Annotated in this window: 40 protein-coding genes and 1 pseudogene (1 of these 41 running past the window's edge); 14 read left to right on the forward strand and 27 right to left on the reverse strand. The window is 51.4% G+C overall.

What is annotated here, in order from left to right; translation table 11 throughout:
- Positions 1-1355, reverse strand: the 5' portion of a protein-coding gene (locus PGRAT_RS19035; protein ID WP_025703562.1) for a methyl-accepting chemotaxis protein. Its footprint begins 232 nt before the window's first position; 1355 of the gene's 1587 nt are visible here — the first part of the coding sequence; its start codon is at positions 1353-1355; the stop codon falls past the left edge of the window.
- A 309-nt stretch (positions 1356-1664) separates the two neighbouring features.
- On the opposite strand from PGRAT_RS19035, the gene PGRAT_RS19040 reads away from it, so the two are divergent.
- Both PGRAT_RS19040 and PGRAT_RS19045 read left to right on the forward strand, forming a co-directional pair.
- Positions 1665-3002, forward strand: coding sequence for an MFS transporter (locus tag PGRAT_RS19040; protein ID WP_025703563.1), 1338 nt, complete (start codon positions 1665-1667; stop codon positions 3000-3002).
- A gap of 51 nt (positions 3003-3053) precedes the next feature.
- Positions 3054-3818, forward strand: coding sequence for a PIG-L deacetylase family protein (locus PGRAT_RS19045; RefSeq protein WP_025703564.1), 765 nt, complete (start codon positions 3054-3056; stop codon positions 3816-3818).
- Positions 3819-3907: 89 nt separating this feature from the next.
- Here the strand turns inward: PGRAT_RS19045 and PGRAT_RS19050 are convergent, their stop codons facing one another.
- Positions 3908-4753, reverse strand: coding sequence for a GNAT family N-acetyltransferase (locus PGRAT_RS19050; protein WP_042267035.1), 846 nt, complete (start codon positions 4751-4753; stop codon positions 3908-3910).
- 216 nt (positions 4754-4969) lie between these two features.
- Between PGRAT_RS19050 and PGRAT_RS19055 the strand changes: the two genes are divergently transcribed.
- Complete coding sequence (locus tag PGRAT_RS19055) at positions 4970-6007, forward strand: asparaginase (RefSeq protein WP_025704763.1); 1038 nt, start codon at positions 4970-4972, stop codon at positions 6005-6007.
- 224 nt (positions 6008-6231) lie between these two features.
- On the forward strand, positions 6232-6723 hold the full coding sequence (locus PGRAT_RS19060; RefSeq protein WP_155990353.1) for a hypothetical protein: 492 nt from the start codon (positions 6232-6234) through the stop codon (positions 6721-6723).
- A gap of 88 nt (positions 6724-6811) precedes the next feature.
- On the opposite strand, the gene PGRAT_RS19065 is transcribed toward PGRAT_RS19060, so the two are convergent.
- On the reverse strand, positions 6812-7924 hold the full coding sequence (locus PGRAT_RS19065; RefSeq protein WP_025704765.1) for an NADH:flavin oxidoreductase: 1113 nt from the start codon (positions 7922-7924) through the stop codon (positions 6812-6814).
- Between the two features lie 238 nt (positions 7925-8162).
- Between PGRAT_RS19065 and PGRAT_RS19070 the strand changes: the two genes are divergently transcribed.
- Complete coding sequence (locus PGRAT_RS19070; protein WP_025704766.1) at positions 8163-8783, forward strand: TetR/AcrR family transcriptional regulator; 621 nt, start codon at positions 8163-8165, stop codon at positions 8781-8783.
- The gene (locus PGRAT_RS19075) at positions 8780-9340 is read left to right on the forward strand and encodes an AAA family ATPase (protein WP_036704132.1); all 561 of its coding nucleotides are present in this window, start codon (positions 8780-8782) and stop codon (positions 9338-9340) included. Before PGRAT_RS19070 ends, PGRAT_RS19075 begins: the two co-directional genes overlap by 4 nt.
- 357 nt (positions 9341-9697) lie before the next feature.
- On the opposite strand, the gene PGRAT_RS19080 is transcribed toward PGRAT_RS19075, so the two are convergent.
- From PGRAT_RS19080 to PGRAT_RS19120, 8 genes are all read right to left on the reverse strand, one after another.
- A complete protein-coding gene (locus PGRAT_RS19080; RefSeq protein ID WP_042267041.1) occupies positions 9698-11131 on the reverse strand; it encodes an amino acid permease in 1434 nt (477 codons plus the stop codon).
- A gap of 120 nt (positions 11132-11251) precedes the next feature.
- Positions 11252-16675: a diguanylate cyclase gene (locus PGRAT_RS19085; RefSeq protein WP_025707104.1), complete on the reverse strand. Its 5424-nt coding sequence runs from the start codon at positions 16673-16675 to the stop codon at positions 11252-11254.
- Positions 16676-16688: 13 nt separating this feature from the next.
- Positions 16689-17855 carry a hypothetical protein gene (locus PGRAT_RS19090; protein WP_025707105.1) on the reverse strand — a complete coding sequence of 389 codons (1167 nt, stop codon included), beginning with the start codon at positions 17853-17855 and terminating at the stop codon, positions 16689-16691.
- A gap of 342 nt (positions 17856-18197) precedes the next feature.
- Positions 18198-19298, reverse strand: coding sequence for a winged helix DNA-binding domain-containing protein (locus tag PGRAT_RS19095; protein WP_025707106.1), 1101 nt, complete (start codon positions 19296-19298; stop codon positions 18198-18200).
- Positions 19299-19853: 555 nt separating this feature from the next.
- On the reverse strand, positions 19854-22064 hold the full coding sequence (locus PGRAT_RS19105; RefSeq protein WP_025707108.1) for an alginate lyase family protein: 2211 nt from the start codon (positions 22062-22064) through the stop codon (positions 19854-19856).
- 40 nt (positions 22065-22104) lie between these two features.
- Entirely contained in the window at positions 22105-22974 is an 870-nt protein-coding gene (locus tag PGRAT_RS19110; protein ID WP_025707109.1) for a carbohydrate ABC transporter permease, read from the reverse strand.
- Between the two features lie 24 nt (positions 22975-22998).
- The gene (locus tag PGRAT_RS19115; RefSeq protein ID WP_036705947.1) at positions 22999-23907 is read right to left on the reverse strand and encodes an ABC transporter permease; all 909 of its coding nucleotides are present in this window, start codon (positions 23905-23907) and stop codon (positions 22999-23001) included.
- Positions 23908-23984: 77 nt separating this feature from the next.
- Entirely contained in the window at positions 23985-25550 is a 1566-nt protein-coding gene (locus PGRAT_RS19120) for an extracellular solute-binding protein (RefSeq protein WP_025707110.1), read from the reverse strand.
- Positions 25551-25775: 225 nt separating this feature from the next.
- Between PGRAT_RS19120 and PGRAT_RS19125 the strand changes: the two genes are divergently transcribed.
- The 6 genes from PGRAT_RS19125 (at position 25776) to PGRAT_RS19150 (ending at position 34472) form a co-directional block, all read left to right on the forward strand.
- Positions 25776-27581, forward strand: coding sequence for a cache domain-containing sensor histidine kinase (locus PGRAT_RS19125; protein ID WP_025707111.1), 1806 nt, complete (start codon positions 25776-25778; stop codon positions 27579-27581).
- Positions 27568-29187 carry a helix-turn-helix domain-containing protein gene (locus PGRAT_RS19130; protein WP_025707112.1) on the forward strand — a complete coding sequence of 540 codons (1620 nt, stop codon included), beginning with the start codon at positions 27568-27570 and terminating at the stop codon, positions 29185-29187. The genes PGRAT_RS19125 and PGRAT_RS19130 overlap by 14 nt, the downstream gene beginning before the upstream one ends.
- Before the next feature lie 65 nt (positions 29188-29252).
- A complete protein-coding gene (locus PGRAT_RS19135; protein WP_025707113.1) occupies positions 29253-30158 on the forward strand; it encodes a sugar phosphate isomerase/epimerase in 906 nt (301 codons plus the stop codon).
- 73 nt (positions 30159-30231) lie between these two features.
- Positions 30232-30666, forward strand: a complete 435-nt coding sequence (locus PGRAT_RS19140; RefSeq protein WP_025707114.1) for a VOC family protein — start codon at positions 30232-30234, stop codon at positions 30664-30666.
- A gap of 124 nt (positions 30667-30790) precedes the next feature.
- Complete coding sequence (locus tag PGRAT_RS19145) at positions 30791-33928, forward strand: hybrid sensor histidine kinase/response regulator (RefSeq protein ID WP_025707115.1); 3138 nt, start codon at positions 30791-30793, stop codon at positions 33926-33928.
- A 139-nt stretch (positions 33929-34067) separates the two neighbouring features.
- Positions 34068-34472, forward strand: a complete 405-nt coding sequence (locus PGRAT_RS19150) for a CBS domain-containing protein (RefSeq protein WP_025707116.1) — start codon at positions 34068-34070, stop codon at positions 34470-34472.
- A gap of 79 nt (positions 34473-34551) precedes the next feature.
- On the opposite strand, the gene PGRAT_RS19155 is transcribed toward PGRAT_RS19150, so the two are convergent.
- From PGRAT_RS19155 to PGRAT_RS19195, 8 genes are all read right to left on the reverse strand, one after another.
- Positions 34552-34830 carry an STAS domain-containing protein gene (locus tag PGRAT_RS19155; RefSeq protein ID WP_025705394.1) on the reverse strand — a complete coding sequence of 93 codons (279 nt, stop codon included), beginning with the start codon at positions 34828-34830 and terminating at the stop codon, positions 34552-34554.
- Complete coding sequence (locus PGRAT_RS19160) at positions 34823-36841, reverse strand: methyl-accepting chemotaxis protein (protein WP_025705395.1); 2019 nt, start codon at positions 36839-36841, stop codon at positions 34823-34825. Before PGRAT_RS19160 ends, PGRAT_RS19155 begins: the two co-directional genes overlap by 8 nt.
- Before the next feature lie 21 nt (positions 36842-36862).
- Positions 36863-37255, reverse strand: coding sequence for an ATP-binding protein (locus tag PGRAT_RS19165; RefSeq protein ID WP_025705396.1), 393 nt, complete (start codon positions 37253-37255; stop codon positions 36863-36865).
- 19 nt (positions 37256-37274) lie between these two features.
- Positions 37275-38705 carry a SpoIIE family protein phosphatase gene (locus tag PGRAT_RS19170; RefSeq protein WP_025705397.1) on the reverse strand — a complete coding sequence of 477 codons (1431 nt, stop codon included), beginning with the start codon at positions 38703-38705 and terminating at the stop codon, positions 37275-37277.
- 563 nt (positions 38706-39268) lie between these two features.
- The gene (map, locus tag PGRAT_RS19180; RefSeq protein ID WP_025705399.1) at positions 39269-40015 is read right to left on the reverse strand and encodes a type I methionyl aminopeptidase; all 747 of its coding nucleotides are present in this window, start codon (positions 40013-40015) and stop codon (positions 39269-39271) included.
- Positions 40016-40703: 688 nt separating this feature from the next.
- Positions 40704-42428, reverse strand: a complete 1725-nt coding sequence (cysI, locus tag PGRAT_RS19185) for an assimilatory sulfite reductase (NADPH) hemoprotein subunit (protein ID WP_042267050.1) — start codon at positions 42426-42428, stop codon at positions 40704-40706.
- Positions 42429-42466: 38 nt separating this feature from the next.
- Complete coding sequence (locus tag PGRAT_RS19190; protein ID WP_042268191.1) at positions 42467-44326, reverse strand: assimilatory sulfite reductase (NADPH) flavoprotein subunit; 1860 nt, start codon at positions 44324-44326, stop codon at positions 42467-42469.
- A gap of 228 nt (positions 44327-44554) precedes the next feature.
- Entirely contained in the window at positions 44555-45148 is a 594-nt protein-coding gene (locus tag PGRAT_RS19195; RefSeq protein WP_025703813.1) for a TetR/AcrR family transcriptional regulator, read from the reverse strand.
- Positions 45149-45300: 152 nt separating this feature from the next.
- On the opposite strand from PGRAT_RS19195, the gene PGRAT_RS19200 reads away from it, so the two are divergent.
- The gene (locus PGRAT_RS19200; RefSeq protein WP_025703812.1) at positions 45301-46470 is read left to right on the forward strand and encodes an alpha/beta hydrolase; all 1170 of its coding nucleotides are present in this window, start codon (positions 45301-45303) and stop codon (positions 46468-46470) included.
- Positions 46471-46485: 15 nt separating this feature from the next.
- Here the strand turns inward: PGRAT_RS19200 and lspA are convergent, their stop codons facing one another.
- Positions 46486-46944 carry a signal peptidase II gene (lspA, locus tag PGRAT_RS19205; protein WP_025703811.1) on the reverse strand — a complete coding sequence of 153 codons (459 nt, stop codon included), beginning with the start codon at positions 46942-46944 and terminating at the stop codon, positions 46486-46488.
- Between the two features lie 203 nt (positions 46945-47147).
- On the opposite strand from lspA, the gene PGRAT_RS19210 reads away from it, so the two are divergent.
- Positions 47148-47852, forward strand: a complete 705-nt coding sequence (locus PGRAT_RS19210) for a DUF421 domain-containing protein (protein ID WP_025703810.1) — start codon at positions 47148-47150, stop codon at positions 47850-47852.
- Between the two features lie 252 nt (positions 47853-48104).
- Here PGRAT_RS19210 and PGRAT_RS19215 read toward each other — a convergent pair whose 3' ends face one another.
- From PGRAT_RS19215 to PGRAT_RS19245, 7 genes and pseudogenes are all read right to left on the reverse strand, one after another.
- On the reverse strand, positions 48105-48407 hold the full coding sequence (locus PGRAT_RS19215; protein ID WP_042267052.1) for a hypothetical protein: 303 nt from the start codon (positions 48405-48407) through the stop codon (positions 48105-48107).
- A 41-nt stretch (positions 48408-48448) separates the two neighbouring features.
- Positions 48449-50009: pseudogene (locus tag PGRAT_RS31240) on the reverse strand (IS1182 family transposase).
- Positions 50010-50283: 274 nt separating this feature from the next.
- Complete coding sequence (locus PGRAT_RS33880; protein ID WP_042267054.1) at positions 50284-50640, reverse strand: hypothetical protein; 357 nt, start codon at positions 50638-50640, stop codon at positions 50284-50286.
- Positions 50641-51195: 555 nt separating this feature from the next.
- On the reverse strand, positions 51196-52170 hold the full coding sequence (locus PGRAT_RS19230) for an aldo/keto reductase (RefSeq protein WP_025703374.1): 975 nt from the start codon (positions 52168-52170) through the stop codon (positions 51196-51198).
- 85 nt (positions 52171-52255) lie between these two features.
- On the reverse strand, positions 52256-55510 hold the full coding sequence (locus tag PGRAT_RS31755; protein ID WP_025703373.1) for an ATP-binding protein: 3255 nt from the start codon (positions 55508-55510) through the stop codon (positions 52256-52258).
- The gene (locus PGRAT_RS19240) at positions 55488-55868 is read right to left on the reverse strand and encodes a response regulator transcription factor (protein ID WP_025703372.1); all 381 of its coding nucleotides are present in this window, start codon (positions 55866-55868) and stop codon (positions 55488-55490) included. Before PGRAT_RS19240 ends, PGRAT_RS31755 begins: the two co-directional genes overlap by 23 nt.
- 49 nt (positions 55869-55917) lie before the next feature.
- Entirely contained in the window at positions 55918-57558 is a 1641-nt protein-coding gene (locus tag PGRAT_RS19245; protein WP_025703371.1) for a GGDEF domain-containing response regulator, read from the reverse strand.
- Positions 57559-57671: the final 113 nt, after the last annotated feature.

The following is a 57671-nucleotide window of genomic DNA, read 5'->3' on the forward strand; positions in this document are numbered from 1 at the left end:
AAAGCCTGACTGGTCATCGACGATTGCTGAACACTTTCGGCAACAGCCCGGACACTTTGTTTGGTGTTCTCCTGCATGGCTTTAATGATCTTGGTGATTTCCTTGGTGGCGTCGCTGCTTCGTTCCGCCAGTTTGCGTACCTCGTCGGCAACAACCGCGAAGCCGCGGCCCTGCTCGCCGGCACGGGCAGCTTCAATGGCTGCATTCAGTGCCAGAAGATTGGTCTGCTCGGCAATATCGTCAATAACCTCGATGATATCACCGATTTTGCGGGAGTCTTCTTCCAGCTGTGTCATCTGGTGATTTACGGCCTGCATTCCCTGCAGCGAGGTTTCTACCACATAACCGCCTTCACGTGCTGTTCTTACCGTGTCATTGGACAGCTCGGCAGCTTCCTCCGCGCTTACTGCCACTGAGTTGATTGCCAGAGACAGCTCTTTGAACAATTCGGTAATACTTGCGGACGCTGCGGACTGGGTTGTGCTGGTACTGGCGATTTCTTGTGTGCTCGCGGAGATTTCCTCGGAAGAAGCGGCAACACTCTGCGAGTTCATCACAATGCCGTTAATCAGGTCCTTCAAATTGTTGACCATCCGGTTCAGCGCACTGGCCAATTGTCCCACTTCATCCTTGCTTGTGATCTCTGCCTGTTGGGTCAAATTGCCGTTTGCCACCTCGGAAGCCAATCCCAGCATCACCATTAGAGGCCGTGAGATCGATCTGGCAATAACATAACCAATAAGAATGCTGATAATTACCGCCCCGATCACTACAGAGATAGTCAAGGTCAGCGCGGAGGAATACGTGTCTTGGGAGTGTTTGTTCGTTTCGTCTGCGAGCCGCACATTCTCATCCGTTAAACCATTCATATAGACAACGACTTTTTCTCCTTGCTTCGCCAGCTGCAATCTAAATGTATTAAATTCAGTCGGGTCCTCTTTCTCTGCTAAAATCAGCCCCTGGCTAAACATTTTCATGTAAACCTCATACTCTTTATCAAAATTACCCAACAGTTCCTGTTCTTTCGGCGTAGTAGCAAGCGGCCGGTAATTGTTAATGTGCTTCTCAATTTCCCCGATTGCTTTTTCAATCTGCTCCTTGTATCCGGATATTTCTTCAGCCGTTGTGGCAATGCTCATATCCCGCAGGAATACTCTAATGGCCTGGTACTTGATTTGGGCTGCCGATAAATCCCGGACTGAAATCAGATTGTTGTTGTACATTTCTTTCATATTCCCGTTCGAACTGCGCAGCGTAAAGATCGAGAACACGCCAAGTCCTGCAAGAATCAAGGATACAATCAAAAACGCGGAAATGATTTTTGTTGCTGTTTTCAAATTACCGAACCATTTCATGTAAACTCCCCCTAAGATTAACTTCGTTGCTTCAGCTGATGGACACGCCTGCTTGCTTCCCCCGGCATGCCACCAAGACTTCTTAGCTATCTTTCGACATTTTTCGCAAAAATTTTAATAGTTAATTTTCACTATGGTAAAATTCAATCTATTCCTCCGTTTACCCTATTGCGGATCCGGCCCGCCAATTGTAATCGCTCTCATAATTACGGGATATTTTTCTTGACAATAAATGCGAATAAGTTATAAATAAACATAATTACAAAGAAACGGATTCTCTGAATCTGTCTACAGAAAGGGGGCTGCCGATTGACCACCAAAGTATCATTGGCCGAAAAAATGGTGTTCTCCGGCGGATTGCTGGGCCAAAATATGCTCTACAGCTTCATGTCGATGTACATCCTGTTCTTCTATACGGATCTGCTGGGCATATCCACAACGACAGCCAGTGCCATTCTGGTTACCGCAAGTGTTGTTGACGCGTGCCTGGACCCGGTGATGGGGATGATCACGGATAAAACGCGGTCCAGGTGGGGGAAGTTTAGGCCTTATCTGCTGTTTTCCCCTTTCCTGATCGCTGCCGCAACCGTCCTATGCTTCATGGATTTTGGCATTTCTTCTACTCTTACCGTAACTATTGCAGCCCTCTCTTACCTGCTGTGGGGTATGCTTTATACCGTCTGCGACACTCCCCTCTGGGCGTTATCCTCTGTAATCTCCAAAGATCCGGCGGAACGGACACTGGTTGTCACTTTGGGCAAAATCGGCGGAACCATCGGTGCAGTAGTCATCACTATTGGAGGCATTCAGCTTCTGCTTGCGTTTGGCGGCGAGAGAAGTACTACGGCTTACCTGTATTCTGCGGTGATCGTGGCGGTTATTGCTGCGTTGTCCATATTTCTGACGGGAATCCTCTCCCGGGAAAGAGTAGTCCCCTCTGCAGAACGGATTTCTTTCCGGAAGAATCTGCAAACTGTTTACAGAAACAAGCCTCTGCTCACCCTGCTGGCCTCTTTGCTGATTATCAATTTGGTCAACGGCATCAGGCAGAGCATTCAGCTCTACTATGTCGTTTATGTCTGGGGAGATGCCGGTTATGGAACCCAGGTGGGAATCAGCCTGGTAGCGGGCATGCTGCTCGGCATGATTGCAGCACCCAGACTGCTTGCTTTCTTTTCCAAGAAAAGCGTGTTCATCTGGTCCTGCATTCTGGGCAGTCTCTCCTGCCTTGTGCCTTATCTCATTGGGGACCAGAATGTTCTGTTTACGCTCGTGTTCTTTGGGATCAGCTTCTTTTTCTCGGGGATGACCATCATTGTCAGCACATCGATGCTGCTGGATACGATTGACTATTCAGAGTGGAAGCTGGGCTTCCGGGGGGAAGGGATTGTGTTCTCAACGAACACCTTTATCACCAAATTCAGCGGGGCTGTATCCAGATTGATCATTGGGGCAAGTCTGGGAGTGCTGAACTACGTGGAGAACCAGCCGGTTACACCGCGGCTCCAGCATGGTCTGAGCCTGGTGATGTTTTTACTGCCCGCACTCTGTTTCCTGGCTGCCATTATTCCAATTCTGTTCTATAATATTAGCGACAAGCAGCGGATACAGGTATTGATGGATTTGGAGAAGCACCGTGCTATGTAAGCCACAACAGTATAATCTCTCAAACATTCATTAACGAAGGAGTGATTTAACATGGATTCATCCATCCTGTACAGCCTTATGTCTCCTCCCGATCTCGCGGAATGCCGCAGAATATTGTGCATTCAGCCCCACCCCGACGACAATGAAGTGGGGATGGGCGGAACGGTTGCCGCTTTTGCCGCAAAGGGCTGCGAGATTCATTACTTAACGGTGACCAATGGGGATTTAGGCAGCAGCGACGGGAAGCACTCTCCCGCCGAGATCGCTGTGATCCGTTCCAGGGAGCTGGAAACAGCGGGACGCTCGCTTGGCGCCACCGTATTCCATCAGCTTCCACACAGTGACGGCACACTTGAGCATATTCCGGCGCTGGCTGCGGAAATAGCCGAGATCATCCGCACCGTCCAGCCTGATGCGGTATTCTGCCCTGATCCATGGCTTCCCTATGAAGCCCACTACGATCATATTGTGACCGGGCGGGCGGCAGCACAAGCATTCCTCTCCTCGGGTCTCCCGCTGTATCCCCGCGGGACAAGCACCCGGCCCTGGCAGCCGAAAGCGCTGGGATTCTACCTGACCTCGGAACCGAATACGGTGATTGATATTACCGGCTGCTTCGATCAGAAGCTGGCTGCTATGGCGCTGCACAGCAGCCAGTTCAGCGGGGAAATGCTGGCACTATACCGGCTGTACTTCAAGGAGAAAGGACACCAGCTGGCAGAGGGGAAGGATTTTGAAATCGGGGAAGGGTTCAAGGTCCTGTCGCCGCTGCACCTGCATTGCTTTGTGGATGCCGGACTGGTGCAGAGGGTTTGAACCAAACAGGGGCTGTGACAGGTAGAAGTTCTTCCGAAGCAGCCTTCCCCGGAACAGCATCCGGTCAGATCAAAACACGGCTCTGCTTCTTACCTGTGCACCAGCCGGTAATACGGCAGCGTCAGCGACGGCCGAAAGCCCAGCTTCTGCGCCAAATGATAAGACCCCTGATTCTCCAGGCGGCAGGCCCATACCGGCTCCAGATGATGGTCAAAGCAATAATCGATCAAGGCTGCGCATACGGTAAATGCGTACCCCTTCCCCCGTGAGGCTTCCCCTGTCTCAATCCCGATTTCGAGCTGATCCGCCGTGGAGCAGGATGAAAACGCAGTAGAAACAACCCGGCCATCCTCCAGTATACTGTAGCCGATGCCTTCAGCCAGAAAATGCTCCTCATCCCGCCAAAAAAAGCGCGGAACCACAGAACCGGCCTGGGCAGAGAAATGCTCTTTTCCTGTTCGTACCAGGTCTGCATCCTGCTTGAAGAACTGTGCGCGGGCTGCAAAATAGGCTTCATGGTCTAAACGGAAGTTCACTCTGGTATTTCTCTGTATGGCCCGCTGATCGTCCTGTTGAGACACCCCGCCGCTCCCCGGTAATACGCTGTTATGCGCAGCTGCTACAGCATCGATCCGTTCACTCCATGCTCCGGCGGGATCACCCTGCAGCCACTCCGCGTGTACGCGGATTTCCGCTTTGTCTGTTATGTAATCCGACAACCAGCGCTGAATGTCTGGGTTCGTTGCATTTCCATAGACCAATGACATTCCATAAGGATGGACGACATAGAACGCATCCGGCTTTTCTTTGCTGTCGGCATACACTTTCCCCGGAATACGCTGCTCCAGCACAGCTCTGGCAAAAAGTGTGTTTATTTTCACTTGATCCAGCGCGGGCAGCCCTTTGTAATAGTCTTGAACCTCCAGTTCAATCATCTTCTAACTCCTTTCAAGAGATTAATAATTTTCCTCAGTATACTATAATCTGATTTGCACTATGCGTTGGAAAGTTTGGCAGAATGCGTCTCATATCTTGCAATAATGGGATTAAAAAACAACCTTATGTCCGTTAATCGTATGTTATAATACATTCAGCCTATTTCTATTAACTGCTTCTATTGAAATATGATCTGACTTGAAAGGATATAAGCGATGATTATTCCAGTTCCGGAAGTGAACTTTACAGCCTCCCCTTTTTATAATCGCAGCCTCAGAAATGTGGTCATTCTCGCCACCGGCGGCACCATTGCCGGCAGCGGCGAAGCGCATAAAACCTTGAATTACGAGCCCGGTGCCCTGCCGATACAGGATTTGCTGGACAGCGTCCCCCATCTTGAACGTGTTGCTAATTGTGCGGGAGTACAGGTCAGCAATCTGTGCAGCGCCGATATAACCAGTGAGCACTGGCTGACCCTGGCGGCCCTGATCAACACCCTGGCACTCCGCGAAGATGTGCATGGTTTTGTGATCACGCACGGCACGGATACCCTGGACGAAACGTCGTACTTTCTTAATCTCGTGATCAAAACGGACAAACCGGTTATCATCACCGGCTCCATGCGTCCGGCTACGGCAATCAGTGCAGATGGGCCGCTGAATCTGTACCAGTCGGTAGCTCTGGCGGCCAACCCGGAAGCTTCCGGCCAAGGAGTCATGGTGGTGTTTGCCGAAGGGATCTACAGCGGCCGGGATGTGCAGAAGGTCAACACCTTTAAGGCCAATGCCTTTGATGAACGGGATTTTGGATGTCTCGGCTATATGCGGGACAGCGAGGCTTTTTTCTACACCAGATCGCTCAAAAAGCATACCACCGCCGCCCAGTTTGACATTTCCGCCCTGGAACAGTTGCCGCAGGTGTCCGTAGCCTACTTCCATGTCGATGCCGATCCGGGAATCCTGGATTATCTGGCTACCCTATCCAAAGGCATTGTCATTGCCGGAGCAGGCGGGGGCATCTACAGCAAACCCTGGATCGATAAAGTCGGCGAGCTCAAAAATAACGATATCCCCGTTGTCCGCTGCTCGCGGATTTCCAGCGGGATTACGCTGAAGGATTCCTATATCGACCTTTCTGCCAATTCGATTCCCTGCAACAGCCTGGTGCCGCAGAAGGCACGGATCCTGCTCTCGCTGGCGCTGACCCAAACAACGGGATATGAGGAAATCGCTGCAATGTTTAACGAATACTAAGCTCTACAATAGTAAACCGCCCGTGAACGCTCACGGGCGGTTTGCTGTATATTCACGCAGAAGCCCTGCTGCTGTCTGCAGTAGCCAGCCCGGTATTTGCAGATTCGGGTAACGGAACCCCAACAGACGGATGAAAGAGCACGGAAACCCCTGTTACAGCGAGCGCGGTTAAACCTGTCGATTCGATTTTCATCGCAGCTGCATTTCCGGGATTGCTGGATCTTGTGGCAACTTATTCCCCGGATACAGCGCAAGACTGGAAAGAGGTTCTGGACAAATATGAAAAGATATCCGGGCTCACCGCGTTGGTTATAAACAACCCGCAGGTTGTGAAAGCCATTCCGCTGCCCGATGGAGATGCTTCATCATATCCGCAGGCAAAAGCTATAGGTATAGGTCAGGCAGTTGCTGCGACTCCTGGAGTGAACCCGGATCATCTGATCCCTGCCCCTATTGCCGTAGAACGTACTGAGAATGGTAAGCTTAAAGCCGTGTCTTCCAAAGGAGAAGGGCACGAAGGGGTCGCTGTCACATTAACCGAGGCTGCCGCGCCTTCCGTTGCAGATATTGCCTTCATTACCGCACAGACTGAGCTGTCCAAAGCCGTGGAGTCCAAGGATGCCGCTGCGATTAAGCAATCCCTGAACGAGCTGCTGAAACAGTACAAAATACTGGTCAGCCAGCTTGAAGGTATCGAGCCGACAAGCAAGAGCTAAACTATTGGCCGCTTTCTTAAATGATTAAAAACAAAAAAGCAGATTAAGGCTGGATACCTTGATCTGCTTTTTGTGAGCAGCGTACAAATTAGAACAGAACAGCCGTTGCTTCCGGTGTAAAGGCTTTAATCTCGTCAAACCGCCCTTCGCGTATTTTCTTGGCCCAAGCCGGATCGCCGAGCAGTGCACGGCCGACGGCAATAAGATCAAATTCTTGACGCTCCAGCCGTCTCAGTAATTCCTCCAGTCCCGGATGACTGGCATCCCCGTCCTCCGCTGAATTATCTTCCATCCCGACGGAGCCAACTGTAATCGTTGTTTTCCCGCTAAGTTTCTTAACCCATCCGGCCAAGCTAAGCTCCGAACCTTCGAATTCCGGGTCCCAGAACCGCCGCGTCGAGATATGGAATATATCCACCCCTGCCTGGACCAGCACATTCAGGAATTGCTCCAGCTGTTCCGGGGTATCCACCAGCTTCGCAGCGTAATCTCCCATTTTCCATTGGGACAGCCGCATAGAGATCGGATAATCCGGCCCCACAGCTGCGCGGACCGCCTGCACAACCTGTACAGCAAATTGGGTACGCTGGAGGAAATCACCGCCATAGCGGTCCGTCCGCTGATTGGTTTTTTTCCAGAAAAACTGGTCGATCAGAAAACCGTGTGCACCATGAAGCTCAACACCGTCAAAACCAATCTGCTTGGCATTCGCTGCCGCATTGGCAAAAGCCTGAATAACGTCCGCAATTTCTTCTTCTGTCATAGGCACAGTCACTTGATTTCCTTCCATATCCAGCCCTGAAGGGCCCATAGAAGGTGCTTCCGGGAAGGGCTCAGCTCCCATTGGACGAATCATTCCCATATGCACAAGCTGCGGAACTATAGTCCCTCCAGCTTGATGCACCTGCCGGACGACTTCCCTCCAGCCGTTCATAGCAGCTTCCCCATTAATTCCCGGCAGTCTCGGTTCACTGCTGGCAGCCGGGTGGCCAATAACCACACCTTCCGTGATAATAAGCCCCACCTCATTCTCCGCACGGCGGCGGTAATACGCGGCGACGTCCTCTCCGGGAACACCTCCAGGTGAAAAAGCCCGCGCCATTGGCGACATTACGATGCGGGTAGGTATAATTAATTTATGAACCTTATACGGTTCAAACAAGGATTTCAGTGAATGAATGTGCTGCTGCTGGTTGCTCAAGGACAACGCCTCCTAAATGTTTTGTATGCCTAGGCATCAATGTAAAAATTGATTCCCGGCGGGATATGAAAGCAAGTGTAACAAGCAGCTGACCGCCCTTCAACCAACAATCCGCCGGATTTGTTGTTTAAGCAAAAGCTGAAAGAAACTGTCGCACATAAAAAATCAATTGTTGTCCAAACAACAGATGTTTATAATAAGGAGGGATATTTTCTTGTATGAAAGGAGGGTTCAGAAGATGGCCAGTGTGCTTCCTCCCAACCCCAAAGATCCGCGTGTCATCCGGACACGGCAATTAATTCTGGACGCCTTCATCCGGCAGTTAAACCGCAAGGACTTCAACTCCATAACGATCAGTGATATAACTAGCAGCGCTACTATTAACCGTGCTACGTTTTATGCGCATTTTCCGGATAAATATGCACTGCTTGAAGCCATGCTCTCAGAAGCATTCAGCCGGCTTGTGCTTGACAAAATTGATGCAGAGGCACCTTTGACAGAGGAGTCGCTTCAGAAGCTTATTATTGCCTTGTGTGATTATCATGAATCAAGCCGCCATTGCGTTAAGAAATACGATTCAGTAGCCCTGATGATTGAAGAAAATATTAAGCTCCAGTTGGAGAAACTCTTGCTTCAATTACTCTCTAGAGCAGCAGCAGACACTGCGGATCTGAAAGAGATAACAACGGCAGCAATCATGTTAAGCTGCTCGGTCTATGGCTTAACCTACCGCTGGAATAGGGAAGGAAGAATAGAATCCCCGGCAGTCTTGGCCCAAAGAATAGTGCCGCTGATTTCAGGTGGAATCCCCTTCCTGTATCCCCCGGGCAATCATGCGGGAATGCAGAGGTACGAATGAAGAGATTAGTGATGATTACCGTCGGGAAAACACATAGCGGGAAAACTACTTTTGCCCAAAAATTAGAGCAGCACTTGTACAACTCAGTCGTAATTGACCGGGATACCCATGCTGAATTTATCAACACCTATTATAAAAGCATGCTGCCCATACAAGGTGCCAACACCCTCAAAAACGCCATCTCCCGGACCATTATTGATTATGCAGTCCATGAAACCAATTTGCATCTCATCTTATGCAACGCTAATCGCGGCCGCAGAGGCCGTTTGGATTTGCTTGAATATTTTCAACTCAAAGGTTTTGTGCGCATACTTGTTCATTTTGATATTCCCGATCAGGTTCTTGAAGCCCGGATAGCCGGCAGTCAGCGAAGTACAGCGATTTTCAGGAGTGCTTCTACTTTTGAAGAAGTTCTTCTCCGCCAGCAAGCCGAGACAGATCATGGCGATGTTATTGCACCGGCAGAAGATGAAGCGGACTATTTGTTCGTGATTAGACATAGTAATGAGGTCCCGGCTACTTTGCAAAAAATCTTGGATATTGCTCAAAGCTTGTGAGTGAGGGGCGGCGGACGCCTCCCCATTCCAGACCTCCTTGGCGCCTCTGCGGCAAGGCAAAATGGAAAAAGGGAACTTCATTCTTCCCCATCCCGTTTCCGGCAAGCTTTAGTGGGAAAAAGGACAACTAATCCGGCCGATTTCTCACCAAGGCCCTCTGCGAATCACAGGTTAAGCACGATAACAGCACGATTGGATTGCAATCCAATTCGACCCCTTTAAATTTTCCCGCACTGGCAGCAAATCATGAGTTCCTGATCACCACAAAAAGGCACGCACATTTGTACGCACCTCCTACGCTGACCCTGCCCCTTACCCTGTACCTTTTTACTTTCAGTTGCTTTTTCCCCGCTCCTTCTACTGCTCCCGCTCCCTCTTCCCTTCCAGCTCTTCCGCGGCCTCCATCTGCACCCTTACTGCAGGCACCTGCAAGGGCCGTTTCTGCAACCTGCCGGATTCCCTGGCCTTCCGCAAGGCTGCGAGCGCATATATTCCTGAAAAAAACAGAACAAACATCACCCCCGCAGCGAGTCCTCCGCCCTGTCCGGGGATCAGCGGCATGCTGGCCAGAATCGCCACCAGGCTTAATATGGCAATCCATGAGGTGTAGGGATATCCGCGCAGCCCATGCTGCCTGATCAGCGGACCGCCATAGCGCTTGCGCAGCCGGTAGTGGCTGGCCATGATAATGACATAAGAGAACAGCAGCGAGAAGCCGCCTGAGCTGACCAGGAAGAGATATACGCCCTGCGGCAGCAGCATGCCAAGCCAGAGACCCGCCAGCATCGCACCGCCGGAGATCAGGATTCCCCGGTAGGGAATGTCTGTATGGTCCCGCATCCAGGCGGGAGTATGCCCTTCTTCCGCCAAGGAGCGGAGCATCCGGCCCAGGCCGAATACCGAAGCCAGCATGGTGGACAGGATAGCGGATACCAGGACAATATTCATGACCGTCCCGGTCCAGCCAAGCCCGTACAGGCTTAGCGCGGACACGAATGGACTTACCTGCTCGGATACCTGTGCCGGGGGCAGCAGGAGGAACAGCGCAATGATGGCCGCCAGATACAATCCGACCAAGAGCATAATGGTATACCGGATCGCCCTGGGAATCGTTACGCCCGGATTCTCTGTCTCCGATGCTGCCAGTCCAAGCACCTCGAACCCTGCGTAGGTAAACATGACCATCAGCATGCTTCCGGCGATTCCGGCAATCCCGCCCGGAAATAAGCTCTGCCCGCGCACAACATCAAGGCCTACCGCGCCAGCACCTCCCGTGCCGAAGCCTGCGATCAGAGCCGCAGCAATCAGCACAAAAGCGGCAATGGCGAGCAGCTTGAACGCAGCAAGTCCGCTCTCCAGCCTGCTCAGCCGTTTGGCGCCCAGCAGGTTGAGCAGCGTCACCCCCGCGATGATCCCCGATCCAAGCAGCGCAAGCGGCAAAGCGGGAAACCAGCCGCGCAGCAGGATGGACACCGCCGTAGCTTCACTGGACATCGCCAGTACAAGGCCTGTCCAGTAGACCCATCCGACCGTGAAGCCCGCTCCCCGGCCGAAAGCCTGCTCGGTATAGGTCCGGAAAGACCCCGACACCGGATTCGATACCGTCATCTCCGACAGCGCGGACAAGATGAAATAAACGAGTATGCCTCCAATCACATAGGACAGCAGCACAGACGGTCCTGCCGCACGGATCGCCACTGACGAGCCCAGAAAAAATGAGCCGCCAACCACCGTTCCCAGCGCAAGCATCGTCAGCCCCCACACCGATAGTCCTTTTTCCTCTTTCCCCATACCGCTGCCTCCCCGCTCTTTTTATGGAGAGTATCTGCAATAAGCGGGGAAATTACCCATGGAAATTTAGCAGCTGCCGGCTGAAGAGGTTAGATCCATAAGAAGTTTGGCTGCTTCAGGCTATTGAAACATCGTTACACAGTTCCTGCCTTGAGCTTTGGATTGGTACAGCGCATCATCGCCAAGCTTATAAATATCCTCTTCACGGACATTGTCCACATAGACCGCAGCGACACCAATCGATACCGTGATGATTCCATAATCCGTGCTAAGCGCATGCTCTATCCGCTGATCGGCAATGCTTCTGCGGATGCTCTCGGCATATTCACGCGACTGCCGGGGGGTGAAGCCGCTGACGATGATCCCGAATTCTTCACCGCCGAGCCGGAAGGCATACCCATTGGCACGCGCTGCCAGCTCCTGGAGCAGGGTTCCGACCCGCCGCAATACCGAATCGCCTTCATAATGGCCATAGGTATCATTGTATTTTTTGAAATAGTCAATATCGAGCATCAGATAGGTCAGGTGCCGCTTGTTCGCTGCAGCCTTCTCCACTTCCTCCAGGAACAGCTTGTTGAAATATCTGCGGTTATACAGGCCAGTCAGCTCATCGGTGATGGATATCTGTTCGATCAGCTCAATGTACTTATTCAATTCCTCATTGTTCAGCTCCAGCTCCCTGGTGCGCTCTGCGACCAGCTCCTCCAGATGCTCTTTATGCCGCAGCAGCTCCTGCTCCGCCTTTTTCCGTTCCGTGATATCCTTAACAGTTCCCTGTATGGCCGGCTGGTTCATATAATTGATCCGTGTGACCTTATGGATGACAATCACCTCACGGGTCTGATCCTTGTGGAGTAATTTCGTTTCATATTCAAAAGGGGCCTGCTTCCCCTCCACCCGGCGGTTATAATAATGTGTCACCTTCTCCCGCTCCGGAAGACTGACGAACTGCTGAAAAGGCTGCCCCACCATTTCTTCAGTCGCATAGCCAAGCATCTGCGCCAATGCTTCATTGACATATCTGCAGATGTTATCCTGGGTTATAAAAATGCCGTCCTGCATGTTATTGACCAGCTCGCGGTATTTCTCCTCCGAACGCTCCAGCTCGGAATACAGCGTCGCATTTTCCAGCGAGAAGACCATTTCCCGGGACAGCAGATTGATAATCTTCATCCGCTCCTTGGTGAACACGCCCGTCACCAGGTTGTTTTCCAGATAAATGACGGCAATGGTCTTGTTTTGGTTGATCAGCGGCATGCAGACCATCGATTTAGGCCGGTGTTTGACAATATAAGGTTCATTGACGAATGGAGTTTCAGAGAACGCATCGTTATAGATCACACTCTCACGGCTCTCTTCCACCTGCTTCAGAATAGAATATGGCAGATGATCGTACCTGGTCCGGTCATGCACCGCTACGGTTATTCTGTCCTCCTTCGGACAGTATTCGCCTTCCACAAGCAGGTTCGTCTTGGAGGTCATGAGGATGCAGCCTCTTTGCGCTCCGGCATTTTTGATGACGATTTCCATCAAGGCTTCCAGCAGATTGCTCAGCTCGATTTCCTTGGAGATGGCTTGCGAAGCCAGCAGCATGGAGTTAATATCCAGACTTTCCGTATAGTCCGTAACGGTCCGGCCATGCAGGAACTCCTTGGTGCTGATTCTTCTGACCAGATCCGGATAGCGTTCATGAATAAAGGCAATTTTCCCTTTTGCCCCCCAGACCGAATAATAATATTCTGACTGTCTCAGCAGATAGCCGGCGAATTCCTTGAAGTCTTTCCGGTAATAAAACCGGGCTGCCAGCTCACTGGCCAGTGCCTTGTACCGCACGAAGCTGCCCTGCTCGCTGGCCTCAATGGCCAAATCGTAATATTGCCCCGCTTCATCGTCCCTGCCTGCGATCCTGGCCCATTCCGCCTTCATCAGCATCTCGTGCTGGCGGAAGGTATCCGGGGCGTGTCTGGCCCATTTACGGACCCGGCGGTATTCCTTGCGCATTCGGGCCTTGGCCTGCCTCCTCCGGCTGGCGCCTAAATCCTTATAGGCATACGCCAGGTTCAAAAAGGTGTACAGGGCGAACTCCTCCATAAAAGCGGACCCGGCAAGCGTGCCGATGATCGGGTAAGCTTTGTCGATGCAGGCCAGCGCCCCGCTATAGTTTTCATAGGTGAAAAGAAGCTTCATTTTATATATATAATAAATGGCAATTCCTGAATAATATTTAGCGGCTTCCAGCTCCCTCAGATAGGACGCTTCACTAAAATCTGCGCTGTCAAAGGAAAGGCGGTTGTCCAGCTCCCCTGCCAGATTCAGCAGATATTGCCGGGACAGCTGCGCGGTCGCCAGGGACTCTTTGTATTTGGTATTTTCGATCATGGCGATCATTCTGGAGCTTTCCTGCAGGTTCGCCGCAATATCCATCCCCGGATTCCAGAGGTTCACATAGAAGCAGGAATGGGCCAGATAGAGCAGATCTCCAGTCCGCAGGCTGGCATCTATAGAGGCGGTAAACCACTCCTGCAGGGTATCCCAAGGCTCGGTCCACGTATGGCAGAACAAGGTGTATAATACATACGCTGCCCCTTTCCATTGCAGATCGTTAAACTTGTCATTGATGCGGATCCCCAAACGGCCGTAGTCAAAGGCTCCCTTGGAATCTCCAAAACCGGACAGCAGCATCCCATAGCCGATAAACGCAAGAGCCGACTCAGGAGCATTCCCATACTTTAGGGTCAGCCCCACCTTCTTCAGGACAACCAGCCCGAACAGAGAGGTTTCCCCGGAAATAAAGGCCGGCGGAATAAAGTTGATCAGCAGCCGCATCACCAGCTTCATCTCCGGATCTTCCATCTCACCCGCTTCGAATATGCTCTCGGCAGTTCTTCCCCGCAGCGCAGTTTTGATCTTCACAAGCTCCCCCAGGACAGCCATCATCCCCACACGGGCAGGAATGGGAACGCCCATTACAGCTAACCCCAGCCGGCCCGACGCTATAGATTCTTTCATCATTCCCAGGTACATATAGTGATTAGCCTGCATTTCGTAGATTTGGGCGAGGGCAAGCCGGTCCCGCGTATGCCGGATCAGCATCGCACATGCCGAATCGGCCGCCTCCACCTGATGGGTCAGATATCCGCATTCTGCATACAACTGATAAATCTCCATCGTTAGCGGCCCATTCTCTTCCCAGGCTTCCTCCTTAAGGAGGCTGATATTCACTTCCAGCAGCTTAAAAGCCGAGTCATAACCAAAAGCTGCCTTGGCTTTCCGCGCGGCTCTTAGATTGATTCCGATGACTTGATCGAAATCCTCCTTTGAGACCAGTCTGTCCAGTCCTTTATTCAGATGTGCTGCGATATCGACGAGAATACCGTCCGCTTCCCCGGGAGCCAGCCGTTCCAGCAGCAGCCGGCCTATAGCCAGATGCAGAGCACCGCTTTCGCCGTTATCCAGCATTTGGTAAAAGGCCTGCTGAATCTTGTCATGGGCAAATTTAAACCGGAGATCCAGATTCTGCAGGGCTTCCTCCTCCGGCTCTGCCAGGAAGCTGGAAATCAGAACATAGCGGTGTTCTTCGGGTACAATGAATTCCTCCTCAACCGCTCTTGCAATGGCCTGGGCAACCACCTCAAGGGGTTCATCTGCAATCAGCGCCAATAGACCAAAATCAAATACATTTCCTACAGCAGCGCACAGCATCAGAATTCTCCGCACATTCCCCGGCAGCTCCTGCTGCTTCAGCATCAGGAAATCCACAACGCTGTCGTTGACCGGCAAGCTGATGATCTGCTGCAGCTGCCAGTTCCAGCCCCCTGTAAGCTCATCGAAATATAAATATCCGTTCTTATATAAATCCTTCATAATTTCATTTACAAAAAAGGCGTTGCCTTTGGTCCGCTTAACAATCACTTCTGTAAGCTCCTGCACGCGCAGGGGCGTAGTGTAGAGGGTTTCAGCTATAAGACAGCCTACTTTTTCTGCGCTCAAAGGATCTAAGACAATTCTGGCAACCCCGTAATTTTTCTCAACAGCAGCGATGACCCCGAACAGCGGATGACCCTCATGGATTTCATGCTGGCGGTATGAGCAGACGATAAGCACTTTGTGCAGCTGGGACCCAAGCACCAGCTTCCCGACAAGCTGCAGACTTGAATAATCGGCCCACTGCACATCATCCAGAAATAGAACCAGCGGCCTCTCGTTATGAGTGATCCCTTCGATGAACTTGGCAAAAGTAAGATAGAACCGGTTGGTCTCCTCGGCCGGATTCAGCGGCTCCATCTCCGGCTGAACGCCAATCCAGCCAGCCAGCTCAGGGATAAGAGTGGTAATCAGATTGCCATTTCCGTCCAGCGCTTTGGTTAAGGAACGCTGGATATACGCCTTATGTTCCTCATCCGGACTATCCATCAACTGGCTGATCATCCGCCGGAAAGCCTGGATCAGCGCGCTATAGGGAATATTTTGGTTGTACTGGTCAAATTTCCCTTCTGCAAACAGGCCCTTCTCCTGGCTTATATACTTGTGCAGCTCATGCACCAATGCGGTTTTGCCCACACCGGCCTCACCTGTCACCAGCATCAGCTGCGAGCTGCCCCGGACAGTCCGGCGAAAAGCTTCCACGAGGCGTCCAAGCTCCTCCTCACGCCCGTATAATTTCTGCGGAATCCGGAAGATATTCATCCGGTCTTCTGCGCCAACCACAAAGCTCTCCCTCCCAGCCAGACATTTCATCAGATCCGCCTTAATGCCATAAGCGCTTCGGTACCGGTCCTCTGAGGACTTTTCCATCAGCTTCATAATCACTGCTGAAAGACTCTTAGAGACCCTGCCTCCGCTTGTCTTATAAGGCGGTACCGCTTCTTTGGCAATAATGGAGTAGATCTGCTCCAGCATCTCACCGGCATCATAAGGCTTCGTTCCCGTCATCATCTCATAAAGAACGACTCCGAGGGAGTAATAATCGCTGCGGTAATCGATATTGCGGTTCATTCTGCCCGTCTGTTCAGGTGAAATATACAGCAGGCTTCCCTCCAGCACACCGCTGTTCTGGTAATCCCGTTTTTCCCTGGACAGCTTCACGGCAAGATCAAAATCAATGATCTGTACAATATTTTCTTCCCTGTTCCAAATGATATTGGAAGGCTTGATATCCTTATGAATGACATTCCGTTCATGGATTGCCCCAAGAATATCTACGATTTTCACTGCAAGCTGCAGCAGCGCCACCTGATCCGGGGACTCTTCCGCCATAATCCGTTTCAGCGACCGGCCGCGGATATCCTCCAGCACCATTACATAAGAGCCGTTTTGCTCCTCCAGTCTGCAGGGTCTGATGACACCCGGTATACTTTCACTAAGCTCCTTAAGGAGCTTGTATTCCTGCTTAAAACGCATCACTGCTTCAGTTCCGCTAAACTCTGACTTAAGAACTTTCAGGATTACCGATTCACCGGTTAAGGGGTCGATGCTTCTGTAAATGGATTTTATATATTGATCGGAAATCGTCTCCACTATCTCATAATGGCCCAACGCAACCATACCCACTCCACCTTTAGCTCTGATCTCCCGTCACATCAATATCCGCATTGAATTTAAAAATATAGGCGGCAATCAGCCAGATAATCCAGCAGTTCAATCCAAAAAAGAGATACCCGAAATATCCCAGAACCGGCATCTCGGAGAAAATATGAAATTTGTCCAGATAAGGGACAGAATATTTCCAGTAGTTAGGATTGGTCGGCAGGGAATCATGGAACCACTCGCTTCCGAAATTCCACAACTCCCAGAAAAATCCGTTAAACAGTGTGGCAAGTCCAATCAGAATGACACTGGACCAGTCCCCGTTCTTGACGGGAGTAAAGGGTGTCCAGAAACCGGCAAGCGCCATGGCGGCAGAAAGCATGGGGACCAGCGCTACCCACAGCACCCAGAACAGCACATAAGGATAATACCCCATACCAAAAGCCAAAATCAGCCCCAGCACATAATAAAGGATCAGAAACGCCCGGGAGACGTTAAATTTCGGTCCGTTTTTGTAGCGGTTCCTGAATGCGCTGAAGGTCTTGAGCAGCAGGTACCACTCAAAGATTGCAGGGAGCACCGTTGTATAAGAGAGGGAAAACCAGAACACATTGCCGAAGTTCGAGAACACTTTATCGTTTGGGTAATACCAGTTTTCGATCACAAAAAAATTCAGGAATTCAAAAGCAAACCAGCTGAAGCAGGACACCACAGCCAGCAGCTGCATGACATGAGGCTTGCGTGAAATGATCGACGCACCTTTATTTCTTTTGTATACCAGCCCGTCCAGAATTAAAATAAATGACCACCATAAGGGGACAAAGGTGTAATATTCGAGGGAAATGACCAGCTTGACCCGTGCCCACATCAGGAACCAGCTCACTGCAAACACCGGCAGGCTCCACCAGAACCAGACCGGGAATGGGGTTGCACCGTCTGTCGGGGCAGCTTCCTCTTTGATCTTTTTAAAGCCAAACCAGCGGGGAAAAACCAGAACCAGCGTAATGACCAGCGCGACAATACACGCCAGGGAAAAGTACAGCAGGCTGAAGCCAGGGTCGGCCTCCGCTTTTTGTGCGGGAAATTCGCCATAGCCGGGCGGAAGTCCCTTCCACTTGGACAAGCTGCCAATCAAGGGGAGCAGAAAAATCAAAGCAAACGTCACAATCAGGAACAAGATCTTGTTTTTTCTCAGCATGGCCATAACCCCTCTTATGTAGAAAAAGTTGAGTTTGTTGATAACCGGAACTATTCGATGTCTGTCCAGATTATTCCTGCCTGGTTAGTTTGCCTTTCTACCTTTTTTCGGGGGGACCTGGCAGCAAACAAGCAAAAGACGTTCCAGATGCCAGATATGGCTGCGGAACGCCGGTTGTATATGGGGTAGGTCCGATATTCACCCAGGGCTGGCGCCATGAAACACTTCAGGATTAGCAGTATTTTCGGGTGCCCGAAGCAGCTTCACAGCATCGTCCCGGCCGGATGACCGCAGATGGCAGCTTCCACTGAATTGGCCCGGCGTTACACCTCCATCACAGGATCATCGGGCTGTGTGCGCTTCTTCACATTCAGTCTTTAACACCGGGAGTCCTAAAAAGGCGGCATACCGTTCAGCAGCCTGCATAAGCTTCTCTCTCCATTTGTGTTCCAGAGGTTCAAACGGGCTGAACTTTAACTCAATGCCCTTTGTCTTGACGGTCCGTTTCCAGGTGCCGAGGATCTGGCCGTCCGCAGCAATCGCCGGCAGAAATACACCGTTATTGCTAGGAACAATGCGCGGTGCCGTCTCCGGTTCAAGCACAGCACTGCGGTCATTGTAGCCGAGAATATATTCATCAAAACCCGGCAGCAACTGAACTTCTTTGGAGGGGAGTTGTGTCTCGGCAGGTGTTGCTGGCATCCAGTACTCAGCACCTGTAATGATTTCAGATATGAGTTTAGGCTTTACTGCCTCAAGCCCTGCCCTGGCCTCCGTTAGTGTGATTCCGGCCCACCATGCCAAATCCTTGACAGTCGCCGGTCCATGGGCTGTAAAATAGCGCAAGGCCAGCTCCGATAGTGATTCCTCGAAGGACAGCTGCCGGGAATGCTCCACCCACTTGTCGAGCAGGACAAAGGTCTGCTGTTTACCGTTCCGGGGGCCGAAGCAGATCAGACCGCTGTACGCACTATGCCACAAAATATGATAGCCCCGCTGCCCTTCGGTGCGGATGCCTTCGCCTTCAAGCAGGGCAAGCAAATCGGGCCGCCGTATGCTTCCGCCGCTCTTGAGTGCGTTATAGATGATTTTTCTCGACCGTTCCAGCGTTCCTTCATCCAGCTCCAATTGCGCCATTCTTCGCACAGCTTGCTTGAGCAGACGGGGCCCGCTCAGCCGAAGCAGCCATTTCACATCCTCCGGCGGCACACAATGAATCGTTCCGCGGAGTGTCCAGGTCAGCACAATCTTTCCTTCCGCGATCGCCCGTTCAACCGCGGCCAGCGTTGCTGAAGGCGTGCGCAGGCCAACCGCCCATACTGCCTGCAGATAATCCTGTGCCTGAAGCGCACCCAGTCTCCGGACAACTTCCTCCGGCTCAAGAGAGATCGGGCTGTTGATCAGCTGGTTAGCCAGCCTGCGGTATGCGATGTTAGTATTCATCCTTTTTATCCCCTTTACCGGATACAACCTAAGCTGAATGGCCGCTTTTCGTACCCATCCAATACTTTCCTCAAGTATATTGAAACCATCCGCAGCTTGTCCATCGGAAATCCGGCTGAAACTGCTATAAAGGTACAGCCAGGAACAGTTATACAATTTAGAAGAAAAAGGTGCATGATATAGAGTTGTACTTGTAATTTTTCTATTTTGGGATGGGCCGGGACTACAAAGAATATTCTAAGCGGACTCTCAGCGACCGCTCGGCTCAACCGCAGTATGTTTAGGGAAGCCTGTGCCGGTATCAGAGGTATTTCTACCTCTCATTCCGCCAGTTTCCCGGTTGTGCCGGTATCAGAGGTATTTTTACCTCTCATTCCGCCAGTTTCCCCGTTAGTGCCGGTATCAGAGGTATTTTTACCTCTCCTTCCGCCAGTTTCCCCGTTAGCGCCAGTATCAGAGGTATTTTTACCTCTCATTCCGCCAGTTTCCCCGTTAGCATGAAATGCAAACAACACCCATTCCTGAGCGGAATGGGTGTCTCGGAAATAACCTCAACTATACTCTCCGGTTCGATAAAACAATAACATCCCGGCTGTGAGTGGCTCCGGCAAACTCCAATGCTTCCGGCTCGTTCTTGCGGGGCAGCAGCGCTTCCGCAATGATATTGCCGGTATGATTGAGGTACCCCTCAACGTTGAAGCTGTTATGGAATAAGCAGATTTCATCCACTCTGTCTTCCATTACAATACGCAGGGCGGTAGCCTCTACGGCGGATAGTTCTACCCCGTTTCTCCGGGCAGGCAGGCGTTCGACCTTCACCTTGGGTCTTGCGGTTCCGAACGGAACGGCAAGCGTTTCAATGACCGTTCTTCCCGCAGCAGTCCAAGAACGCTTCACCACCGGGTTATCATAATAATTGCCCTGTTTGAAGATCCGTCCCGGTTCCACGGACAGCTGATCCACCTGCTGCCCGGCAGACGGATGCACAAGCAGCAGATTAGCAGCCTCCAGTTGCGTGGATATCTCCCCTGTGCGGCAATCGTACGCTACTTCTCCAGGCGGCAGATGAAAGTACTGTTCATAACGGTGCTGCTCCTTAGCTTCGAACAGATCCGCGATCAGCCAATAGCTGTTTTTGATGAACAGAACTTTCCGGGTATGGACCACCGGATCATCATAGCGGGTATAGCCGTAATGGCTGGCACAGGTGTAGTCATATTGTCCATTCGTCTGAAAATCCCAGATCCGGCAGGCAGCGGTAGTCGGCGTATTCCAGTGAAAGCTGCGGACATGCTGATCTTGTCCATCTACAACTACTGTATTGTGAGCACGGGTAGATACCGCATATTTACGCTCCTTATTCCATTCAAACAGCCCCATTCCAGAATCCGCCAGCAGTTCACGCCCGCCGGCATAGAGCACCAGGCTGAGCGCATCGGAATGGGCATGTCCGCCTACTCCAACGCCCGCCCGCATCGCCATGTACATGTCGCTATGCTTCCAGCCCTGCCGGGAGGTTAAATATCCCCCGGTTGGAAAGCAGGCTGCCGTTTCAGTTGGTTCTACAGCCTTCAGCTGATTATAGTTCTCCACAGCTTCCGGTCCCACTCTCCAGATTAGCGAGAACGGCAGCCGCTCATGTCCCAGGGCCTTGAAATCGCTGCGCTGATACAGATATGCCCCCAGGCTCATGATATCACGCAGTTCACTGGCTACCTGCAGGTCGGTATCGCCGAATTTGACCAATTGTCCGTCCGGTGCCAGCAGATGCATCATGACGACATACATTTTCTCCAGGATTTCCTGATATTCACCGGCGGCGATGCCGAGCTTGTGGAACAGCGCCACCAGCTCATATACATCGCGCATCACCACCAGATGATAGTTAGGGCTGCCTTCAAACTGCACGCCATCCGGGTATACATTCTGCCGGATATACCCCGGCATTTCACGCATGCCGTAATCCAGCCATTCTGCGGAATCCTTCAGCTCCGGCAGGAGCAGTGCCGTCTGGATTAATCCGCGAAGCTGCATGCAGACATGATTTCCATGGCTGGCATGATATTTGCGTACATATTGGCCGTGTTCATGGAAGGATTTGATCAGCTTCAGTTGGACTTCAGGCTCAAACGAAGGAGAGCTGAAGAACGTGATGAAGGCTTCCGGCAGCATAAACAGCCGCACCCCGGCAGAAAGCGGGTCCCAGGTGGAATGCTCGGCCCGGAAAGTATCGTCCACCGGCATCGGGTTATCGTCAATGAAGTGGCTCATCATGTCATTGAAGCATTTGGCGTATTTCTCATCGCCGGTCAGCGCGTACGCTCTGGACAGGCGTTTGACATAAACAAACCGCGTCAGATGCAGCTGATACTGCGAGCTGTCGTACAGCCAGCTGTTCCAATCATAGGCTCCCTTCGGGAAAACCACTCTTTTATTCTTGAACAGCGGGATATCGCCCTCTACAATCCGGTCGGCCTCGGCAATGTCCTGCTTGGCTTCCTCCTCTTGGCTGTAACTGTTCAACGCATATGCCATGAGGCTGGGAACATCCTTCACTTCGAAGTAATATCTTCCGTTGTTACCGGATGCAATAACCTCCAGATAGGCATCTCTTGCCCCAGGGACATTGCCCTCCTGCAGCTTGGCGGCTACCTCTGCAAGCTCCGGTCTGTTCAGGTCAAGCTTCGTTTTTAGGAATTTTTCATCAGACATCTGCGGTCTTGTGTACGCGGGATTGTGCCGCAAATCTTTATAACCAACAGTCATGGGGATCATCACCTTTTTGTCCAGCGGAGCTTATCCGCATTTATTCCTTAATGGAGCCCAGCATGGCCCCCTTGGCAAAATATTTCTGCAGGAACGGGTACACGATAACAATAGGCAGCATAGCCAGCAGGATTGCAGCATTTTGCACATTGGGTCCGAGATTCGCGGCCATCTGTGCATCCACTGCGGCTTCTGCCGAAATATTGGAGGCACTGATCGCCACCATCTGCCGGAGAAGCGGTTGAATCGGCCAGCGCGACGTATCATTTAAGTAGATTACGGCGGAAAAGAACTCGTTCCAGAACTGCACCATAAAGAACAGTGTAAAGGTGGCGATAATCGGTTTGGACAGCGGAAGCACAACCGAATACAAAATTCTGAACTCACCTGCACCGTCAATTCTGGCCGCTTCATCCAGGCTTTCAGGAAGGCTCTGAAAGAAAGAGCGGATAACCATGATATTAAAAGCACTGGAAGCCGCCGGAAGCACCACAGCCCAGTAGGAGTCAATCAAACCCAGATTTTTAACCACCAGATAGCTGGGAATCATGCCGCCGTGAAAGATCATGGTGAAGAAAATGAACAGCAGCATGATCCGCCGGCCGGGCAAAAACTTTTTGGACAATGCATACGCCAGTGTAACGGATACAAACAGACTTAAGAGGGTTCCCATCGCTGTAATCACCACAGAGTTTCTGACCGAAGTCAGGAAGGTATCCGCATTCAGCAGATAGGAGTAAGCATCCAGCGTCCAATGCTTGGGCCAGATGAAGAAATTCCCTGCAAGTGAGTCACCGGGCGGACTAAAGGATACAGCGATAATATACAGAAAAGGCAATATCACCAGCAAGCTGATTAAGCAGATAATCACTACAATCAGGCTGTCAAACCATGTTACCCGCAACTTCATAACGTCTCCACTCCTGTTCTAGTTCTAGAATATGCCTTCTTCTCCAAGAAGCTTTGCCGCATAATTGGCCCCGAGTACAAGGATCAGACTGGCAACGGATTTGAACATGCCTACGGTGATCGCGAAGCTGTAGTTGAATTGCTCCAGACCGATATGGTAGACGAACAGATCGAACACATTGGAGACATCGAGGTTGAGGCTGTTGGTCATCAGGAAAATTTGCATGAAGTTGGAGTCCATGGACGAGCCGAGACGGAGCAGCAGGAGAATGACGATGGTGCTTTTGATGCCGGGCAGTGTAATATGCCAGATATTCTGAAACCGGTTCGCTCCATCCACTTTGGCCGCTTCATACTGTTCAGGGTTGATCCCGGCTAGTGCCGCCAGAAAAATAATTGTCCCCCAGCCCGCATCCTTCCAAATGGACTGGAAAATAACCAGCGGCCGGAACCACTCGTTGCTGACCAGGAAATTGGCGCTGCCGCCAAACCATTCGGTGAAATAGTGATTAATCACTCCTGATGGACCGAAGAAGGAGATGGTAATCCCGTAAATAACCACCCAGGACAGAAAGTGGGGCAGGTACACTATGGTCTGCGAGACCCGCTTGAACACCTTAAGCCGCAGTTCGTTCAGCAGCAGGGATAGAATAATCGTAAAGGGAAAATAAATGACCAGGTTCAGCAAGCTGATCAGCAGCGTATTTTTCAGCAAAATATAGAAATCGGAAGTTCCGAAAAACTGTCTGAAATTATCCAGCCCGACCCAAGAGCTGTTTATAAGGCCTTTAAACGGGCTGTACTCCTTGAAAGCCAGCATCAATCCCGACATCGGAATGTAATGAAAAATCACAAAATAGAGAATTCCCGGTGCCGCCAGTAAGTAAAAGGGCCACAGCTGATTAAATCGTTTAGGGCGTAAAATTCTCTGCACAGGTCAAACCTCCTTATCCATGGGCAAAAGAAAGGGGAGAACCCCCTTCTTTGCCTCCGTGTCTCTTTTAGTTTTACTTATTTATGCTCTGCATTGTACTGGTCCAGCAGGTCCTTGGCAATCTGCGCACCTGTGCCGTTCGTCCAGGCATCAATCTCTTTCTGGACATCATCCCAAGTCCCTTCACCCAGCACATACTTCGTCATCACGGCACTCATTTTTTTGTAGCTGTCCGGATTTTTGCTCGCGGTTGCCGAGTTGTAGCTGAGGAACGGATTTTCAATTCCAACCTTGCTGATGGCATCCAGAGTAGCCCTTTGAGCCTTCAGAATCTCCGGATCCTTGGAGCCGGCATATACGTAAGGGTCGACTCTGTTTTCCAGCACAAATTGGCTCGGTTTATCTAAATCGTACTGTTTTTTCTGTTCTTCTGTCTGTACAGCGATGCCATCTTTGAAATCACTGGAATGGATTCCGGCCACTCCCGCTTTGGAGAACGCTACATTCTCCTCGGAGGCTGAGAAATCGAGGAAATCGACAATTTGCTGAACCTTGTCCTCCTTCACTGAACTTGGAATGGCCCACAGTCCGTAGTATCCGCCAAGTAAAGCTACGCCTTTTTGCCCGTTTGCACCTTCCAGGACATCGACAATGGCGATTTCGGCGTTCGGATCAGTCTGCTTCAGCTTTTCAATATTGGTCTCAGCCATATCGCTCACATTCCCCACAAAGGCGCCTGCTGTCCCGGCCAAAAACTTGCTGCGCGCCTGCCCCTGATTTTTGAGCACCGGTGCATCTTTATCGATCAGCCCTTTGCTCCATGAATCCTTGAGCCATTCCAGAAATGCCTTGTATTCAGGCGTCTGAAAGTCGCGGACGGCATTCCCGTTATCCAGCTTCCAGATATTCGGGACGCCGAAGGCGAATTGAATCGGCGCCACACCGGCAAAAGGTCCAGGGCTGTTGATGCCATCTACACCGTAGATCGAGAACGGTATGGTTTTACCTCCGCCTGCCGGGTCCTTTTCCTTGAATACAGCCAGAGCATTCGTCAGCTCATCCACTGTCTTCGGTACAGCCAGGTTGTATTTGTCGAGCCAGTCCTTGCGGATCAGGATATTGGCTTCCCCTCCGCCATACAGGCCCCGCGGCCGGGGAATTCCGTACACCTTGCCATCGACCTTGATTCCATTCCAGACTGTATCGTCGATCTTGCTGATGTTCTTAGTTTTCTCAATATAAGGAGTCAAGTCATGGAAGGCCCCCATCTTCACAAGGTTGCTAAACTTGTCGTCCTTTCCGCCATCCATCAACAGCAAATCATAGGAGTTGCCTGCCGATACAGCTACGGAGAGCTTGTCCGTGTAAGCCTCGGATGGCACGAAGGTCACGTCCAGGTCCACATTCCCCCGCTTCTCCAGGTCCTCCAGGGCTTTGTTGTTTTCCGTTGCAGGCGGGTTGCCAAAGAGAATGGTCATCGCCTTGATGCTGGCCGTTTTGCTGCCCGTTTCTGTCTTAGCGGCCCCTTCCGGTGAAGCGGAGCTTTCCGCTGCGGAATTATTGCTGCCGGAGCAGCCTGCGAGTGTGGTTACCATCAATGCCGCTGTTGCCACAAGCGGTACAAGCTTTCTTTTGAAATTCATTGTCATCCCCCGTTTGCTTGTATTGATTGCGTTTACATCGTCTTTACACTTTGGATTATAGAAGACAGCGTATCTTGTGAACATGCCGGATTCGCGCCAATGTGTAACCGTTTTTAAGATCCGCCGGAATCTGTGTTCCATAGCCATCCTTCAATGTACTATAATAATTATAGGATAGCTTATCCGCCATCCCCAGCCTAAAACCAAGTAACGGAAGTGGTTCCTATGAGTTCAACCTTCTTAAGCTTTCTGCGCCGGAGCTTTTATTTCAAAATGATTCTGGTGATGTTCGCCATTTCCGTAATTCCTCTGATTGTTTTGTCCTTTATTTCTGTAAGCGTCTCCAGTACTACTGTTGAAAAACAGGTGAACCGCTTGAACGCCCAGCTCGTCAACCAGGTCGTCGACCGGATTGAATTAACCATGACCAGGCTGCGGGAGCTGAGCGAGCAGTATTCACGCATTTCTTCCATTCAGAGCGCATTGGTATCACCATCGGCGCAATATTTCGAGGAGGTTGTCCGTAAAAAGGATCTGATCGCCGTGCTCAGCAATGCCTCGGCGATTATCGGGAACGTGGAGGGGCTTCAGGTATATTCAGCCATTACGGGGGAAGTCCTCTCTTCTGCGGAAGCCCCGGCCATGCTTGAGATTTCTCCCTACCGGCCGCTGATCGAAGCCTATTTATCCTCAGGCAAGGCCAATCTGTTCCTGGACAAGCACGCTCTGCCGGACCTGGCGATTCTGGATTCTTCAACCTACTATATTTCACGCGTCCCCTTTGACCTGTATGAAGACCTGAAAGGGGTTCTGCTGATCTCAATGAACAATGACCAATACCAGCGGCAGATTGAGAACATTCAGCTGGGTAATCAAGGGTCTATCTCTCTTTTGACCGGAGACGGGATGACGATTGCCACGACCAGCAGGCTGGAGCCGAAAGAAGATACCCAGCGGGTGCAGAATATCCTCAAGCACTGGAAGGAATTGGACCGGCCGAATCAATTCGCGGTCGGCTCTTCCATCGTCTCCGTCAAGCAGACCTCTACCTATGATAACTGGATCGTGGTTTCGGAGATACCGTCCAAGGAGCTTACCGCCAGCGCAGACATCATCCGCAGAACCGTAGCTTACTTTCTGGGGATTCTGGTTTTTCTCGGTGCACTGTGCGTTGTCGGATTCGGGTATCAGCTATACCGGCCGCTGCAGGCGGTGAAACGGCAGGTCGATGCGATCAAAAAAGGCCATTTCGATGCCCGGGTCACTCATTTTGCCAACAATGAAATCGGCGACCTGGGCCGGATGCTCAACACCATGGCTGTACGCATTCAGGACCTGCTGGCAGATCTCCATGATTCGGAGGATCTGAAGCGCAAGCTGGAAATCCGGGCGCTGCAATCGCAGATCAACCCGCATTTCATGTACAATACACTCAACACAATCCGCATGTTCGCCATGATGAAGGATTATGAAAAGATCAATACGCTGATGGGCCGGCTGGTTGCACTTCTCCGGTATTCCATGGAAAATTATGAGCAGACGGTACAGCTGCAGCAAGAGCTTGATTATCTCGCGGATTACGTGGGGCTGCTTAATATGCGTTACAAGTGCCAAGTCCATCTGGAGGCCGAAATTGAGGAGCCGCTGCGGAGCATGCAGATTCCGAAGCTCAGCCTTCAGCCGCTGATTGAAAACTCCGTCTTTCACGGTATTCTTCCGAACAAAACGCCTGAAGGGCATATTAAGGTTCATGTTTATGCCGATTCCCCAAAAAACCATATCGTCATTGAAGTGAGCGACGATGGTGTTGGACTAGGGAAGGCCGAGCTGGGGACCCTGCAGCTCCACTTGCTCCGGGAAGAGTCCACAGAGAATATCGGGCTGCAGAATGTATGGATGCGGATGAAGCTGCTGTTCGGAAATGCCGCGCAGATCCTGCTCCTCAGCCCCCCCGGAGAAGGTCTGACCATCCGTATCACGCTGCCGTTTGAGTCTGTTCTTGTGAAGGAGGAGCATCATGAACCACTATAGGGTAGTACTCGTGGAAGACGAGATTCCGGCAAGAACCGTATTCCGCCATTTTATTGAAGAGCGGGGCGATCTGTTCACTCTTGTCGGCGAAGCGGAAGACGGGCAAGACGGACTGGAGCTGTTCCTGGAGCACAAACCGGAGTTAATCGTAACCGATATCACGATGCCGGGAATGAACGGTCTGGAGATGCTCCGTGAAATTGAAAAAAGCGGGGAACGCCCGCCGCAAATCATCATTCTTACCTGTCATCAGGACTTCCATTACGCCCAGCAGGCCATTCATCTGAAAGCAGCCTCCTACCTGATCAAGGATGACTGTCTTTCTGATCCTGGCCTGTTGACCAGGACGATGGAGCAACTGGCTTCTCAGGTCCATTCGATTGATGAAACGCGGGAAAAGCAGTTCCAGCTGGAACAGCAGGTCCGGCTCAGTGAAATTGAGATTGAGCAGAGCCTGTTTCTGGACATGCTGCTGAATCCCGCCGCTGAAGCTAAATGGCTGCGCACTCTGGAGGAATCGCAGCTCCCGCTACAGGAAGCCCGATTCAAGGTGCTGTTGCTGGAGCTGGACCGGGGCTCTCTGCGTTTCCCGATCGAACAGATTGAAGAGCTGAAGCTGTGGCAGTTTGCCGGAGTCAACGTGCTGAAAGAACTGCTGGGCAGCATAGGCGCAAACAAGGTAATCGCGCTAGACAAAGGGCGTTTTCTTGCCGTCTATACCGGTGCCCTGAAGCTGGAGCGCCCCGGATTTCTGGATCAGGTGCTGGAGTCCTTTGCCGCGAATCTCAAAATGAAATGCTTTTTCCTCGAGTGCAGGTTCGGGCAAGGACTGCAGGGACGGCCTGAGGCACTCAAACGATTAGCGTCTGCCCCCTACCCTTTCTTTTACCGCTCCGATGAGAGCATCGGCATTGAGGAATGGGAACGGTTCGCTTTCTTTCAGCGCATACCGGAACCGATGAGCCGATTCTGGAGCAAGGTGCTCAAGAAAGCGCTGCTGGAGCCGCATCTCAGCACCGCTGCGCTGGAACAGGAACGCAGTTCTTTATTCCGCCAGGCCACAGAGCATGGCTGGGACCCGGAACAGATCAAATCCCTGTATCTGAGAGTTTTTCTGGATATGAGCCATACCGCCATCGGAGCCGAAGGGGGTGCGGAGCTGGAAGCGGCCTTGCGGAAAAAGCTGGAGCTATGCCAAACCTTTGACTCTGTACACGAAACGACTTGCGCCTACTTCCACAAGCTTCAGCAGCTGCAGGAGGGCGGCAAAAAGATTGACTCATCCATCTCAAGGATTATTCAGCACATGCGGGAAGATCTCAGCTACCCTTACAAGCTGGAGGAACTGGCTGCTTCGATTAATTACAGCGTGCCCTATTTCAGCTCCATGTTCAAAAAAGCCGTCGGCGAAAGCTTCGTTCAATATCTGACCCGCCTGCGCATTGAGAAGGCGAAGCTGCTGCTGCTCACCACCGATTACAAGACATTCGAAATTTCCGAATCCATCGGATTCGAGAATTACAGATCGTTTAACCGGATTTTCAAAAAAGAGACTGGCGTCTCCCCTTCCGGTTACCGCCGGAAGGGGGCGGCGATGTCCGGATGAACCAAGCCGGGGCGTATGGTGCGCTTCGGCTTGGATTTTATTAACTTTATGCGAGGTGGATGTAGTTGCACCAGTTCATGATTGGGCAATACGGAGGATTTGACTTCAACAAATACCATCGGGATTTCAAGCCTGCATTCTACGGCATTGAAGCCTGCTCCTTCCCGGGAGATGAAGACTGCCGCCATTTAATGAAGGAATCAAGAACCAAAGGCTTTCGGGTAGGCGTTCATTATCCGTTCCGGGCGAATGGTTCAACCATACGGGATGCGCTGTTCCTCTCTCCTGACCAGGACGAACGCGAGGCTGCCTTTGAGCATATACGGGCTGAGCTTGAATATTTGACTTCGCTGAAGCCGGAATATGTATTGTTTCATTATCCGAAGCCGGTCATTCTGGATGACCGCGTAGACTGGAAGCTGTGGAGGTTCGGGGACCGCCGCGAGTACGTATTTGAAAGTGAGTGCACCTTAGGCGGGTTGATTGAACGCAGTGAATTCTTGTTTGAGTGGCTGGACCTCAGGAGCAGGGAGTATCATTTCACCCCTATTCTTGAATTCGACGCTTTGAACAGCTATGTTTACGAACATGAATTTTTTGAAAATCTATTGCTGAAGTACCCGCAGATTCAACTGTGCCTGGACACCGCTAGACTGTATCTGCAGGACAAGCTTGATCCCCGGTTTGACGCAAAAGCCGTCTTACGGAAGTATGCCAAATATGCCGGTCTGCTCCATCTCTCCACGGTTCAAGTCAATCACACGGTCCAGAACAGCCATTATCCGGTGCTGCCGGAGCTAAGCGTGAAGGACGGCTGGGCACCTATTGCCGAGTTTTTGCAGATCATCCGCGAGGAGAACAACCGGGTAAAAATTATGTTCGAACACCGCTCCGACTTGATCACTGACGACCAATTACAGCAGTGTTATGACTGGGTCGACGGCATTGTTAACGGTTCTGTATATTTCTAAAAGGACAGGCGCATGATACAATGTGGAAATCAAGCGCTTGCCTTACATTAACAATCTTAGAGGAGTGAAGGCTGTGGCAATTAATGTGTACTTCAATTTTAATGGAAATGCCCGTGAAGCTGTAGAGTTTTATGCCGAGGTATTTGGAACGGAAGCCCCGCGGATTATGACCTTTGGAGAAGCGCCCCCAGACCCTTCCCACCCTCTTCCCGAGGAGGCCAAACATCTGGTAATGCATGCCATGCTGTTCATTGACGGCAGTCCCGTGATGTTCTCGGATGTTTTCCCTGGCATGCCTTATGTAGAAGGGAACAACGTAAACCTTACGCTGATGAGCGACGATACCGGCAAAATCAAGGACTGGTTCAACAAGCTTAAAGAAGGCGGGACCGTCATCATGGATCTGCAGGAAACCTTCTGGAGCAAATGCTATGGCAGCCTGAAGGACAAATTCGGGATCATTTGGCAGCTAAGTCATGATAACGGCCAGGGCGCTGGCAACGCTTAAATTCACTCCCACAGGATATAGCTCTCTGAACGGTTCAGGAGATGCTGTATCCTTTTTTTGATGCAAGCATGTGAACCTGCTGCGAAAGAGGAAAACACGCAATTTGTGTCGAATAAAAGGATTCATGATGAAGAAACCCGTTGCTTTTTTTCTGAAAAACATAGCTATAGTCTTGATGTATCTGGTCATCCTTTTAGGACTGCGCTGGCTTTGGTTCACAGCTTATGCCGCACCCGAGCACCCACAGGCGGTTCAGGGCGTGCTGGATTTGCGCAGCTTTGATATTGAAAACTCCCGGTCGATTACATTGGATGGCGAATGGGAGTTTTACCCTGAACAATTTTTAACACATGAGGATTTCCCTCAGTCCGGTAAAGACATGGAGAAGCATGGTCTTGTGAAAGTTCCGGGTGACTGGAGCAGCGGATTTACGGAAGAAGGCCATTCCTCCTTCGGATACGGGACATACAGACTGCGGATTCTGACCGGCCAGCCGCTAAAAGACCCCTACGGTTTCTGGATTCAGCGCATTCAGGCGGCCTCGGAGATTGAGATTAACGGACAGAAGGAGAATCCCTTTGGCCGTTTGGCGGAATACAAGGAAGGTTATACCCCTAGGGCAGTGTCCTACACCGCGACTTATACAACCGGAGCAAAGCAGGAGATTGAGCTGCTCGTCCGCGCCGCCAATTTCGACCACCCCCGGAAAGGGGGCATCGTCCGTTCCATCCGCTTCGGATCACAAGCTGCGGTAGATACGGAGCGCTGGTATTCCATTGGCTTTCAGCTGGTCGCATTCATTATTATGCTGCTGCACGCCTTGTATGCAGGGATTTTATATTGCTTTAACCGGCAAAAAGTCTTTCTTCTTTTTTTCCTGCTCCTTGTCGCAGTCGGCATGTCCATCATCTCGGATAATGATACACTGCTGAGGCTCTGGCTGCCGATTAATTATACCTGGCTGCTGAAGATTAAGCTTTTGTCTTATATGTGGCTGTCTTTTTTTATGCTGCAGCTGTCACAAAGCTTCTCGGGAAGGCCGAAGGCCGGTATTCTTTTCAGAAGCTATGCTGCGGTACTGGGCCTGTATTCGGCTTTTATCATAATTATGCCTGCAGAATTTATTCTGTACACTACTCCCTTGTTCAGTATTTTGTATCTGCTCCCTGTAGCCGGTGTTGTCTGGAAGATTGTGCAAATGGTGCTGGGAAAACAAGAGGATGCCGTATTTCTGCTGTGTGCCGCGGTCGCCATCCTGTCCAGTGTGCTTTGGGGTGCTTTGGAATCCACGGGAAGTACCAGCAGCTTCTTTTATCCTGTTGATATTATTATTGCAATTATCGGGTTCTCCGCTTATTGGTTCAAGCGTTACTTCCGTAATTCGGAGGAGAACCTCAAGCTGAACCGGCAACTGCAGGATAATGACCGTCTAAAGGACCAGTTCCTGGCTAATACTTCGCATGAGCTTAGGACGCCGCTTCATGGCATTATCAGTATTGCCCAGACTGTCGCAGCCAAGGAACATGCCGTGATGGACCAGAAAAGTGTACAGGACATGGATCTGCTCCTGACCATCAGCCGCCGGATGTCACATCTGCTGAATGACCTGCTGGACGTAACCCGGCTTCAGGATAAACGGATTGTGCTGCAGCGGGAGCCGCTGTCTATCCAGTCGCTGGTCTCCGGCGTGATTGATATGTTCGAATTTATGACAGAGGGCCGGGCGCTCACTTTGAAAAACAACATTGCCGGCTCTCTTCCTCCGGTGTTCGCAGATGAGAAGCGACTGGTCCAGATTCTATTCAATCTGCTGCACAATGCAGTCAAATATACGATTGAAGGCAGTATAGCTGTAACTGCAGAAACTCAGGGCAAGCAAATGATCATTCATGTTGCCGATACAGGGGCCGGTATGGATGAGGAGACACTCAGCCGGATATTCAAACGCTATGAGCAAGGGCAGCAGGGGATTAATGACGGGGGCGGAATCGGCCTCGGGCTGAGCATTTGCAAACAACTCGTTGAGCTTCATCATGGAACCCTGACGGTCCGTTCACAACCAGGGCAAGGCTCGGAGTTCACCTTCACTCTTCCCCTGGCAGAGGTAACCGGCCAACCTTCTTCCCCATTTTCCAGGCAAGAGCTGCCGAAAAATGCGGAATCAACCAGACCTTCCATTCCGGCACACAGCCCTCTCGCAGACTTGTCCACAATCTGGAGCGCTGCGCATTCCGTAGAATCAGAAGGGGCTGGCGGCCGGATCCATATTCTGGCCGTGGATGATGATTCCGTTAATCTCAAGGTACTGGCCAGTATCCTCTCTACAGAGAATTACCATATCAGGACCGCGCTAAGCGCTCATGAAGCCTTGGCCATGCTGGGAACAGAGCAGTGGGATCTGCTGATCGCCGATGTGATGATGCCGCACATGTCCGGCTATGAGCTGACGCGAATTGTGCGTGAGCGTTTTTCATTATCGGAGCTGCCCATTCTGCTTCTGACGGCCCGCACACAGCCTGAAGATATTTATACCGGATTTCTGTCCGGTGCGAACGATTACCTGGTCAAACCGGTTGACGGATTGGAGCTGAAATACAGAGTCCGTTCGCTAACGGGACTGAAGCAATCCATAGATGAGATGCTGCGTATGGAAGCCGCCTATCTCCAGGCGCAGATTCAGCCGCACTTTTTGTTCAACACTTTAAATTCAATTATGGCCTTAAGCGAAATCGATACCGCCAAAATGCGCGATCTCAGTGAGGCGTTCTCCTCCTATTTGCGGATCAGCTTCGATTATATGAATTCGCACCAGCGGGTTGCGCTCTCCCATGAGCTGGAACTGGTCCGGGCTTATGTGTATATCGAGCAAGCCCGGTTCGAAGAAAGGCTGGCCGTCGAATGGGATATCGAGGACGGGATTAATCCTTCACTCCCGCCCCTAACGCTGCAGCCTCTGGTGGAGAACGCGGTCAGACACGGTCTGCTTAGCCGCTCGCGCGGAGGCCTGCTGACCATCCGCATTCGCAGCAGCGGAGGCTTCACTTTCTTCGAGGTCAGGGACAACGGGAAAGGCATGACGCAGGAACAGGTCAGCCGCCTCCTGGACAATTCCCGCAAATTCAGCCGCGGGATCGGCCTGCTCAATACAAACCGCCGTCTGACCCAATTGTATGGCCGCGGACTGTCTATTCAGAGTGAGCCGGGACAAGGAACCTCTGTCTCTTTTATGATACCGGAACCGGGTAACCCGGAAGGAAAATGAACGGTTCCCTCCGGCATCGCTAAGCCCACCGGGGTATCCCGGCATGGCAAATAGCATTTTTATATGCGTTTACATGCTAATCTGTGTTTTAATAAGGATACCGTTATCGGAAAAATCAGCTGCAAAGGAGCCAATACTTATGGAAATATCCGCCTTTTTGCTGCCCAAAGATCAGGTATCGTACATTACTTCTTCAATCACTATGCTGGAAGCCCTTGAACAACTGGAGCATCATTATTATTCAGCCATTCCGATTATTAATGAAGAAGGCAAATATGTAGGAACCCTATCCGAGGGCGACTTATTGTGGAAATTTAAGAATACTGCCGGCCTGAATTTTGAGAATATGCGTGAAGTGACCGTAAGCGAAATTCAGCAGCATGTGCACAACGAGAGCGTCGAGATTCACGCCCAGATGGAGGATATGCTAACACTGGCGGCTGACCAGAACTTCGTTCCGGTTGTCGATGACAAGGGAATCTTTCTGGGCATCATCCGCCGGAAAGATATCATTGAATATTACACCCGGAATATCACCGATTAGTTCATGTTCAATCTGCATACAGCAGCGGCTGCGCCGTCCTCTGGAGGACAGCGCAGCCGCTGCTGTTGCATGTATGCTTTTATACAATTTCAAACACATGGGTCAATCTGGTTAATTCGAAAATCTTCAGCACATTGGCATTTAGTGCCTTAAGTTTTATGGTGCCGCCATTCTCTACGCATTTCTTGTAAGAGCTGACAATCACCCCAAGCCCGGTGCTGTCGATAAAGGCGCAGCCGCCAAAATCAAGCACAAAGCTGGAGAACCCCTCGTCAATATGTCCCCTGATCTTTTCTCTGAATTCACTGGCCTCTTCCACGGAGAACATCTCCGGCATGTCAATTACAATTTCACTCAACCTGCTCACCCCTGATTATAAATTTCTCTACGAGAATCTCCAGTTCATTCGCCATGGCGCTTACTTCCTGGGCTGAAGCTGCAAAGTTTGTAACGGTTGCCGCCTGCTCCTCTGTCGCACTGGATACATTCTCGCTGTTGATGGCTGCCAGTTCCGAAATGGACCCCATGGAATCAATCAGCTTGATAATCTGATCGGAGGTTGCCACCTCGTCTTGGGTAATATCCAGAATCTCCTTAACACTGCCCGTAATAAGCTCAACAGAATTGATAATATGTACAAAGGCATGATCCGTCTCGGTCACCACGCGTACGCCGCCCTCAACCGCCTCTGTTGCCCCTCTCATGGAATCTACCGCCTGAGTAATCCGCGTTATCATGTCGCTCACCAGAGCTGAGATTTCAGTCGCCTGCCTATGGGTTTCATCTGACAGCTTCCGCACCTCTTCGGCCACCACACTGAACCCCCGGCCATGTTCCCCTGCCCGTGCCGCTTCAATAGCCGCATTGAGTGCCAGCAAATTGGTTTGCTGGGCAATCGCGTTGATCGTGCCAATGATTGTGGATACCTGGTCTGACAGCTCACTAACGGCCTGCAGCTGCTCTTCCGTCTCCTGAGTGCTGCTGCTGATGGTGTTCATCGCTTCAACAGTGTCCATCACCTGCGCTCTTCCCCGCTGGGCCGCCTGATTGGTGATATCCGCATTGCCGGAAGTAGCCGCTGCTTTGCTCTGGGCCATCTGCACCAGACTGGAGAGCTGCACCAGCACCTGGGAGGCATTTACAACTGACTGGTTGTTGTTCTCCGCTCCAGCGGCAATTTCCTGAGTACTCGAACTGATCTCCTCAATCGATGCGCTGATTTCCTCCGAAGAGGCTGCCATTTCTTCCGACATCGAGGTCAGGGAGACCGAACCTGCCCTTACCTTTTCAATGATGGCCTTCTGCTTGTCAATCATCGTATTGAAAGCTTCACTCAGCTCCTGCAGCTCGTCTCCCGAGCGGATGGAGGTATGAACGGTCAGATTGCCTTCACCGGCACGTGACATTGCCTGTTCCAGCTTAATAACCGGATTCACAATATTCCGCGTAGTGAAGAAATAAGCCACCAGTAAGGCGATCAATATGAAGGCTATAATAATGATCAGGGTTGTGTTGCGGATTTCCGTTGCCGGGGCCATATAATCCTGGACATTGGCGGTAGTGGCCACTACCCAGTTCCCCGCAGGCTGGAAGGACATATATTTATGTACGCCTTCATAGGTGTAGAAGCCGTCGGAGGCCTTGCCGCTTTTCATGACCTGGACGAGAGCATTCAATTCCTTGTTGCTGTTGCCGTCCAGCGTCTCCTTAAGAATCTTGCCTTGTTCCGGATGATAGACAATCAGACCCGTCCGATCGATCATGTATCCATAACCGCTGTCACCAATCTTGACCTCCGCTACCGGTGCGGAAAGGGAATTGAACATAACCGTTCCGATCAGCACACCGGTAATTTGTCCATTCTGCTCCAGCGGCCGGGCGATGGCGACAATATGCTGGTTGCTGTCTTTGGAGAAAAGGACTTCACTGATGGCCTCTTTCCCCTGCAGAGCCTGTTGAAAATAATCCTGGTCCTGCGCACTTATACCAGGATTCCCCGAGCTGCTGGTGAGCAGCACTTGTCCGTCCGTGCCGGCGATCATTAACGACTCCAGCTGCTTCGCATGATCCTGCTGTATCCCGGAAATATAGGTATAAGCCTTTTTTTTGGCAGCATCACCGGCCGGGTTAGCGGCAAAGGCGGCCAGAGTATCGTTTTTGCTCGCTATACTTAGATAACTCCCCACAGCATCAAGTTCGGAATCAACCGCTTTTGCTGCCGAGGCTGTGGTATCACGCAGCTCCTCTTCAATGGTCTGCTGCAGTGTGTTAGAGGCCAGATTATAAGAAATAATGCCTGAAATCGCCAACGGCACACTGATAATCAGAAACAGCAGGATGCTTATCTTTACTTTCAAACTTAATTTCACAGAATTCTCTCCTTTTTCAGTCTACGAAGGACATACACACTTACTTATGTACATGGTGTTGCAAATCATCTCTGCCTTGTCCGAGAAGCAGCGGATAAGGTATAGACCTCTCCCGCCTTCATCCAGCAGCTCATCACTGCTGATCGCTTCCGGGAACACCAAAGACCCTGATCCTTCTCCTGAGTCCTCGACCTGGAGCTCAAGCTGCTTGCCGCTAAGCAGATACCGGACAATAATCGGCTTGGTGCAGTCGCTAAGATTACCGTGATAGTAGGCATTGGTGATGGCCTCAATTAGAATCAGCCGAATATCAAACGCATAGTCCTCCAGTCCAAGCTCCTGAATAATCCCGTCGATGATTCCCTGATGCTGCTCCAATCCATAGAGCCGAATTTCCTTTTGAACAGCGTTCATAATACACTCCTTCATTCATTCATTTAATGCTCAGGTTAAGCCAGGTGCAGTCATCCTGCAGCGGAGCCTCAGCAACTTTGTCCGTCAGATACTCATAGCTGCGGCTCAGTTCCTGACTGCCAAAGAGAAGCTCCATCCCGTCGCTGTAGAAGCAAAAACGGTCCCCGGAGTAAAAGGGGATGGTAATCTCCTCAAACTCGCTGTTTCCGAACATGCCAAGCGGCGCGCCCCTCACCGTAAGGCATTGGCTATCCTGGTCCTTTGGCACATAGATAAATTCATTAATCCCTGCACCCGCCGCCTTCAGCACACCTGCTCCAAAATCGAGCTGAAAGCAGCAGGCGGCAATATAATCTTCGCCCAGATGCAGCATTGCCTTCTGGTTCAGCTCCTTGATGGCCTGCAGCGGATCAACGGTAACCTCCAGACAATCCGCAAACAGCACCCGGAGAGCTGATATGTTCAGTGCGGCCGTGATCCCCTTGCCGGTCACATCCCCGATCATGCCGATCACCCGCTCCTCATCAATCTTATGAAAAATGAAGAAATCCCCGCTAAGGGTTCGTGCCGGAATATACAGCTTCTCCAGCTCTGCCTTGTCTTCCAGCGGAAAAACTACAGTATGCCGGTGATTCTGCAGCTTAACCGCCCGCTCCACTTCTTTTTTGCTCTCCGTGATGTCCCTCAGCACCAGCTGCAGCGCTTTTTCTTCCTCATAAATAATCGGCACCCCTGAAATCTCCACATCAAAAATCCGTTTGTCATAGCGGATCAGCCGCTGTTCAATACGGAACCTCTCTTTGACCGTTGCCCCCCAGGCCATGAGCTTATTATATTTGGCGCTTTTAAGATATTCCTCGCTAAAAAAAGCTTCGATCCTCTGGCCGATCAGCTCTTTTTTCTTTTTGCCAAACATTTTTTCACTTTGCTTGTTGGCAAACAGAATCCTGCCTCCGCTGTAGACCAGGATGGCTTCGGGGCATAGCTCGACCAGATCCCTGTACCGCTCCTCACTCTCCCGAAGCCGCTGCTCAGAGCGCACACGTTCGCTGATATCGTGAATCACTGTATAGATACATGACTTCCCCAGCATGGACATCATCCCGGTGTGAATCTCCACATCAATCTGCTGTCCTCCCGCGAGCATGTGCTTGTCCATATAAACCCTGTTTCTGCCATGCGCCCCGCCAGGCATCCCGTGCTTGATGAATGTTTCCATCCCGGATGCTTGATCCGCCTGCAGATCGGTAATATGGAGCTTCCGGAAGATGCGGAGCGGATATCCGTAGAAATCACAGGCTGCGCGGTTGGCATCGGTGATGGAACCATCCACGGGGTCCACCAGCAAAGTGATCAGATGATTGTTCTCATAAATGCAGCCATAATGCTCCATGCACTGTGCCGGGCTGGGGCTCCTGTACAGATTTTTGCATTGTTTGTCTACTGCCATATTTCTTCCTCTATTCTGATTCAGCTATTGAAGTCTTACCATTATATGCATTTCAATTGCATTCAGCCGTGAATTCCGACACATACAGCAAAAAAAACCTGTCAGAAGCTCGATCCGTGTCAATAACGCCATGGGAGATAATACACGAAAATTACTTCTGATAGTTGCATTGCCTGACTACGCTTTGGGGAAATCCTCGGATAGCATTCTTGAGGCTCTGATTTCTCTAAATAGTCCAATCTCGGACAAATTAACCGATCCTAGACGAATCAAGGTATTTATACCTTTGATTTCTCCATATGGACCGATCTCAGGCCAATCAAAGGTATTTATACCTCTGTTTTCTCCATATGGATCGATCTCAGACCAATCAAGGGTATTTTTACCTCTATTTTCTCCATATGGACCGATCTCTGGCCAATCAAGGGTATTTATACCTCTGTTTTCTCCATATGGACTAATCTCTGGCCAATCAAGGGTATTTCCGGGAGGCACCTAGCACCACATAAAAAACCGGGCGCTCCCTCCTACGAAGGTGAACGCCCGGTTCCAGGATATGCAGCTTACAGCTCTGTTAAAATAATGGTGCCTTGCGGAGTAATGGCGAGCGTATGCTCATACTGTGCGGACAGGCCGCCGTCGATGGTGCGTGCAGTCCATCCGTCCGCATCGACCTTGGTACGGTAGCTTCCGGTGTTCAGCATCGGCTCGATGGTAAATACCATACCTTCCTTGATGCGCGGTCCCTTGCCTGCAGGTCCATAATGCGGCACCTCAGGTGCTTCATGCATCTCGGAGCCGATGCCATGCCCGATAAAGTCACGCACGACCGAGAAGCCATTCGACTCGGCATAGACCTGTACGGCATGGGCGACATCTCCGATCCGGTTGCCGGCGACGGCTTGCTCAATGCCTTTGAACAAAGATTCTTTAGTGGTATCCAGCAGCTTCTGTGCCTGTTCGCTGATGCTGCCGACTGCGTAGGACCAAGCCGAATCGGCCAGCCAGCCGTTCAGGTTCACAACCATATCAATGGTCACGATATCCCCGTCTTTCAGCTCCTCCCGCTTCGGAAATCCATGGCAGATCACATCATTTACGGATGCGCAGGTTGCGTAAGGATAGCCGTGATAGCCTTTTTGCTCCGGGGTTGCTCCTTGGGAGAGGATGAATTTCTCTGCAAACTGATCGATTTCCCAGGTGGTTATTCCGGGTTGGATCATTTGAGCGATCTGCCGGTGGCATTCCGCAAGAATTTTGCCGGCTGCCCGCATTTTTTCAATCTCTTCCATTGTTTTCATGATGATCATTCGTTTCGCCTCTTCTGTACAGAACACATTACTTACTATAATGGCTCTTGGATATGATTTAATGGTACTCCTCTATATTATGAAAGATAACCGTCGAAAATCCAAATTTAATCTTGTCTATGTAACAATCTTTCCAAAATCCCACTAAATAAACAATGCAGCGGCCTGTAAGGAGGGATTGTTCAGATTCCAGGAACTGATTTGAACCTAACCAATAGGTTGGCTGCCAAAACGAACAAAACGGCTGCGCCGTCCTTGATTGGATAAGGTAGCTGGTTGGGATTTCAGTTTAGCGTTGCCTGGAGAACCCTTTATGAATCCTTCGGCAATTCTAAGTGGAAAAAGGGTAACTAATTTGCTCGTGCACCATGTTCCCCGCAAGTTTAGTGGAAAAAGGATAACTAATTCAGCTCATTTCACTCCTGAAGAAGGAATATGGCCCAATTAAGTTTCCTTTTTCCACTTGAAGCTCACATTTGTTGATTTCAGGGAAGAATAAGTTCCCTTTTTCCAACTAGCGCTGCAAAGAAGCAAGCAAGTAAGCAGTGCTAGCTGGAAAAAAGCTATCGAATCCGGCTAATTTCTATCCTTTGGGTGAATTCACTTAATCTACAAGAAAGAAATCATAAATTCCTAAAAAAAGAACAAACCCGCCCTCCTATAAAGGGAGAACGGGTTCATTTGCGGTTCAGTCATGAAAGTTGAGTCCAGAGGTAACCGCCTTGACATATCCGCTGCGGATTACAAAATCCCCGAAGTGCTCGCCGGTCTGGCGTTCCTTGGCGTAGCGGTGAATGATTGGTTCAAGCGTCTCCAGAATTTCCTTCTCATCGATGTTTTCCTTATACAGCTTATTCAGCCGGTCCCCGGTAAAGCCTGCCCCCAGATACATATTGTATCTGCCTGGAGCCTTCCCGATAAACGAGATTTCCCCCAGTGCGGGTCTGGCGCAGCCATTGGGGCAGCCGGTCATGCGGATGATGATTTCCTCATCCCGCAGCCCCGCCTCGTTAATAATCGGCTCCAGCTTATCCAGCAGGTGCGGAAGGTAACGCTCTGCTTCGGCCATGGCCAGTCCGCACGTCGGCAGCGCCACGCAGGACATTGAACTCCGCCGCAGTGCCGAATGATGCGCACCATCCGTCAATCCATACTGCTTGGCGAGCTCCACAACCTTGCGTTTCTTCGCACTGCTGACATTGGCGATCATCAGATTCTGATTGGGGGTCAGCCGGAAATCCCCATCGTGGATTAGAGCGATTTCCCGCAGGCCTGTCATAAGCCTGCTGCTTTCCGTATCCTGAATCCGTCCGCTCTGGATATACAGCGTCAGGTTCCATTTGCCGTTCACACCCTTCACCCAGCCATAACGGTCTCCGTTATGTTCAAAGTGATAGGACCGTGCCGGTTCCAGCGCCCAGCCCAGCCGGTGCTGCAGCTCGCCGGTAAACCATTCCAGACCGTGCCGGTCGATGGTGTATTTGAAGCGGGCATTTTTGCGGACAGAGCGGTTGCCGTAATCCCGCTGGATCGTGACAGTCTTCTCTGCCAGATCAATTACCTGCTCCGGCCGGCAGAAGCCGATCACCCGCCCAAGCTGCGGGTAAGTATTCGTGTCGCCATGGGTCATCCCCATGCCGCCGCCTACCGAAACATTGAACCCGGCCAATTTGCCGTCTTCCAGAATGGCAATCAAGCCAAGATCCTGGGAGAACACATCCACATCGTTGGATGGAGGGACGGCGAGGCCGATTTTGAACTTGCGCGGCAGGTAGACAGGGCCATAGATCGGTTCCACCTCTACGCCCTCTTTGCTGTCCACTACCTTTTCACCGTCGAGCCAGATTTCGTGGTAGGCCGGCGTGCGCGGCGACAGATGATCACTGATCCGGCGCGCCCACTCATAGACCTCGGCGTGGACCTCCGACTGGTACGGATTGGGACCGCTCATCACATTGCGGTTGACGTCCCCGCAGGCAGCGAGGGTGGTCATCAGCGTATCATTAATGGTCTTGATCGTTTTTTTCAGATTCCACTTGAGTACACCGTGCATTTGAAAAGCCTGTCTGGTAGTCAGCCGCAAGGTGCCGTTGCCGTATTTGTGGGCCAGCTCATCCATGACCAGCCACTGGGCCGGAGTAGCCACACCGCCTGGTGCTACTACGCGCAGCATGAACTGAAAAGCCGGCTCCAGCTTCGAGCGTTCCCGTTCGCTGCGCAAATCCCGGTCATCCTGCATGTAGCTGCCGTGGAACTTAAGCAGCCTGTTGTCATCTTCAGGAAGGCTCCCGGTAATCGGGTTACTCAGCGTTTCGACAAGCGCTCCCCGCAGATAGTTGCTCTCCAGCTTAATATGTTCAACATCGCTTGGCGGGCCGCCGACGGGCTTCACCGCTGATTCATTATTCGCCATTGCTGGTAGTCTCCTTCCGCACTCACTGTTTGTTAATGCTAATACACATCGCGCTGGTAGCGCTGCTCCTGCTGCAGGTTGTCCAGATAGGCCGCTGCTGCTTCAGGGCTAAGTCCGCCCTCCTCTTGGATGACACTAATCAGCGCAGAGTGTACGTCATGAGCCATATGCTTCTCATCACCGCAGACATAGATATGGGCGCCTTCCTGAAGCCAGGCATACAGCTCATGGCTGTGCTCCAGTATGCGGTGCTGCACATATACCTTCTCTTCGGTATCCCGGGAAAAAGCCACTTCCAGCTTCGTCAGCACCCCGTCCTTGAGCATCCGCTGCCAGTCCGTCTGGTAGAGGAAGTCCGTCACGAAATGACGGTCGCCGTAGAACAGCCATGTCTTGCCTTCTGCACCCTGCTCTTCCCGCTCCTCCAGGAACGAACGGAACGGTGCAACTCCCGTGCCGGGTCCGATCATAATTACAGGCACATCGGGATTCGCCGGAAGCTTGAAATTCGGATTATTCTGAATATAAATCGGCAGCGTGTCTCCAGGCTGCACACGTTCGGCGCAGTGCACTGAGCAGACACCATAGCGTTCACGTCCATGGGATTCATAACGTACCGCGCGTACCGTGAAATGAACCTCATCGGGATTGGCATTATAACTGCTGGCTATAGAGTACAGTCTGGCCGGCAGCTTGCGCAGAATCGTTACAAAGCTGCGGGCCGGAACATCCCATGGCGAGAAGTCTTGAATCAGGTCCAGCAGATCGCGTCCCTGGATATATTCCTTAAGCTGCGGTGCCCGGTCCGGCAGCAGAAGCTCATGAAGACCTGCAGCTGTGGACAGCTTCGCTGCCTGTTCCAGCAGCGGTTTGGTCAGAACCGTAATTTCATAGTGGCGGAGGAGCGCTTCACGCAGCGGGCCCTCTTCGCCTTTTTTATTCAGGGGAACAGGTTCTTCGGAACCCCAGCCCATAGCGGCAATAATCTCATCTACCAGGCGGGGGTGATTCTCAGGGTAGACTCCCAGGGCGTCGCCCGGTTCGAAGGTTATGTTCGATCCTGCCAGCGACAGCTCCAGATGACGGGTTTCCCGGTCCGAGCCGCGGCCGTTCAGATTCAGATTCTCCAGGACTTCAGCCTGAAAAGGATGATTGCGTGAATAAGCCGATTGCAGCGATTCCGCATGTTCTGCCGCAAGCACGGCTTCTTCAGCAATAGCCGGAGCGCTTCCAGCACCGTTCAGAGCGGTAATCACTTGTTCCATCCACGCAGCAACCTGCTCGTCATAGTCCAGATCGCAGTCGACGCGCGGACTCAGACGGTGGCCGCCGAGTTCTTCCAGCTTCTGATCGAAGTCCTTGCCGGTCTGGCAAAAGAATTCATAAGAGGTATCCCCGAGTGCCAGCACTGAAAAGCGCAAATGCTCCAACCGCGGGGCTCTTTTACTATTGAGAAATTCATGAAAAGAACGTGCGTTATCCGGTGGTTCGCCCTCGCCATGAGTGCTGACCAGGATCAGCAGGTTCTCCACCTTCTTCAGCGTGTTGGGCTTAAAGCTGTTCATTGCAGACACTGTGATCCCGAACCCTTGCTCCTTCAGCTTGCCCGACAGGCTGGATGCAAGGCGCTGGCAGTTGCCGGTCTGTGATCCGAATAGCACGGTGACCTCACGGGAAATGGCTGGCTCTACCACACCGCCTGCGGCTGCCGTGCTTGCGGACGGGGCTGCAAGCACAGCGGGCGCTGCGGCGGAAACCGCTGCTGCCCCCTGCAGGGTCATTGCCGATATATAACCGCCAAGCCAAATTTGCTGTGTCTGCGTCAATGTCGGCAGAAGCCGGTTAAGAAGCTCAACCTGTTCCTCGTTAAAAGGACTGTTCGTAACTTGTAATTGCAACAATATCGACCTCTCCTCAGCATAAAAATCTTGCTTCCCTCTTAACATCATAAATTCAGGCTATCACAATTATTTGAAACGATCAACGAACCTCCAACCAGCCAAAATCAATCATTTAATCCAATAAATTCAATAAAACGCAGAAAAGCCGCTTAAATCAGAGTAAAAAGCTCTGATTTAACCAGCTTCATTATAATTTATGATAACTTCTATTAGATAAAATGATACTTAAATTTGCCCCGGAACCAGTCCAGAGACTTTAGCCGGGCCCATAGTCAGCAGCTGCACCAACTGTCCGGCCATGAACGCAGGCGAATATTTCATCCCGTTATCCAGCCACCACGTAATTGCCCCAAGATACAATGAGGACATCAGCTCTACAAATAAATCCTTCGAAATTAAGGGCTGATCCCGGAATCCTTCATCCAGCTTTTGCTTAAGCAGGCTTCCCAGATCGAAACGAAAGCTGTGAATTCCCCGTCCGCTGAGCATGATCTGATAAAAGAGTGCATCTTCAGCAACGGTTGCCAGTATCTTTTCCAAATTACGGGTTAAATCCCCGACGGCCAAAAGCCCCCCTTGCACATGAGCAGCAGGAGTAATGAGTGCCGTTACCTTGCCGGTAATTTCAGAGGTGATTTTCTCCAGAAGCTCATACTTATCCGTGTAATGCAGGTAAAAGGTAGAACGGTTTATTTTGGCGCGGCCGGCGATATCATTAATAGTCACGCTGTCAAACCCTTTTTCGGCGATTAAGCTAACCAGGGCATCCCGGATCAGCTTTTTCGTCTTCACTACACGCAAATCGGTTTCTCTAGACATATTCGTCCCCTCCGTCTATCATCTCCGCGATACACCACACTTGCAGCCGTATTGGCCCTTATCCGGCAAAAACCCAAGAATCAGTCATTGCGGCCAGCTTCTCAGAAAATTATAGTTCGTTATATCCGATAGAGAAAGCAGGCGATTGAAGTATGGCAGAGAGACAAAGATCTACAGCAGATTTTCCGGTAGGCTTTGATGAGGAGCTTCATCCGGAGTTCAGTATCAATTTTCAAATGAACCGGTTTTACAGCTGGACTAATGATTCGGAGATGCTTGAGGAATTGCGTTCAGCGGCCCCGGACATTCATAGTTACGCGGAGTTAATCGAAATTTATCTGAAGCTGGGACAGCAGGCAGTGGCGGCGGATAAAAAGCTCAAAGCTGCCAATTATCTGCGCGGTGCCGAATTTTATATGCCGGAGGACCATCCCTTGAAGCACACTTCCCGCCAGCAATTCATTGCTCTAGCAAGAACACATTATCATGTGGAAGACAAGCAGCATTTTGACATTTCCTATGGCAAAGGATTTCTCTCCGCCTACCGTTTCGCACCACAAGCACCGGCAAAGGGTTCTATCGTCCTGTTCGGCGGCTTTGACAGCTATATCGAAGAAATCTTATTGATGGCGCTTGTGTTCAAGGATGCGGGCTATGATGTGGTTTGCTTTGACGGGCCCGGACAAGGAGCTGCTTTGGAGGACTGGCATTTGCCGATGACCCATGAATGGGAGAAGCCGGTAACAACGGTGTTGGATTTTTTCAACTTAAAAGAGGTGACCCTGATCGGCTTATCACTCGGCGGCTGTCTGGCCCTGCGGGCTGCAGCATATGAAAATAACAGGATCAAACGGGTGGTGGCGGATGATATATGTGCAGACTTTTACAAAGTTCTATTAAGACAGACGGGGCCCCTGGAAGACAGCATCAGCACTCTGATGGTACAAGAAAATGAAGCGGAAATCAATGCGCTCTTCAGCCGTTTAATGAAACAGAATTTAATGCTGGAATGGGGCATCCGGCAGGGGATGCATGTAACCGGAAGCCAGACACCCTATGGATTTCTGAAGCAATCGATGCTCTATACTACAGCGGAGATTTCTCCGCTTCTCTCACAGGATGTTCTTCTTCTGGCGGGGCAGGAGGATCATTACATCCCCCTTGTTCAGTTTGGCGAGCAGATCAGCTCCCTCACCTCTGTACGGTCACTGGCCACCCGTTTGTTCACGCGTAAGGAGCAGGCCCAGAACCACTGTCACGTAGGAAATATCGGTCTTTCCATTAATGTGATTCTGAACTGGCTGCAGCAACTGGAGGAGTGAGTCGTACCTTGCTCTTTATCTTTTGGTCATAACCCGCTTGAGCGGTTCTTTCAGCAGGTGAACTACTACCAGCAGACCTCCGGCGTTGATCGCCAGGTCTGCGAGATTCAGGATGCCTCCCCGGCTGCCGAAGACCAGAAAATCGGTCACCTGGTGGTAAATAACCCGGTCAATGGCGTTGCCGGCAGCCCCGCCGGCCAGGAACCCCGTGGCCGCTTCCAGAATGGGGCCGCGAAGTTCCCCCTTGCGTCTGTAATAAAATATTCCAGCAACAAAGAGCACAGCGATGATGGCAAAATATTTGCCATAACCCTGAAATGAGCTGAATGCTGCCCCGCTGTTCTCATAATATGTAAATTGCAAGTGTCCGCTCCACACCTGAATGGTCTCCCCAAGCTGCATATTGGAGCGTACCCCCCACTTGGCAGCCTGGTCTACGATTACAACCAAGATGGTTATCAGATAAAATAGCATCACAGCCGCCCCCCTCTTCATCCGGAAAAATGAACAAGCCTATGGATTCTAAACACAGCTTATCACATTACAGCCTCTGGAATCATCCCTCTGTCCCCTCACTTCCCACACTTCCCTTCCACCAGCCAGATCCTTCATGTTACAGCGGATAGTGCATGGGTTAAACATTCTTAAGTTAACAAATGATTCTGGAGGATGATTCCATGGATTATGTGTCTGTACTGGTGAAGCTTACAGCCGGATTTGTCGGGTTATGGGCTATGGCAAGATTATTGGGCAAAAAGGAAATTTCCGCACTAACCCCTTTCGATTTTATCTCGGCCGTAATTCTTGGCGATTTGGTAGGGAATACCATCTATGAGCCGGATAAATCTGTACTGCTGCTGTTGTTTGCGCTGGCTGTCTGGACGGTGCTTTCCATTATATTTGAAAAGATTACCCAGCGGGTGCGCAAGCTGCGCAAACCGCTGGAGGGAGAGCCGGAGATCCTTATCCGGGACGGGAAGATCGACCTCGCCAAGCTGCGCAAAAATAATCTTGACTTCGAGCAGCTGCGGATGATGCTGCGTGCGAAGGATACGTTCTCGATGAATGAGGTGGCATATGCCATCTATGAAACCAACGGATCACTGAGCATCCTTAAGAAGCCGCAATTCGAGCCTGCCACGCGGGAGGAGCTGGACATCAAACCGCAGCACACCCGGCTGCCCCGCAGTCTGGTGGAATCCGGTGTGGTGCAGCAGGCCACGCTGGCCAGTCTGGGGTACGACGAGACCTGGCTGCGCAGGAAGCTTCAGGAGGAAGGTCACCCGGATCTTGATTCTGTAGCTTATGCGGAAATCAACGAAGAGGGGGAGCTGGCAATCATCCCTTCAACCTTGCAGCATGCGAAACCAGGTGAATATTAAGCCCGGGAATAAAACACCGCATCATGGCGGATTGAAACCAACTAGGAGCTTACAACCGTAGGGATTCACCACCATTCCAAAATCAATGGGGGCACGCTGGAGGCCCGGATTGTTGTACCATTGGCAAGATTAGCGTCTTGTGACTTGCATAGAGCTCACTTTGTTGCACAAGAGCAAGATTAGCATCTTTTGGGTTGCTTTTGGGTTGCTTTGAGCTCAAATTGCCTTCCCTAGCTCTCTACCCGCCCTATCTTACGACATAAATTCCCTGCACAAAGGCATACCTGCCTTCGGCCCTTCAACAACGGCATTTCTGCCGTTGTTTCCAGGCTTACCTGCCTTCGGCCCCTCAACAACGGCATTTCTGCCGTTGTTTCCGGTCATACCTGCCTTCGGCTCTTCATCAACGGCATTTCTGCCGTTGTTTCCAGGCTTACCTGCCTTCGGCCCCTCAACAACGGCATTTCTGCCGTTGTTTCCAGGCTTACCTGCCTTCGGTCCTTCAGGGGCTGTCCCAAAAGTAGATTTTCTATGAAGGGGGACAGTTCTCTTCATTCTTAAAACCACAAAAAGTGAGCAGAGCAGCGATTCTCCCGTTACTGGAGAATCGCTGCTCTGCGTTCTTGGTCATTGGCTGCTTGCTTTAGCAGATTATGGGCGAGGGAAAGCCACCCGACTTCGAGGGTCACTTTTTCCATCCCTCGAAGCAGAAATCGCCGGAAGCCCCGGTTGTTCTTCAGTTGTCCAAACACACTCTCCGGTTCTGTCATCCGGCGCACGGCCAAATCGTAACCTTCTTCACTCCGTAGAATCTCCCGAGCCTGACTTTGGTACCGCAGCCGTTCCAAACTGACGACCACTTCCCGATTTCCCGTCGTTTTTGTACAACGTTCCTTCAGTAGGCAACCAGCGCAACTTGGGCTACGGTAATGACGTTTTCTGATTTTATATCCGCTCTCCAACGTTTCCTTGCTTTCTTTGCGGAAATGCAACGTTTGTCCGGCTGGGCATGTCCATGTATCCCCGGCTTCGTCGTACGTCCAGTTCTCAATCTTTCCGATACTCTCTTTCCAGGCTTTGCTCTTTTCTTTGTGGTAGCTCCCGTATTTGACCACGGCCTTCACGTGTTCGTTTTCCAAATACGCATAGTTCTCTTCACTGCCGTAGCCTGCATCCGCAATCACCGCCCTCGGAAGCTTCCCCAGGATCTGTCTTGCTTTTTCCAAATGTGGCTGCAAGCAGCGGGTATCGGTGGGTCTTTGGTGTAGACTGTAGGCCAAAATAAACTGGTTTTCGGTCCCAATCTGTACATTGTAGCCCGGTTTGAGTTGACCATTTCGCATGTGATCTTCCTTCATCCGCATGAAGGTGGCATCCGGGTCCGTCTTACTGAAGCTGTTTCGGTCCCCGAGCAGGGTTTGGTATTGCTCATATTTCAGCAGTCTGGGCAGCAGATCCTTGCGGAGCTGCCGAACGGCTTTTTTCAGTGGTTTGTCCTTAGGCTTGTCCAGCAGTTGCGACTCTAGCTCCCGGGTCATTTGTTCAAGTTTCTCACTACTCATCTCGGTGGGCTCACCTAGTTCGCTCAGGTCTTGGCCGCGGTGTTCCTGTTCTTCTTGTTCCTCCGCAGCCTCAATGTCGGCAAACAATGTATGTACCTTTTCTTGCAGCTTGGACTTATGTTTACTAACGGCTTTCCCCCAAACAAAGGTGTAGCGATTGGCATTGGCCTCGATCTTGGTACCATCCACAAAGTAATGCTCCAGAGACACGTATTTTTCGTCAGCCAGAAACTGAAGCACGGCTGTAAATACCGTTTCAAGGACATTCCTCATTCGCTGGGAACGGAAGCGATTCAGCGTGCGAAAGTTGGGGCGTTGCCGTCCGGCGATCCACATAAAGGGAATGTTCTCCCGTACTGCTTTGGCGATTTGACGAGAGGAATACATTCGCTGGGCGTAAGCGTAGATAATGACTTTGGTGAGCATCTTAGGGTGATAGCTGTCGCGGCCGCCGCCGGGGTAAGCCGCGTCAAAGATGGCGTCGTCTAGCCGATTTATAGCGGCATTCACGACACGAACGAGGTGGTTTTCTGGAAATATCTTCTTCTAAATCCATTGGCAGGTAAAGTTGGTCCATGGTATATTGAATGTACAAAGAAATCGCTCCTTTTGAGATGGTTGGTGGTACTTCCATTTTACCAAAAGGGCGATTTCTTTTGTGATTTAAGAGAAGAATTTAGAAACTTTTCCCGCTTAAACAGCGGAGAGGACGGACTGATTGTGGAAAAGCGGAAGCGTTCGCCTTGGTCTCCGGATTTTCACCGCTAAGGGGAATAAAAAAAATCTGGAGAGCACAGCGATTGGAACAACGGTCTGTTCGCGCAGCGTCCACCCAAGTACTCACGTTGATCCTACTTAAAAACAGAGGGCTATCCCAAGCGCCATTTCATGGCTTTTGGGACAGCCCCTTCCAGGCTTACCTGCCTTCGGCCACTCAACAAAGGCATTTCTGCCGTTGTTTCCAGGCTTACCTGCCTTCGGTCCTTCAACAACGGCATTTCTGCCGTTGTTTCAGGCTTACCTGCCTTCGGCCACTCAACAAAGGCATTTCTGCCGTTGTTTCCGGTCATACCTGCCCTCGGCACTTCAACAACGGCATTTCTGCCGTTGTTTCCGGTCATACCTGCCTTCGGCTCTTCAACAACGGCATTTCTGCCGTTGTTTCCAGGCTTACCTGCCTTCGGCCCTTCAACAACGGCGTTTCTCTGCCGTTGTTTCCGGTCCACATCCGGCCTTTAAAAAGCCCCTAACTTCTTACACCCTTTATCCACAACAGAAAAAACCCACCATTTCCTAATCTACCAAAAAACGCGAGTGTCTCCCGCAGGATACACTCGCGTTGTCCGCCCGCCGCATGTTTCTGCGGCAGGCATTGCCTTGCCTACATTGTCAAGCCGGAACGTTTACAAGGCGTCTTCTTGCCTTACTTCCGCCGGAACGCTTACCCCCGGCCTCTTGCCCTGCTTCCGCCGGAACGCTTACCAACCGGCCTTTTTGCCCTGCTTCCGCCGGAACGCTTACCCCCGGCCTCTTGCCCTGCTTCCGCCGGAACGCTTACCACCCGGCCTCTCGCCCTGCTTCCGCCGGAACGCTTACCAACCGGCCTCTTGCCCTGCTTCCGCCGGAACGCTTACCACCCGGCCTCTCGCCCTGCTTCCGCCGGAACGCTTACCCCCGGCCTCTTGCCCTGCTTCCGCCGGAACGCTTACCAACCGGCCTCTTGCCCTGCTTCCGCCGGAACGCTTACCAACCGGCCTCTCGCCCTGCTTCCGCCGGAACGCTTACCAGGCGTAAGCCTCCGGTGCCGGGCGGCCCGGTCCCGGGAAAATCTCGTCCAGCTTCTTCAGCGCATCCGCTTCGAGCACGATCTCGGTCACTCTCAGCGAGTCCTCGAACTGTTCGAGCGTCCGCGGCCCGATAATCGGCGCGGTCACCGCCGGATTGGCCAGCACCCAGGCCAGCGCCACCTGGTCTTCATGCTCCCCGAGCTCCTTGCAGAGCGCGGAGAACTGCTCCAGCTGGCTGCGGTGCTGCTCCAGCTTGGCCGAGCGGGCGCTGCGCACGCCGGTCTTGGACAGCGCATTGCGTCCCAGCAGGCCGCCGGCCAGCGGACTCCAAGGAATGACTCCCAGGCCCAGCTCCTGCGAAGCCGGAAGGACCTCCAGTTCCGGTGTCCGTTCCAGCAGGTTGTACAGATGCTGCTCGGAGACAAGCCCGAGGAAATGGCGTTCCTTGGCCTTAGCCTGGGCGGAGGCAATATGCCAGCCCGCAAAATTGCTGGACCCGATGTAATCGGCTTTGCCCTGGGAAACCAGAATTTCAAAAGCCCCCCACAGCTCATCCCAGGAAACATTGCGGTCAATATGATGCATCTGGTACAGTTCAATATGGTCGGTCTGCAGGCGTTTCAGCGAGCCTTCAAAATGCCGTCTGATCTTGTATGCGGACAAACCGGGGCCTGAATTGGGGCCGTCCTGCTCGTCGAACATATCATTGTATACCTTGGTCGCCAGCACGACCTTCTCCCGCCGGCCGCCGCCCTGCTGAAACCAGCGGCCGATAATTTCTTCGGTCCAGCCGCGCCGGTCATTACCGCCATACACGTTGGCGGTATCAAAAAAGTTGATGCCCGCATCCAAGGCGGCATCCATAATCTGGAATGCTTCTTTCTCCTCAGTCTCCGGACCAAAATTCATCGTCCCCAAGCATAATTGGCTGACCTTCAAACCGGATTTTCCCAAATAACTGTACTTCATCCGCAATTCCTCCCTTTCATTCCTGAGTGGTTGTTTGCTTCGATTCCACTATATACCTTAGAGTCCACTGTAAGGCAAGCCCTGTTTACAAGTCATTATCGGGAAAAAGTACTTCCCCCGACTTCAGCTTGATTTCTACAATTTCCTGCAGTGTATTCGACAGCTCACCCGGAGGATAAGGTTTGGTCAGATAAGTCTTCACGTTTTCAAGCAGGCTTTTATCCGTTTGGTCCAGTGCCGAGGAGATCACAATCGGAACCTTCTCCGTCCGGGGATCATTTTTGAGCATACGGATCAGATCCCACCCGTCCAGCTCCACACCCAGCATCAGATCTACGACAATGGCCACAAAAGGCGTCTTTAGCGCCTGGTCGAATGCTTTTTGCGGATGGTAATGATGGGTGACCCGGAAGCCTTTGCCCTTCAGCTCTTCCGAGAGCAGCAGCGACAGGCTGTAATCATCCTCCACAATCATCACACTCGGCTTCTCTTCCTTGTCCGCACCCCACTTGGACATTTCCTCCACAGGCCTGCTGTCTTCCGCAAGCTGTACAGGGAGGCTGAACCATACGGTAGTACCTTCACCCTCCACCGAATCAATGCCGATGGTCCCCTTGTGCTTTTCAATAATTTCCTTGCAGATGGCGAGACCGAGCCCGGTTCCCCCAATCCGCTTGGAGGCGCTGTTGTCCACTCTTCTGAATTTCTGGAACAGCTGGCCAATCTGATTCTTGGGGATTCCCAGCCCCTGATCCTGAATCTGTACCAGAATCCGGCCCGGCTCATTGTGGAGCATCACCTTGACTTCATGGCTTCCCGGTGAGAATTTGATGGCATTGCTGAGCAGATTGGTGAGCACCTGGACTATTTTGTCCTTGTCCACAGACACTTCATCAAGCACTGCCTCGTCTTCAAAAAGGATATGATGGGTGCTGCTGAGCTTATACTGGTCAATCACGCCGAGCACAATTTCGCTGAGATGGGCCGGTTCCACATTATACTGCTGTGTACCTGACTCCATTCTCTGCAGATCCAGAAAATCATTGATCAGCTCCGTCAGGCGTTTGGCTTCCTTGTGAATCGTCTCCAGATACTTCAGCTGCTTCTCCGGCTTCATGGTTTTGGACAGCAGCAGCTCCGTGAAACCAAGAACACTCGACAGCGGTGTCCGCAATTCATGGCTGACCGTGCTGACCAGCTCTGACTTCATCACATCAAGCTCGTATTCACGGGTAATATCGCGGTGTACGAACAACGTGCCGATCCGTTCCTCACGCCGCAGCACAGGAATGGCATAGACGTCCACATGCTGAATCTCTTCCTTGCCCAGCGAGTATTTCATTGTACTGGAATCCATCGCTGTTTCAGCCATCGCATTCTCATAGAAGCTGCGCAGTTCCGCCGATTCATTGGACTTGCCGGTGAACGCATCCAGCCAATCCTCCGCAGGAATAAGCGAGCCTTCGGTCCATTCGTAGTGGAACAACTGGCTAAGAGCCTTGTTGATATGCTGCATGACGCCTTCGGTATTGACGAACTGGATTCCCTCATTGACATTGTTGACGATATCCTGGTTCAGCTTGCGCCCGTGTTCGATTTCTTCGTACATCATGATCCGCTCAATGGCCAGCGCCACCCGGCTCACAAGGCCCTGAATTTCGCTGATCTCCTCTTCGGTGAAGGGATGGCCGATCCGGCTGCCGCAGAATACCGCCAGTATCTCGCCGCTTCCGCCCACAACAGAAGTATAGTAGTCGTAGCAAACAACTTCATCAGGTGAAATGCCCTGTTCCCGCGGCGAACCTGTTCTTTTGACAATATAGGATTTATCCTCTTGCAGGCGATGCAGCATATCAAGATGGTTATGATCAAGGTACTGCTCCACCTTCTCCTGCGGCACACCTTTGACAATGGCGATTTTGTCCTTGACGAGAAAAAAGAGGCTGGAATCAAACGCATAAATCTGGTTCATGAACCTGCTGAATTTCTCGGCGAATTCCTGCTTGTCCAGTGTATAAGTAAGCTCATGATTCAACTGGTTATAGCGTTCAAGCATCACTGTGGTCTGCTCCGTATTCTGGAGCGTAACCGCCAGCTGCTGCTGTACACTTTTGAGGGAAGTGATATTGTTCGCAATCAGGATATACTGGTAGACCCTGCCTTCATCATTCAAATATGGCATAACCGTCATATGAAGCCACACGGACGCCGAACCATCCTTCACCAGAGTCTCCACTTCTCCGCTCCAGATCCCGCCGGTCGATAGTTTGTTGAAGATCTGCTCAAGCTGGGAATCGGTAATATTAAGCAGTTCCAATAACCGGAAAGGATAACCTAGCATTTCGGAATGGCTGTAACCTGTATATTTGCTCAGATTGTCGTTGGCGTAAGTGAACAGTCCTTTATCCGACAAAATACCGACGGCTGAGGTCTGATTGAGCGCCTTCATGATGCTTTCAATTTCAATCAGAGAGCGCTCCAGCTTGAACTGCTGGTCCTGAAGCTCATCCTGCTGAGCCTGCAGCTCTTCGTTCTGCATCGTCAGCTCTTCTTCCTTGTCCTGGATGCTGTGGGCCATATTCAGAAATGCCTCATACAAGCGTCCGATCTCATCCTGCTTATGCAGTCTGCCGAGCAGAACCGCCTCACCCGCCGCAAGCGAATGGGTAGCCTCCTCCAGCCGGACAATCGGATCAATCAGTACTTTCAGCATCCGCCAGATCATCAGTGTGAAAAAGAGGAGCAAAAAAGCGCTGATGCCAAAAGCGGCGACGGTATAGCCGTCGGCCTTCCGGATCGAACGGTCCGCCATCTCACTTAATTGCTTATCAGAGTTGTCCTTGAAGGCCTTGGTATAGGCGAGAAAATCATTCAAAGCCTGCGTGCTGCCGCTCTGCGAAAGGGTCCGGATTCCCTCATAATCATCACTTTCAACCAATTGAATCGCCTTTGGCAGCGTCTTGCTTTTGTAGTTAGTATAAAATGTTGACAGCGCATCCCGGTATTCCGCCTCCTCCGGCGACAAATTCAGCGTGGCGTATTGATCCAGAATGCCGTCCAGATTCTCAAGCGCTGTATTCAGCAGAGTCAGCTCATTGCTGTTCTTCAGGGCAACATAACCTCTGGCCCGGAAAAACACCTCGTTCAGCGCACCGGCCAGCGCGTCTATGGTATTTGCTTTGGTCTGCAAGACCTCCCGCTCCGCCCTCAGCCTGCTTTGCTGCGAGTTAATATAGAAGAAGAGGATGGTCACTGTCACGACCAGGAGCAGAAATAATAAGGTAATGATACGGTAATATTTCGTTTTGATGCTGCGGTTAGAGAGTATCGCTGTTCTCATTTAGAATGCCCTCCACAATTTGCAGGAGTTCCATAGGGCTGAACGGCTTGGGCATAAAAAACCGCGCTCCGGCTTCCCGGGCTTTACTGCGGTCGTTCTCCTGAGCCTTGGCGGTCAGCATCATGATGGGCATGGCGTTTTTTTGTTCTGCGTCCAGCGCCTCCAGCACTTCAATTCCGGTCATCTCGGGCATCATATAATCCAGAATGACCAGATCATACAGCTGCTCTGACAGCTTGGTAAGTGCCTCGGCACCGTTCTCGGCTGTATGAATCTCCACATGCTCCAGGTCCTCCAGCGTGTCTTCAATCAGCATCCGCAGAACCTCTTCATCATCCACTATAAGTACTTTTTGCATTTCTGCTTCTCACCTTTCTGCTCCTCTTGATGACGTGCAATTTTCTGTATCAGAACAGAAATCTGTGTGCCAGCCGCTCTATTCTGCTCAGCAGTTCCGGCAGATGAAAAGGCTTCACCACGTAATCGTCAGCCCCCGTCTGCAAGGCATGGATGATGTCGCGCTGGTTATTCCGTCCGGTCAGCATAATCACTAGAATATTCACTTCCGGGTAGCTGCTGCGAATCCGCTCCAGGACCTCCAGCCCGTCCAGCTCCGGCATGATGCCATCAAGCAAAATAATATATTTGCCGCCTTGCGCATACCAGTCCGATTCCAGAAACTGCGGGCCGCCTGCATAGCTGCTGACCTTCACATGGCCAATGCCCGCCGGTTCCCAGGCTGCAAAATGATGGGTCACAATCCGGCGGATCAGAGCGTCGTCATCTACGACAATCACATTCAGCAGCGATTCTTCTAAGCCTGTGCCGAGCTGCTTGGTATACAGGGTGGTCCGGTTCCTTCCTTCAGCCTTGCTGGCATATAACGCCTGGTCTGCTTCCCCGATCAGCCGGTCCGGTTCATGAAGTTCTTCGCGGACCTCCGTAATGCCGGCTGAGAAAGTAACATGAAACTGCTCCTTTTTGGCGGTAAAACTTCTTGCGGCAAGCTCATGCTGAATCCGCTGCACCACCAGAAGCGCTGAAGCCGAATCCGTATTCGGCATAAATAAGGCAAATTCTTCTCCGCCGAACCGGCAGAAGGTATCTTCTACACGTATGGAACGGCGCACCACCTCGGAAAAGGCCTGAAGCACTTCATCGCCGACCAGGTGGCCATAACTGTCATTCACATGCTTGAAATGATCCAGATCCATCAGCGCCACCGAAAAAATCCGGCCGGTCCGCCGGAAATCGGAGACAAGCTGCTTCATCGTCTGATTGAAGTACTTGCGGTTGAACGCACCGGTCAGCTCATCCACAATAACCGATTCCTGCCACTCCCGCTTCAGCTCAAAACGGTTCTTGATCAGCACCAGGAACAGGTCGATGTCCAGCGGCTTCGCCAGATAGTCCATCACACCGAGCGAATAGGCGTACATTTGAATATCCTTGGAATGCTCGCCGCTGACGATGATGATGGGAATCCGTTCTTTTTTGGCCTTGCCGATGATTTGCCTCAGCACATCAATTCCACTCTGGTCCGGAAGCAGAATATCCAGCAGGATCAGATCCGGCTTGCTCTCATAAAATATCTTCAGTCCGCGCTCGGCGGACAAGGCGATGCTGACATAATAGGACTGCTTTTCTAGAGATTCGCGTAAAAAAGCCACCAGCTCAACATCATCATCAATGATCAGAATCTCATGCTGGTGGTGAATGCCGTGTAAGGGATCCGTTTCCGGCGGATGAGAACCGTGCAGCATCGGATGTGCTGCATCTTGTTCATCGTCAAAAAGCTCCAAAAGCGGGTATAAGTAATCCCCCCATTCCGCTTCCGTCCAGCTTCGTTGGACATCCTCCGAGAAATACAGCATGATGCTGCCCGCCTGCTTCTCGACCTTGACGAGTCCCACAGTTCCGGCGGTACCCTTTAGATTATGCAGGAAACGGTAAATATCTTTTTCGTTAACAAATTCCTGTGAAGACCAATTGTGGAGCGTTTGTCTGGTACGCTGCTCGACCAGCTCTTTGTATTTTCTCGTTGTCATTATTTCTCCTTCAAGCCGCTAATATAAACAAGTTACTTAATCATAGCTTCTCAGCCCTGTCAACTGTATTCTATGAAAAAAGGGGCTTAAGATCAAATCTATGAAGATATGGA

The organism is Paenibacillus graminis, assembly GCF_000758705.1.
Lineage (GTDB): Bacteria > Bacillota > Bacilli > Paenibacillales > Paenibacillaceae > Paenibacillus_AQ > Paenibacillus_AQ graminis.

Excerpts from the sequence above, each read along its gene's own strand:
- PGRAT_RS19045 (WP_025703564.1), top strand. The coding sequence starts at position 3,054 with ATGGATTCATCCATCCTGTACAGCCTTATGTCTCCTCCCGATCTCGCG.
- PGRAT_RS19050 (WP_042267035.1), bottom strand. The coding sequence starts at position 4,753 with ATGATTGAACTGGAGGTTCAAGACTATTACAAAGGGCTGCCCGCGCTG.
- PGRAT_RS19055 (WP_025704763.1), top strand. The coding sequence starts at position 4,970 with ATGATTATTCCAGTTCCGGAAGTGAACTTTACAGCCTCCCCTTTTTAT.
- PGRAT_RS19070 (WP_025704766.1), top strand. The coding sequence starts at position 8,163 with ATGGCCAGTGTGCTTCCTCCCAACCCCAAAGATCCGCGTGTCATCCGG.
- PGRAT_RS19075 (WP_036704132.1), top strand. The coding sequence starts at position 8,780 with ATGAAGAGATTAGTGATGATTACCGTCGGGAAAACACATAGCGGGAAA.
- PGRAT_RS19080 (WP_042267041.1), bottom strand. The coding sequence starts at position 11,131 with ATGGGGAAAGAGGAAAAAGGACTATCGGTGTGGGGGCTGACGATGCTT.
- PGRAT_RS19085 (WP_025707104.1), bottom strand. The coding sequence starts at position 16,675 with ATGGTTGCGTTGGGCCATTATGAGATAGTGGAGACGATTTCCGATCAA.
- PGRAT_RS19090 (WP_025707105.1), bottom strand. The coding sequence starts at position 17,855 with ATGCTGAGAAAAAACAAGATCTTGTTCCTGATTGTGACGTTTGCTTTG.
- PGRAT_RS19095 (WP_025707106.1), bottom strand. The coding sequence starts at position 19,298 with ATGAATACTAACATCGCATACCGCAGGCTGGCTAACCAGCTGATCAAC.
- PGRAT_RS19105 (WP_025707108.1), bottom strand. The coding sequence starts at position 22,064 with ATGACTGTTGGTTATAAAGATTTGCGGCACAATCCCGCGTACACAAGA.
- PGRAT_RS19110 (WP_025707109.1), bottom strand. The coding sequence starts at position 22,974 with ATGAAGTTGCGGGTAACATGGTTTGACAGCCTGATTGTAGTGATTATC.
- PGRAT_RS19120 (WP_025707110.1), bottom strand. The coding sequence starts at position 25,550 with ATGAATTTCAAAAGAAAGCTTGTACCGCTTGTGGCAACAGCGGCATTG.
- PGRAT_RS19125 (WP_025707111.1), top strand. The coding sequence starts at position 25,776 with ATGAGTTCAACCTTCTTAAGCTTTCTGCGCCGGAGCTTTTATTTCAAA.
- PGRAT_RS19130 (WP_025707112.1), top strand. The coding sequence starts at position 27,568 with ATGAACCACTATAGGGTAGTACTCGTGGAAGACGAGATTCCGGCAAGA.
- PGRAT_RS19145 (WP_025707115.1), top strand. The coding sequence starts at position 30,791 with ATGATGAAGAAACCCGTTGCTTTTTTTCTGAAAAACATAGCTATAGTC.
- PGRAT_RS19150 (WP_025707116.1), top strand. The coding sequence starts at position 34,068 with ATGGAAATATCCGCCTTTTTGCTGCCCAAAGATCAGGTATCGTACATT.
- PGRAT_RS19165 (WP_025705396.1), bottom strand. The coding sequence starts at position 37,255 with ATGAACGCTGTTCAAAAGGAAATTCGGCTCTATGGATTGGAGCAGCAT.
- PGRAT_RS19170 (WP_025705397.1), bottom strand. The coding sequence starts at position 38,705 with ATGGCAGTAGACAAACAATGCAAAAATCTGTACAGGAGCCCCAGCCCG.
- map (WP_025705399.1), bottom strand. The coding sequence starts at position 40,015 with ATGATCATCATGAAAACAATGGAAGAGATTGAAAAAATGCGGGCAGCC.
- cysI (WP_042267050.1), bottom strand. The coding sequence starts at position 42,428 with ATGGCGAATAATGAATCAGCGGTGAAGCCCGTCGGCGGCCCGCCAAGC.
- PGRAT_RS19195 (WP_025703813.1), bottom strand. The coding sequence starts at position 45,148 with ATGTCTAGAGAAACCGATTTGCGTGTAGTGAAGACGAAAAAGCTGATC.
- PGRAT_RS19200 (WP_025703812.1), top strand. The coding sequence starts at position 45,301 with ATGGCAGAGAGACAAAGATCTACAGCAGATTTTCCGGTAGGCTTTGAT.
- lspA (WP_025703811.1), bottom strand. The coding sequence starts at position 46,944 with ATGCTATTTTATCTGATAACCATCTTGGTTGTAATCGTAGACCAGGCT.
- PGRAT_RS19210 (WP_025703810.1), top strand. The coding sequence starts at position 47,148 with ATGGATTATGTGTCTGTACTGGTGAAGCTTACAGCCGGATTTGTCGGG.
- PGRAT_RS19215 (WP_042267052.1), bottom strand. The coding sequence starts at position 48,407 with ATGAAGAGAACTGTCCCCCTTCATAGAAAATCTACTTTTGGGACAGCC.
- PGRAT_RS19230 (WP_025703374.1), bottom strand. The coding sequence starts at position 52,170 with ATGAAGTACAGTTATTTGGGAAAATCCGGTTTGAAGGTCAGCCAATTA.
- PGRAT_RS31755 (WP_025703373.1), bottom strand. The coding sequence starts at position 55,510 with ATGAGAACAGCGATACTCTCTAACCGCAGCATCAAAACGAAATATTAC.
- PGRAT_RS19240 (WP_025703372.1), bottom strand. The coding sequence starts at position 55,868 with ATGCAAAAAGTACTTATAGTGGATGATGAAGAGGTTCTGCGGATGCTG.
- PGRAT_RS19245 (WP_025703371.1), bottom strand. The coding sequence starts at position 57,558 with ATGACAACGAGAAAATACAAAGAGCTGGTCGAGCAGCGTACCAGACAA.